Here is a 45,756-nt window from a genome sequence, read left to right on the forward strand (position 1 = left end):
GGTATGCACAGCGTTTGCTGATGCGCCAGCAACAAAGCATTCCCGCATTGAATGCGCTGCATGAATGGATGACGAAGACGCTTCCCGGCGTGGCGCCATCCAGCGCACTCGGCAAAGCCCTGGGTTATATGAAAAAGTGCTGGAGCAGGCTAACCCGTTACACGGAGCGAGGCGACTTACCCATCGATAATAACAAATGCGAAAACGCCATACGTCCCTTTGTGGTTGGCCGTAAGGGATAGTTATTCAGCGATACGCGGGGCGGAGCGCATGCCAGTGCAACAATCTATTCAGTAGTGCAAACGGCCAAAGCTAACGGAGTTGAACCCTACAGCTGGCTGCGCCGTGTACTGCGCGACTTGCCAGTCGCCCAGACGCCGGAGCACATCGAAGCGCTGCTGCCATGGACCATGCCCGAACTCAAGGTAAAGGCAGGATGAGCCGCATCACTACACCGGTACTGGCACGGTCAATTCAACAAGTGCGTGCCATGACACTGGTACAAAAAGAACAGCTTCTGGATAACATGTTCCGCAGTCAGCCAACACTGCTCATTGCCTGCCTCGTGCAACATAAGATAGGAATTCCATTTGACAAAATGGAATTCTTGATGGAACTGATCTTCATTTGTTTCCAAAGCATGAAAGAGTCTGGATTGACATGGTCTCTGATTGACGAAAATCAATGGGAGCGGCAACTGGGACTTCTTGTCGCCAACGTCAAATTCACTGAAAGACTGAGTAGCGACCTGCGCAGACAAAGTTTGCACCAGTACATTGATGATCATCCAGAAAAAATGCTGTTCGTATTTGTCATGAGCGAACTCCTACCCTGGCTTGATCAGTGTGGACTTGCAGAAGACAATGAACGATACGTTATGCTTGCGGCGATAACTGCCGTCAATTGCATCGCGAATATGCCGATGCCACCCATGAAAAAAACAAAAAAATAAAAATAACTGGACTGGCAGTACTGTAGTTTATGGATCGCTTACGGTCAAACGTCTGTTGGGATGTAACAAGGGGCATTACCACATCTTGGCCAAGAACGCCACGCGTGCCATTGCGTAGCCAGCATTTAATGGCAAAAGTGTGCGCATGGCAGGTGAAATGCAGACCGATAGCTCCAGAAACGGTTCGGGAGAACGAGGAAAAAAACGCGCAACTTCGCTTTATCCACTTAGTTTACGTGAATGGACAAACGGAACCTAAAACCGACCGTTATTGAGCAAATCCTTGGATGAAAGTCATTGACTATAATAAATCAACTCGGTAAGACAAGAATTTGTTCCACGCCGTCCTGTATCGAATACACGCTGGTATCCAGCGTTAACTCTGGATGTCGGGGAATTTCATAGGGACTATCAATGCCGGTCATATTGGGAAGCAGGCCATCTCGATTTCTTGTACAGTCCTTTTGGGTCTCGGTGTTCACATACATCCAGCGGTGTGCTGATATATACCTCAATGAATTCGGCATCGCCGATCAATGCGCGCGCAGCTTCCCGGTCTTTATTAAACGGCGAAATGCAGGTAACAATCACAATCAGACCGGCCTCTTTCATCATTAACGCGACTTCTCCGATGTGTCGGATATTTTCGGTACGGCTTTCGGGTGAAAAGCCCAAATCCTTATTCAGATGTTTGCGAACGTTATCGGCGTCCAGGATGTAGGTATGTTTATTTTGTTCCTGGAGCTTTAGTTCCAGGGCGTTCGCGATCGTCGATTTTCCAGCTCCGGATAGTCCGGTGAGCCAGATGACTTTTGCTGCATGCCCTTTGATGGATTCCCGATTTGATTGGGTAACGCTAAATAATTGTTCAAAGGATTGGGTGAGATTGATTGTATTAGAAGACATGGTATTCACTGGGAATAATCAAAAGCGATCGAGCAATTATCGGTAAAACTATTTTAAAAATTCAATGTTATTTAGCTAATATCAGTAAGAATAACATGACGATACCTGGTCAAGTTGCATATATGCTATCGGATTGTAACGAGCGCCAGTGGGAAAACTGCTCAGTAAGTATTTACCCAACGTTTTTTAGAAAGGACTCGATTTGCGTGCAGGCCACACTCGCTCCGTCTTCGTCGGAGATACGCTGCATGTAGTTTTTCAATAATTGATGCTGTGACTGGTTTTTGAATAACTTGTCCAAATTTGCTGCCACTGCTGCAGCCTTATAATTTCGCTCTGCCATCACCATGGCCAGATTCTGATTACATGCTCTGTGCGCATTGTCAAACTGGTCCCATGTTGATGGTACGAGTAGCGATGGAATACCAAATCGCAAACTCCAACCTATCGCGCCTATCCCGCCTGAATGTACGATGGCACTGGCAGATTTCAATAGTACCGAGTAAGGTACATAACCAGTGATCAAAATGTCCGATGATTTCGGTAATTCAGCATGAAAACGCTGTGCTGCCAACAAAATACCCCGGATCCCCATCCGTTTGCAGGTCTCTATACTTTCGGTAAAAAATTTTCCGGGATGGGTGCGCATACTGCCGCCGGGTGCAAAAACTATCGGAGCCGGGCCGCCATCAATAAATTCTGCCAGCGACTTCATCTTTTCTGCACCTCGCATAAATTCCGGCTCGAACCAGCTAAATCCTGATAAAACAGTATTGGTAGGCCAATCCGGTTGGGGCTTAATGAGTGAGGGGGAAGTCATTAACAAATTGAGATGCTCTGAGTACAGCCCTTCAAAGCGAGGATGCCCAGCATTTTTAATACCCAACCTGCGTTGCTGTCTGATGACGGAATTCATCATAAGTCTGCTGACGCTACGAGCCAAAGTAATATATGGACGCTGGGTAGCGGGATAAGCCATCGTCAGACTCTGTAACCGATGGATATAAGGAAATAGAGGAGGATCATACTGAGAAGGGAATGCCAAAGGTGAGGGTGCACAGAAAACCCAGGGCTTGCCCGTTTTTTTGCTGACCATGGATCCCGTATAAGCGAGCTGATTACCCACTATCAGGTCATAATCATTTGCAATTGAAGATAGGATTTCATATTCTTGCTCCAGATTTCTGGGCGACAGCGTCTGAAGTATTTCAGCTGTGCTACGCAATTTAGAAAGTACTGAATGGTTTTCGAGTTGCTCATTTTCAGCAGGTCGTTCATCAAGTTTAATCAGCGATATGTTTAATAGGCTCAGCGCATCGGCATGATGTCCTTCTCCCGCGACACTGACAAAATGCCCTTTATCTTTTAGTGCTTGCGCGATGGCAAACATAGGAAACATGTCGCCGTAGCCACCCTTACCAACAATCAGAATACGCGCCATAAAATCCCAAAATTGAAATCTCTAAATTAGTTCAGTTTGCCAGCAAGCCAACATTCCGATTCCAAAGCCGATCCGCTGCTTCATCCGCCGCAGCGCTTAGACCAGGTTCACCGTAGAAAACACCACGAATTTGCAGCGTATTGCATACGGCGTTGATAAAGGCGTCTACCATGGCGGGAGCGGGAGGTTCTGCCTCGGTCCAGAAACGGTCTAGCGATTCCTGAAAACTTAGTCCGGCCACATCATAGATTGCCGAGCCCAAGGTCATAACCGGACAACCGAGTTGCAGCGCACGAATACCGACGGTGCTGTTGACGGTAACAACACCAACTGAACAACGCAGAATTTCGTCTAGATCACCGCCATCAAAATAATCGAGCCTATCCACAATACCTAACTGGTCCGCTCTCTTGTAAATCAGGCTTTTCCAGTTCTTCAAACCAGGATCGAGCGGATGCACTTTGATGAGTAGTCTGTCATTTGCGTCAGCACATCTTGCAAAAGACTCCAGTGTTAGCCAAATTGCCTCCTCCAGACTATCAAACGGCGAGTAACTGACGATTTGAAAATCATTTTCAAGTTGTAGCGGCAACAAAAAATAACGCGCGTGTTGTGCTTTCAATTCTGCAAGTCTGGCTAAAGCATATCGATGTCCGATCCCAGCAAACAGTATCCGACGACCGATAGAAAAATAATGTGCTAGAGGATGGTTGCGCTTGTAAGGGCGACGATAAAACGGAAACAGCCAGAAATAAAAGAAATTGGCCAGATGATACAAAATATCTCCCCAGGCCATTTTCCAGAAATGATCTCTATATTGCTGCGTTAAGTTAGGCTTGGGTGCATTGGCAGCGAGTGCCATAATAGATTCTGGATTTTTGGGGAAAAGAGAGTCGCCACCCATGCCATTGCGCTCAAAGACGATCCAGTCGGGTCTGAGATAACCAAAATCTGTCACCGTTACCCGAATATTGCGTGCTTTCGCCAATTTAATGGCATGTTTGTGATAACTGCGTTGTTCACCGACCAGTACAACATCTGTGACTTTATGCTGATCAAAAAAATCGGCGATAAAAGCAGGCCAGTCAGCAAGCGATCCACGAAAATTTACGGTATTCGCGCCGCGCCAGAACAACTGATCGCCAATACAAAGATTGAGTCCGGTTACTTTGCCGCCACGCTCTGTTAATTTTTTTCCGATTTTGCTGAAAAATGGTGAGGGAAGTCCCTGTAGAAATACAAAGTGCAGTTCAGACATAATTCATCCAGATTGACATCAATATTTTTTACTCTGTTTTAAAAACCACTGTATCGAATCCTGCATTGCTTCTTCAAATCCGACCTTGGTAGGACAAAAAAAGTGAATTCTATCGGCGCTGTGACCACAGGTCCTGCCAAAGAATCGCACCAGCAAACGGTGTAACATTGGCTCATGTCTGGGTAGCAGCAGCTTGTGGAAGGTTTCCAGGCCACGAGCCAGCTTTTCTGCAGCGGAAAAAGACAGATTGAATACAAACCCCTTTCCATTGATGTCAGAGCGAAATTTATCAATAAATGTCCGCCAGCTAACGTCATAGTTGTCCCGCACGTTGTAACACTCTCGATGTGCTTCGTGTGCGCTACTTGCCCAAATCAGGCAATCTATTAGATTATCGATATACACCAGTCCCGCATGTACTTGCCCTTTGTCGACTGTCAACATGATGCCAAACTTGAGTTCAGCGCCGATACGAGTAATGAACTGACTGCGGGGGCCAATGATATTTCCAGGCCGGATAATCGTGTAAGAAATGCCAGCCTGACTACCCAGTTCCCGGACCACACTTTCTCCCATCAGTTTGCTTTCCCCATAACCAAAGCCTGCGCCATTGGGGGTGCTCATTTCATTGCATGCAACCGCCGGGAATCCGTACACGTCCATCGTCGACACGTGGACTAACCGTGCCAACGTTTTATTTTCTTTCGTAATGGCGGTCATTAAAGTGGTCACACCAAGCACATTTGCCGCGTAATAGGCGTCTGAGTTATCCCAGGTGTTGACATTCGCTGCACAATGAAAAATCACATTCACATCTCGTACAGCGCGCGAAACTGCGGCGACGTCATTCAGGTCTCCTATGATTACTTCGCAGCGGGTATTTAAAGGTGAAGCAAGTTTTTTCGCATCACGCACCAGTAGACGAATTTTCCAGCCTTCCTCAAGTAGCCGCTCAGCGAGTCGATGGCCTACAAATCCGCTCGCACCTGTAATCAGTGCAGATAATTTTTTTGCATCTGCCATCTATTTCCCTTTTAATAAAACACGGCGACATAAAGTCATAGTACTGAACCAACTAAACCAATGATCTAACCATGTAAAATGCATCGCAACGAAATTACATTCAATAGGCACTGTCATTAAAAATGAAAATAAAAATATTCGAAACAATCAGCGATGTACCAAAAGAACAATGGGACCGTATTCAATCCGGATATTCGTGTTGTTATGCATACGAGTTCTGGGATGTAATCGAACAGGCCAAACTGAATGATTTTTCCTACCAATATGCCATCTTTTACGATGAGATTGATAACCCGGTGGCCATCACCAGTTTTTATACCATCACTACCGACATCGCCATATTTGCACCACCCGCACTTCGAAATTTTCTATTAAAAATCCGTCGTTTGTTCCCTAACTTCCTGAAATTTAAAATGCTCGAATGTGGTACGCCCATTAGTCTGAACAAGCCTTTTGTGGCGAGTGTAGCCATTTCCGAGCAAGAAATAGTTACATCGTTCGATACCATGTTGAATGGACTGGCCAAAAAACAGGGGCATTTTTTGATTGTAGTTAGAGACTTCGAACCAGAATCTGCAGCAACTGGCGCGTTGTTCAAGCAGCGGGGATACCACCTAGTAGACAGTCTTGCCACAACCTACATGACAGTTTCTTGGTCTACTCCGGAAAAATACCTATCCTCACTTAAGAGCTACTACCGCAGTAAATTACAAAAACATCTGAAGATCAATCAGCAACAGGGCATTCGTCACGAACTGCATGACGAATTTGATCACCTGGCCGACACACTCTGTAACCAATGGCTGGTTGTGCACAACAGCGCCAGTGAATATCAGCGAGAAATACTCACGCCAGAATTTTACCGAGGATTTTCTTCAAAGCTAGGCGAACGCTCTAAAGTAATTCTGTTTTATCGTAATGACGAACTGATTGGACATGCCTTGTTGCTAATGGATCGAGATACGCTGCGCTGGCTTTATTTTGGCCGGACCGAGGCTGTTAATGACAGCTTATATATCTATGTTGCGCACAAAGTGGTTGAAACCGCTATCAATCTTGGTTTAAAGCGGATTGAGATGGGCTTGACCACGTACTCAATCAAAAAAGATCTGGGCGCTTACATGTCACCCATTCAATTCGCGCTGCGTGCCCCATCCGCTTTCATCAATTTTTTTGTGGGCTTCTACTACCCAATACTTAATCACACACCTGAAATTCAAAACAAAAACATTTTTAAACAAATCTAACGCACACCGATAATACGACGCAAAAATACCCTGATAAACTTGCGCCACAGCGGTGTGGTTCCGCCTGATTTGGCATGCCAGCTGGACAATTCATCCAACGACTGCTCAGGCGCAATCAATTTTTTTCCGTCCCGGCTTAAGTACAGCGGATACTTGATCAGCACGCCGGCTACTAGTTCGTCTAGCGTTAGTTTGCGACTGCGTCTTTCGAGCGGAGCCATGTCGGTGGTCAAGCCCCAGCCCGAGTAAAAAGGCTGTCCGTAACAGGTGACTTGTTTGCCGCGTAGTAGAGCTTCAAAACCTGTAAGGGAGGTCAACAAATGGACTTCATCTACCTGCAATAGCAAATCACCCATCGCCGCATTGGTAAGCACTTGGTCACACCACTCAATTGCATCCCGCTCAAGTTGTCCCTCGGCACGTAGTCGAGCCAGCACATCAGGATGTGGTTTGTAGAGCAGATACGCATCCGGATTGGCAGCGCGTACTGCCTTCAGCAGGCCGATATTAGTACGCACACCCGGTGCCCCATAGGTCAGCGAGGCATCACTTTCTACTTGGCCAGGAACTAAAATCACCCGTTTTGCATTGGCCGGGCGCTGCCATTGGTCTGTGCCCACATTATATTTGGTCAAACTCGAAGCCACTATACGAGAACGTAAAGCAGTTGCTCGGGCAGTCAATACACCATCAAATTCGCAGGAAGCCAGCAGCTCCTCAAGTCCGGATACACGCGTCGCATCGTAATAAATGCCCACCGCGTCCGCAATCCACGACACCGGCCGAATTAAATCCGCACCCAAACCAACCGAACGCAAAAAACCGTCTTCCATCCGTAGCACATGCACCTGCTCATCAATACCTTCGGGCACGGCGCACATGCCCCACAAAATCAGAGTGGTGCAGGGCCGCACGACATCCACTTTCTCAATAAAATGCACCTCATGACCTGGAAAACATTGCTTCACGACCGGCCATTTCCAATACGGGAACCGGTAGACATATAACACTTTATACATTTCAATTGGGATCATATGTCGTTGAATAAATTAAAAATTGTTACTGTTCTAGTCGTTCAATCAGCGCATCCACCATCGAAAAATGCTCGCTCCAATCAGGCACCTTAAAATTTTGCATACGTACTAGCTGAGCCTCCCGGTTTTTACCTTCCGGCCGCGCATAATCTATCACCAGTTCGGCCCATCGGATACCATCAAGCGGATCGACGTACTCTGGAATATCATCGGCAATTTCCCGGAACACTGACAGATCGCTGGCAATAACGGGGGTGCCCAGTGCTAGTGCTTCCACCAGTGGCATACCATATCCTTCGGCAAACGAGGGGAACAGCAGGGCCTGGGAATGATGCAAATAGGTAACCAATTCTTGGTCCGAACAACGGCTCAGTTCAGTCACATACCCTTTGAGCTGGATGCAGCGTTCCAGCAGATCGATCACATTTTCGCATTCCCACCCACGCTGACCAATGACTATCAGACGGGGGGCCTGGTCACCATATGTTTCAATCAGACGGCGCCAAATCTGCAATATCATCACATGATTTTTGCGCGGCTCAATGGTGGAAAGCATCACAAAATATGGCGCGGCAATCGGCCGTGCACCGGGCAATAGAGGCTGCATACCAGGAGCCAACAAACCAATTGTGGACGGAGGCAAGGGCTTTGCCGATTTTTTCGCGTATGTAGACAGATCATCTAGCGTGGCCAGCGAGTTGGCAACTACGCCCGATGCCAGCGACAACATTTGATCCATACGCTGGATATGTTTTTCTGCTTCACCGGGCCGGCTATATTCAGGGTGTGTGATCGGAATTAGATCATGCACCACAAACACTGGCCTGACCCCCATGTGCTTCAACATAGTTGGATAGCGGATGTTCTCTAAGCCACTATGCCCAGTGTTAAACAAAATCTGACCTGCTGTGCGTTGCCGATACCAGCCTCTAGCGATACCCGTGGCGATAATCTTCACAGCACCTTTGGACGATTCGTGCTTGATCAGCCAGGTAAATAACTGTTTTGACTGCTCCTCAGGCAACACCCAGCTGTGCCCGGCCCAACGAATTACCGCACGCGAAATACGTCCGTAATACTGTACATAAGCCAATCCAACCCGATCCACACCGGTTGGCAGGCGACCGTCCATTAGGCGTGAAACGAGACGCGTAACATCGATTAAAAGTTTACTCACAAGATATTTCGCATATTTAAAAAGTCGTTAATCCGAAATATTTAATTAAACAGGGTGTTGATATCCCCGCAATTTCAAGCTTGGGTCGTTCTTGACTTAAATTCACCGAATTCAAGCTTGGAATACGGCATACCTGTCTATTTTTAGACGAATACATCAAATCGATATAGTCTTTATTGCTGTTGCGGGCTCTTTCTTCCGAACGCAGGCCAAGAAAACAAACAGTACTAGATCCTGCATAGGGGAGTCCATTTCTAGCGCAATCGCCGATTGCTCTAACCATGTTAGTAGCTTTCAAACAATGTCTCGCTATTTAATTCGTTGTTAATTTCAGTCGACGTACAGATTCATTATGAGTGATTGGAATGGACCTACCTACCGCTTTAGAATATTGCGTGCTAGTAGCAGAACTTCGGGTTAAGAGCTGCGGATAATTATTGCTATTAAAGTAAGTTGTAAACCCTTATTTATTGGCGATGAGCAGTAAATCTGCGGTTGAATTATTCAGATGCAAGGGCGGGGAATAAACATTACTGGTAGCGATATTTTTCCAAATTTTGTTAAATTGTTATCAAAAATGAAAGTGGGCTAGTGTATAATTTGTATGTTGGAAATAAGCAATAAAGATGGTACAAAAGGCTAAAATTGTTCTGGAGTACCCCATGTCTGATAGTATTTTACTACGTAAATATTCCAAGATGGTTCTGAAATGAAATGCATTTATAATGCTCCTAACGATTTTTGAATTATTTATTAGAGGAAACACAATTAAATTGATTCAAAGAGTTTCAAAGTTTAAAAATCTTGAATTCGCATTGGTTATCAATTACTGTCCTATGCAGTATTTTCTGAACTGACTTTTTTTACCGGGCTGCAAATTGAACACCGACTCAACACTAAATAGTTTTACGCAAAATAAATTCATACGCCGAATCCTTGGAATAAACAGACTTTTTTTATACACGGTCCTAATCCCTACGACGGTATCTGTTTTTTATTTCGGTCTGATTGCCTCAGATGTTTATATCTCCGAATCCAAATTTGTGGTTTATAGCCCAGGTCAAAGCAGCGCTGCCTCCGGTTTGAGTAGCCTGTTAGGAAATGTGGCCGGCAATAACTCAACGAGTGCTGCTAACAATATTCATGATTACATCGACTCTTGGGATGCAATGACTGCACTGAATCAGACTTATGATCTCAAAACTGTTTTCGGCAATCGCAATATCGATATTGTTAATCGGTTTGGTGGCTTGCTCTACCCCTTTATTAATAATGTTGAGCTGCATCGCTACTATAGAAGCATGGTGCTAGACAGTATCGACTCCAGTAGCGGTATTACTAAACTAACTATACGCGCCTACAGCGCTAGCGATGCCAAAAAAATCAATGATTTTTTACTGCAAAAAAGCCAGGATATCGTCAACAATTTAAATACAGATGCGCGTAACAAAGCAGTAATGTACGCGCAACAACAGGTTGATATCGCAGAAGAAAAGTTACGTACTGCAATGCTGGATAAGGCGAAGTACCGTAACGCACAAAAAATATTTAGCCCGGTAGAGCAATCTGCTTTGCAGTTGACTATGATTTCCAAGATGCAGGATCAATTGCTGTTGCAACAAGGCCAGCTTAATGAGTTGGTTGTACATGCGCCAAAGAATCCACAGCTACCAGTATTGAGAAGTAGTATTAAATCCTTGGAACGACAGATCAGTGAAGAATCTGGCAAAGTAACAGGTTCGGATAATTCGCTGGCGAACAAAGATATCAAATATGAAGGCTATCTGGTATCGCAATTGTTGGCACAAAAGTTGTTGGAAGCGGCAACCACTTCGTTGGAACAGGCTAAAGTGACAGCGCAAAAACAGGAGCTCTACCTTCAAGCAATCAGTCGTCCTAACTTGCCGGATGCCTCTCAGGAACCAAAGCGGTTTCAGAATATATTGGCTACGATACTTGTGGCCTTAATTGTTTGGGGTGTGCTTTCAATCGTGATTTCAGGTGTTAAAGAGCATCATGATAGATAGTCCTAAAGCCAGCTTTTGGTATCAACTTGCGATACAGCGACGGGTGATATGGGCGTTGGTGATGCGCGAGATGATTACCCGGTTCGGTCGGGAAGGAATTGGTGTGATTTGGTTGGTCGCTGAGCCAGCGATGTTTATTGTTGGGGTAATGGTTATTTTTTCAGCTATTGATGCACCGCGAGATGGCATTTCGATTGCGGAATATCTCGCGGTTAGCTATCCTACTCTATTGTTATGGCGGAATACGTCTAATCGGGTCGCCAAAGCGTTGGACGCGAATAAAGCTTTGCTACATTACAATCCGATCCGGCCAATAGATATGCTATATGCTCGGATTGCACTTGAGTTCACCGGCGCTACAGCAAGTTTTCTAATCCTGTTTGTGTTGTTTATAGCGCTGGGAGTTTGCCAAATTCCAGATAACGTTTTACTGATGACATGTGGTTATTTGATGGTGGTGTGGTTTTCCTTTGGTTTCGTTCTAATTTTGGGTGCATTGTCAGAATTGAGTGAAACAATTGAACGAGTGTCGCACATTATTTTATACCTCATGCTTCCATTTACTGGGGTATTTATGCCCGCTCACATAGTTCCACCACAATTCAGAGATGCTTTGATGCTTACGCCGTTAATTAACTGCGTTGAGATGTTCCATGCTGGTTATTTTGGTAGCCGCATGGAAACCTATTATTCTGTTCTATATACCATGGCTATCAATTTGACGATGACTTTTGCAGGTTTGGTCTTAACTAATCACGCCATCCGGCGAGTGAAATTGTAAATAGCTATGTTTGAGCTAATAAACGTCTATAAAAGTTATCCAGTGCATCATGGCAAAGATGAACGCATGGTGTTGAAAAATATAAATCTGCGGGTTGAAAAAGGCGAGCGCTGGGGTATTCTGGGTCGAAACGGAGCTGGTAAGTCAACCATGATTCGCCTGATTAGCGGAGCAGAATTGCCTCACTCTGGAAAGATTATTCGTGATATGTCAATCTCATGGCCGCTGGCGTTTGGAGGTACTTTTCAAGGGAGTTTGACGGGCCGCGACAATGTAAAATTGATTTGCCGTGTATATAACCTTGATTTTGACGAATGCATCAAGTTCGTAGCCGAATTTACTGAGCTAGGAGCGTATTTACGTGAACCGGTTAAAAACTATTCTTCAGGAATGTCTGCGCGGCTGGCCTTTGCCATTTCCATGTCCGTGGAGTTTGACTGCTTTCTGATTGATGAAGCTATGGCTGTTGGCGATCACCGGTTTTTGCACAAATGTAATCAGGAGTTATTTGGAAAACGAGCTGACCGCGCCATGATTATCGTTGCACATCACATGGACATAATTCGGGATCATTGCAACCATGCTGCGGTGCTGGATCAAGGGGGGCTCAAGATATTCGATACGGTAGAACACGCGATTGATTTTTATAAAGAAATTAATGCATGATTCGGTACCTTCAAACAGTCGCGTTGAACACTTTACCGGCAAAATGGCTGAGAATTCCCTCAATTAAAAGTGGCGATACTGCTGCTCAGTCTCTTCCTAAGAAACTGATTATCGACGTATCTTCCATTGCCCATTTAGATGCCAAAACTGGTATCCAGCGGGTGGTGCGCAATCTTTATCAGCAATTATTGCTTGCTCCTCCAGTTGGTTTTCAAATTGTTCCGGTAATGGCCACAAGGAGGAAGTTCTATCAAGCGGTACCTGTGAACTTTTTGCAGGAGCCCAGCCCTGCAGTTACTGACGCTACACCGATTCAAATCCATGTTGGTGATATTTTCTTGGGACTCGATCTTTCCGCGCACATTATTCCGCACCACCTTCCCGCATTGTGTGATTGGAAAAAGCAGGGACTGCGCATGACTTTTGTCATTTATGATTTATTACCAGTGCTGCAACCACAATGGTTCAATGACCGGGTCAGCAAGAACTTTAAAAAGTGGTTGAATGCGCTGGCTATATTGGCTGATAACACTGTTGCCATATCGCGAAGTGTTCAAAGTGACTTTGACGTATGGATGCACGATGTTTGTAGGTTGGGGGAAACTGATTTGCCTTGTGCTGCCATGCAGCTGGGTGCCGAATTGAACACTGATGACGGAACGACAACGGATGCGCTCGGCTTTCTTCCAGCGAAGCTGGCTTCGCAGAAATTCATTCTGATGGTAGGAACCTTGGAACCCCGAAAAGGACATGCAGATGTAATCGATGCCTTTGAAACTTTATGGGGAAAATGCGAACAAATTGATTTAGTCATTGTTGGTAAGCAGGGTTGGAAAGTTGAGCAACTGATAGAGCGACTTCATAGTCATTCAGAAGCCGGGAAGCGGCTGCATTGGCTGAACAATGCCAATGATGATGTGCTGCGATCGTTGTATCAGGGTTGTAAGGGCGTGATTGTTGCCTCTAAGGGGGAAGGATTTGGGTTGCCGCTGATTGAAGCCGCGTATTTTAATAAGCCGGTTTTGGCGCGTGATATACCTGTATTCAGGGAGATTTCTGGAAGTAATGTTAGTTTTTTTAATGGAATGGAATCAAACGATCTGGTTGAATTGCTTTCGGGTTGGTTGCGCAATCTTGATGCCGAATCCAGCGCCGTAAATAACACCAGTTGGATTAGCTGGCGTGAATCTTGCTGGCAATTGAATCAGTTATTGCGGCAATTCTATGATTATGAAAAGGATCCTGTGGACATGGTTTTTGATGACAACCAAACTGAAACAGCTTTGAGTAAAGGTCAAGTATGACAGCAATAACCTCATATGCCCAAAATTTTGAAGATGTCATGCTGTGGCGTGCATTGGGCCATATCCAAAATGGTCGTTATATTGATATAGGTGCTCAAGACCCTGTTGTAGATTCTGTGAGTCTGGCTTTTCATGAGCATGGCTGGAAGGGAATACATGTAGAGCCGACACCTCGTTATGCGGAAGTGTTGAGACTGCAGCGACCTGGCGATGAAATAATTCAGGCAGCTATCAGCACTGAGCCAGGTGTAATTCGATTTTTTGAAATTCTTGAAACTGGAATTTCAACTGGTGACCCGGTCATAGCGCAACAGCATCGCGAACGTGGCTTTGATGTACGTGAAATTTCTGTCGTTAGCCTTACCCTTAATGCTATTTTTAATTTTAACAAAGAGGTCGAATTTCACTGGCTAAAAATCGACGTAGAAGGTTTTGAAGAACAAGTTTTGACCAGTTGGGCGCCATCTACCGTACGCCCATGGGTAGTGGTGGTTGAAAGCACATTGCCATTAACACAGATTGATACTCATGAAGATTGGGAGCGAATCCTTCTTGGGTATGGCTACACCTCTGTTTATTTTGATGGTTTAAATCGCTATTATGTTTCGGAGGCACACCCGGAATTGCAGGATTCATTTTTGTCGCCACCGAATGTTTTTGATGGTTTTAGTCTGAATGGAACGGCCAGTAATCAGTTTCATCAACGAATTGTCTCTCGCCACAATGAGCATATCAATAACCTTGCTGCAGAGAGCAATTTGCGAGCCTTGGCCGATAAGAGCGAGATAGGGCGGCTTAACCAAACCTTGTCGGAATTAAATCAGGAACATGCTTCGCAAAAGCATGCCTTGGAATTGAGTCAGATTGAAACAATTAATAAGTTACAAACTCTTAGGGCCGATCATGACCGGTTAAATAATGAACGCATAATCAAATTGAGCCAAGAATTATGTGACTTGCATATTGATCTTTCAGCACGTGAAAAAATTCGCGCCGATAGAGTAGAAAATCAAAAGCATGAACTTGTTAGCATGTTGCAATCGCAGGTGGAAAGAGAACAGGAAGTTGCTGAACAAATTCTCACTATTCAACAGCAATCTTATTCAGTGCATCAAGAGAATCTACGAAGCATTGAACGGGTTCATACCGATCGTGATCGGCTCAACGAAGAGCGTATCAAGAGTTTGAGTCAGACTCTGCATGACTTGCAAGGTGACTATCTCCAACGCGAGCAAAATCGGGTTAGCAATGAAGAAGCGCAAAAGCAGGAATTTGTCAGATTACTGCAATCCCAGGCGCAACGAGAGCAGGAATTTGCTGAGAAGATTTTGGCCATGCAGCAGCAAGCTGAATTCGAAAAGGCAGCGCTGTTACAACATCACATTGATCAGTCCAAAGTTCTGCGGCTTGAGCTTGAGAGTTGCCTGAGTAGCCAAATTTCACGAGAACAGGAATTTGCTGGACAGTTGCAGGTCGTTTTGCAGAAAGCGAAACAAGAGCTGGCAGAACAGACACAAGCTCATAAAGAGCAAGTCCGTGCAATGCAGGTTGAGCAACGAGCACGTGAGCAAGAAGTTGCAATACACTTGGAATATATTGAGCAAAAAGTAGTTGAAGATAGGGCTGTACTGGTTCTGGATTACAATGAAAAATTGCAAATATTGCAAGATAATTCCGACGTGCGTGAGAAAATCTCCAATCAAAAATTTGAAACGATACAAAATGAGCGCGTACACTTTGAACAAGCTATGGTCGATTTGGAGAGGCAGCTCTCGATAGCACGTCAAATAGAATTATCGTTGAATGAAGATGTTAGCCAGCAGAGTGGGTTAGTTGCACTTTGCGTCGGTGAAATTGAGAAGATGAAGCAGACCTTTTCTTGGCGGTTCACCGCACCTCTACGGTGGATTCGATCATCCAATTCAAATTTCGTTGCGCCCGCATCGAGGTCATCATCGTTGGTAAATGTAGAACTTGTTTGTAAAGATTTTTATATCGCCAAGAAACTAGAATCGATTAGATCGCATAACGAGAGTGAAGGAAATTTTAAAATGCCAATGAGTTCTCAAACCTCATTTAAGACCAATCCAGACAACATATACCATGTGTGTAATTTCGATCGTTTTTACGATTCTGAATTTATCAGCGCAGCTTATTTGGCAATTTTGAAGAGATCCCCTGATGATGAGGGGGGGAGTTATTACCTCAAACGTCTTCGAAGTGGCATAAGCAAGGAAAATATCTTGGTTCAAATTATGAAATCGCCTGAGGCTAAGCAGAATGACATTCGCATCCAGGGACTTAAGGTGTATGCAATTATGAATAATATTTTAAATATTCCATTTTTGGGAACATTGGCTGCCGTGTTGATGTTTTCATTGACTGTCAAATCCCACATGAAAAATTTGCGTGCATTTGAAAATTATGTGTATCGAATTAATCAAAGTATAGGTTCACACTCAAAAAATAAGGACGAGGCTAATTAATGAATATCCTGACTTTGAGTACCTATCCGTTCGATATTCCGCGGCATGGCGGACAACATCGGCTTCTTAATATCGCTCGTCTGCTGATCGAAGCAGGCCATAATGTGCGATCGGCTGGAGTGTTAGGCAGTGAATCCTATCCACTAACCCCTAATTTTGTGAGTTACCCAGGGTTTGCCGCCTTAACTGAATTCATCGAGAATCCATTCTTGATGGATGATTGGGCCATTGGCAAATTGTTTGCTTCGAATGACAAATATTTCACCCAACTGGCTGATTTAATCGATATTGTGCCAGACGTAATTCATGTTGAACAACCATGGCTTTTTGAGTTTGCAATTCGCTACAGAAATGAGCGGTTAAATCAACGTGTTAAAATTTTTTACGGATCGCAGAACATCGAGCACGAACTAAAGTACGATATTTTGAAGACTTACTTGACCACTACTGTGGCTGAAGACGGTGCGAAAAAGGTGCTGGCCTGCGAATTGAACGCTTTGCAGCAGGCTGATGGGGTTTGTTGCGTATCTGAGAATGATCTTCAATGGAGTCGTGATAAAACAAAAGGTTTAGTTGTCCTCGCCCAGAACGGCGTAAGGGAAACTCCGGTTGCGTTAAATGGCATTAAAGAGGCAAACACAATTACAGGTCAGCACAAGAATTCGCTTTACTGCGCTAGTGCCCATCCGCCAAATATCAGCGGTTTTTTCGATATATTTGGTGGTGGGGTTGGTTGCTTTGCGCCTGACGAACGTTTGGTAGTTGCCGGAGGTGCAGGATCAAATATTTCCGACGATACCAGATTCCAAAAGACTGCCGGACTCCAGAAAAATTTCATTTCGGCCGGCGTGGTATCAGACGAATCTCTTCAGGGACTTTTGCATACTGCACACGTAATTGTTTTGCCAATTACACATGGTGGAGGAACAAATCTTAAGACCGCGGAGGCACTTTGGACAGGCAAGCATGTGGTGGCAACATCAAGCGCGATGCGCGGGTTTGAATCGTTCATAAATTCTACAGGGGTTAGAGTAGAAGACACGTCAGAGGGTTTTTGCGAAGCGATCAAGAGTGCGATGAGTGCTTTGCCTTTGCAACTCGATACAATCGAAAAGGAAAAACGGCGGATTTTGCTTTGGGAGCACACTCTATTGCCTTTAACGGAAATGATTGGAAACTATTGATGGCTAACAAAATGACGCCACTTTCGCATTATGAACCTACTATTTGGTTTAACGTTACTACTAGCGCAAACTGGACGCGCCCACCTGTTGGAATTGTTCGAGTCGAAATGGCTCTTTGCGACGAATTAAATAAAATCTACGGCGATATTCGATTCAAACGTTGCGCATGGATCGACGGACAATTTATTGAATATATTTCACCGAAGATTGGTCAAACCGAAGAAGTTGAAGTGGCTTTGGATGCAATTTTGCCTGATAGTGCTTCTTTCGATTTGGCCCGACTATTTCTTGCTAAGGCTTTAAGTCAGTTCAAAATTAAAGAAGCAGATCAGCATATTTCGCTTTCAATACCAACACAAAAAAGTTCTAAACATAAACCAGTTGCAGGAGATATCCTAATCTCTATTGGACTTGATTGGGATCAGCCTTACTCGCAACATTTTTACCAGCTCCAAAAGGAGAACGGGATTAGAGTTGTAACTTGCTGCTATGATTTGATTCCTGTTCTCTTTCCTCAATATTGTGTAGGTGAGGTAGCACGACGTTTTAAAGAGTACTTTACGCAACTGAGTTGGGGATCAGAAGCTGTGCTTTGTATTTCGGAGCAAACTAAACGAGATTACATTTCTTTGTGTTCCGAACTTGGTGCCCCAGCACGTCAGACTTGCGTAATACCGCTAGGTGACAATGTTCCGAGTGAATTAGGCGCTATTTCAAAGCAAGTTTTGGATATCGTAGAGGAGCCTTACATCCTTTTCGTTTCAACGATAGAACGCAGAAAAAATCACGAGGTTCTTTATCGGGCTTACCATCTTCTAGCAAAAGCTGGGCACTACAAAATTTTACCCAAATTAGTGTTTGTAGGAATGCCGGGTTGGGGTGTTGGAGATTTACTGAAGGACATAGAACTTGATCCGTTAACGCATGGGTTTATTTTGCAACTTAATCATGTGAACGATGCTGAGTTGAATCAACTTTATAAGAGGGCATTGTTTTGCGTGTACCCTTCGCTTTACGAAGGATGGGGATTGCCCGTCGGAGAGGCGCTAGCGCTCGGTAAAGTTGTGATTTCTTCTAACTATGGTTCCCTTCCAGAAGTTGGTGGTGACCTTGTTAAATACGTTGATCCATGGAATCCACAGGCATGGGCAGATGCAATTCTTAATTTACTTGAAAATCCGTTATTGATTTCTGAAATTGAATTGGGCGTTAAGCAAAAATATCTAGTCCGTAAGTGGAGTCAAACCGCAAAAGTGGTATCCAATTTAATCGATGAATTAGTAGCGAATCCTAAAAAGGAATGGCTGTGGTTACCCGGTTACGATATGAGTACCCAGGCAGGGATTCACGTTGGTGGCAGTATCGTAGCATCAGGGGAGCACGGCTTTTTGTTGTATGGCCCACACCGAGCACTTCCGAAAGGCAGCTATGATGTTTCAATTTTTGGACAAACGGGACATGGTAACGGTGACGGTACTGTACTGGATGTAGTCGCTGAACATGGTGGCTGCGTTCTTGGTGAAAGTTTAATTACGACGCTAGGTGATAGTGGTTGCCTCGCTACCATACGGATAAATGTTGAGTCGGATTATGATGACTTAGAAGTGCGCGTAAGGGGTAACAATTTACTCGGAATGACTATTACATTGGTCAAGATTAATCGAGTATAGATACGATTGCTTTTGAAACATTGTTACGGACAATTTCAAGATTCTGTGATTAATTTGTGCAATTTCGCTCGAGAGCATTATTTGTAGGTTCAGAAGCAATGTCAGGCAGTGCTACGTTTGTTCGGTTTAAACTTGAATGAGTGCGTTTTTTCCTATCGACTATTTAGAACTAATTTGGGATCCAATTATTGTGCGAAAGAGTAAGCCATTTTCTGGCAGAGTTATTTTCGATCATCTTGGCAAGACTGGAGGCATGGCCGTTACGTCATGGTTGAAGGCCTCTTTAGGATCTGGCACCGTAACAGACAATCTCATGGGAACGCACTCGGATCTGATTCGTAGATATGGCGGATTGTATCCAATAATTTGCGCTCACATTAATTTTGATGTGGAATTGGATCCTAGATATCAGTATTTAACGTTATTGCGTGATCCGATTGACCGGGTTTCCTCATGGTTATTTTATGCAGACAATACCGTTCCAGATACGCTGGAACTCGCCAAGCATAAAAAAGCTGCTAGAGAATTTTTGCGAAGCGATGGCGAAGTGCTCTCGAAAGACATAGTTTCTTCTATATCCAATTATTATGTCCACCATTTCTCTCAGGTGCAAAAAATTTCTGGAATATCGATTGAAAGTGAAATTGAATGCGCAATGACAGTATTGCGAGACTATCAAATTGTTGGTCTTTATGAACAGTTGCCTCAGTTTCTCTCGGATTTGGCAACCTTGATTGGGTTACCTGCTGTTGAATCAATTGCACCAGTAAATGTCACTGCTCACCGGCTGCCGGTGGATCGCCTATCACCAGTCTTGCGACAACGAATTATTGAACTTAATCAGCAAGATTTGCTTTTATATTCGGAAGTCGTTGAATGGCGAGCCACCGTTGAACGAATTGAGAACAGTGAGCCATTTTCATTGGCAGAACAAAGTTTGGTGAAATATGAACTTAATAAAAATCGAATTCTTACAACGTTAGATGTTTCCATTATTTCTGCTGTGTTGCGTGAAGGCCTCTATGTGCAACATGGACAAGGATTGACTTTTGATGTTGATTTTTTATTGACAAAAGAAGTGGAAGACCTGGAATTAGGGATGCATATTTATGATAGTGACCGCCGATGGGCATTTGGAATTAATAGCACAATATTAAAGCAATCATTCAAACTATTGTCTTCTGGTTTGTATCGCGCTACTTATTATTTGATTGCAGATCTTCCAGCAGGAGCTTATACCGCAGGTTTTGCCATGAATGAACAAGTAGACGATGGTCAAATGCAGAAGTTAGCTTGGTACGACGTAATGTGCGATTTTCAAGTTAGTCACCTAGAAAATATGATAGGAATTGGTTATTCAAATCTACCAACGACAATTCGACTTAAACAACAACAATTGCCTGAAAGCTTTAGTTTCATGGCAGATGACAATCGTTTGCGGACACAGATCGGGTCTATTGTTGATAATTTCATTTGTAGCACAAACAGAGCCGGATATTTGATTTTTGGTCCCTACGTTGCAATAGCGGCAGGTCAATATCAAGTCAACATTTATGGCAAAGTTGGGGCGGCGGGATTGACTGGCGCACACATGGATGTTGCAATTAATAAAGGAGCAAACATAATAGTTGGAGCAGCTTTGTTGGGGCAAAATGAAGAATCAAAATTGATTTCAATTGTTTTTACCTTGAATAATTTTTGCACAGATTTAGAAATCAGGGTATGGGTTGATTCCGAATCCGACTTGTCCATTTCTTCGATTGATATACAACGTCAGAGCTGAATAAATGATTCTTTTTGAATATGCTGCCGGTCGGGTTCCAGTAAAGCGGATTTTTGAAAAAAATGGAACAGCTGTTGGTAAAATTGTAGACACCGGTAAAAACTTTAGTTGCCATAGTTATTTTAAAAATATGGGTTTTTCGGAATTAAATGGTCTTTTCTATACTGAAGTTGCGCCTGCAAATCCAACATTTATAAAAAAGTCTTTTGAAGACATATAAAAAATTAAGTATTTTTTTGATTTGTATGACGGATTTTGGTCTGCCAAATTAATTGTGTTAATTCGTTACTTGTAAAAATTTTTTTCCGGAATGTCACAGCATTTTGACGCGCTCCTTTATTCATTGATGGCGTAGGTCAGCGCAATTTTTTCGCCTTCAAAATACCCTATTTAGGTTATAAGTAAAAATGGCTAGGCGCTGTATCATACCGCTCTGTAGCAATGGCGCACAATTTTCAAAAAATTTAGCCGTCACCCAGCTGATTATTAGAAGTTTTCTGCCGAGCGGCAATCATATCTCCACGACTGTAATTTTTTTATAATGGTCGTTGGAATATTAGTTTAATCGGTGTAATGGTACGCTTGTTTGTTAGGCCGAGGTGAAGCTGAAGTGAAGGCTGATTTAATGACATAAATAATGGACCAGTACATGTAAGTAATGAACTTATTCGATGTTACCTCGCCGGTTTTGAAACCGGCATTCTTTTCTGGTCCTAACTTGCTGAAATATTCTTTAAAACTAAGCGGCGCTGAATGCCATATTCTGAATTCTGGTTATGCCGATGTGCATCTTAGATTAGCATTGGTTTGTCCATTTCCGAAATCGGCCATTTCAACTTTAGTTCAACCGATACGGCAAACATTTATACGGCAAATTCTCAGTTGTTTTACCATCATTTTTTTTTAAAGATTATTTATGATTTATCCAGTCATACTTTCCGGTGGTTCTGGAATTTCCTTATGGCCATTGTCTGATGTTGGCTTACCAAATCATTTTTTGCAATTGCCGTCGCAAAATACCCCATTTCAGGACTCAGTGCTGCGCTTAAGTGGTTTCCCAGAAATAGAGAAACCGCTGGTCGTCTGCAATAACGAACACAGGTTTTTAGTGGCCGAACAACTGCGAAAAATTGACAAGCAGCCATTGATGGAAATACTAGAGCCGGTCGGACGTAACACTGCTCCAGCAGTGGCCGTCGCCGCATTTGCAGCCCAAGAAAAGGATGGCGATGCAGTGCTGCTAGTGATACCGGCAGATCATATTATTGCTGATGTTGCTGCGTTTCATAAAGCGATTCATTGCGCGCACCTACTGGCGAAGCAAGGTCATTTAGTAGCGTTTGGTATTGAGCCAGACGCACCTTCCACCCAGTTTGATTATATCGAACGTGGCGCGGCGCTGGATGTGGATCATCCAGCTTACTCGATTGCGCGTTGCTCCGAAAAACCTGATCTGGAAGCGGCCAAGGCGTTTTTGGCGTCCGGAGATTTTTTCTGGAGCAGTGGTATGTTTGCGTTTAAGGCAGCTGTTTATTTGCACGAGCTGCAGGTCTTCCGACCGGGAATTTATCAGGCTGCCCATCATGCGTGGGAGCAAAGTATCCGTGATCTGGATTTTTGTCGCTTGGATGAGAATATTTATGGAATCTGTCCGTCCGAGTCGATCAACAATGCATTAATGAGTGATACCAAGTCTGCAGCCATGGTCACCGTAAATATTGGCTGGAACGATATTCGTTCGTGGTTCGGAGCCAGTGGTGCCATTAAAGCAGCTGGCCATGGTAATTCGGCGTGGGGTGATATGTCTGTTGATCAATCCAGTGAATCCAGTGTTTCCTCTGATTTGCATGCGGCCAAAGTAATAGATAATCTACACATACCAGCATGGGGGCTCATCACTGGTGTGGTCCGAAATGAATCCATCCTTTTAGATAAATTGGCGTTTTTTAATACGCTTAAAAGTTCAGGTGACTTAGATCAGGTGGTTTTTTCAACTTGGAAAGGGGAATTGGATAAATACGAATTAATTAAATCCGCGATTATTTCATATAAGTTCATTGTGGTGGAATCGGATGAACCGGATATTGTTTGTGCCGGTCATTATTTGCATCAAATAATAGCCATTAAAAATGGATTGGAAGCATGCCCGGATAATAGTTTTATTTTACGTGCGCGAACGGATAAAAATAATCCTGAGCATGGATTTGTTAATGAAGATATTGCTGCCTTTTTGAAAAAGCGAGATTATGTTAAGCCGTGCAAGGATGAGTTTGAAATTTTTGATCATAAAATTGGAATCATGGGCAACCACATATGGATGTCTAATAAATATCCAATATTCTTTTTTTGGAATGATAGAGTGTATTTTGGTGCAAAAAAAGATATCCAAAAGTTTTTGAATTTCAATATTCTCGCTTTCGGATATCAATCTCTAATTCCTGAACAGGCTTTATTTTCTGCGCCATTTTTGCACGACTGGCCAATTTTTTCCATTTTTTTCAATGCGGTAAGGCAAATTGCAATTGCGGGCAAATTTGTCCTTTGTAATGGAGCATTAGGTGATCATCTAATTAAATTTTTGACCGATAGCAGGTTATTTAAACGGGCCTTTTTAACGGAAAAATATTTGCTTCATAAATATTTTTTTGACATTTCTTCAGGGGCTGATTTTCAATTTAATGCAACGTTCCATAATGTTGATATGACGAGTGGACAGAGCAATCAAAGGATATTTCAGAAAATAAATGACCCGAATGTCCAATTTAGCGATTTTTCTGAGGAGATAGAAGAGTTGGCAGCAATCCTAAGGAATGAATTTTCAATACAACCCACTATTCATATGACTCATGACGTTGGGGAAATTGAACGATTTGTCTTTAATACACCCTCATCAAATATATCGATTACCAATAGGATTTAAGCATGTTAAATATCGTCATTCCAATGGCCGGCGCGGGTAGCCGCTTTGCGCAAGAAGGTTATAAAGATCCCAAGCCGTTGATTCCAATTAATGGAATTCCAATGATTAAGTTTGTAATAGATAATCTGCGTCCTTTAACACCACACCGTTTCATTTTTATTTGTCAGAGGGTACACGTCGCAGACTACAAATTGACTGACAAGCTAACCGCATGGGCGCCTGGTTGTGAGGTGCTGCAAATCGACGGTGTTACTGAAGGCGCTGCGTGCACAGTATTGACCGCAAAAAAATTTATAGACAACGATGATGAATTGATGATTGCAAACAGTGATCAATACGTTGAATTGTCTATTGATAGATATATTAAACAGATGTCTGAAGATAATTTGGATGGTTTGATTATGACGATGACAGCAGATGATCCTAAATGGTCTTTTGTCGGTCTTGATGAACAACGCTTGGTAACCACCGTTGCGGAGAAGGAAGTGATTTCTTCCGAGGCTACAGTGGGGATCTATAATTTCAAGCATGGTAGTGATTTCGTTCGATCGGCCGAGGCGTTGATTGCTAAAAATCTTCGTGTGAATGGTGAGTTCTATGTTGCACCAACTTACAATCAGCTGATCGAAGAGGGGAAACATATTGGCATCCATAACGTTGGGAGTGTTTGTGCCGGCATGTATGGACTTGGAACACCTGCTGATTTGAATCTGTTTCTGGCATTGCCAGTCTCGCAGCGTGTAACTGGGGGATCTGCATGAATGTGTTGAGTCACCGCGGTTACTGGCAAGAACTTAATGAAAAAAATAAAGAAGTTGCGTTTCAACGATCCTTCGGATTGGGTTTTGGTACAGAAACTGATATTCGCGACCGAAATGGAGAGCTGGTGATTTCTCACGATATGCCAGACGGAAATGAGATGTCATTGTCCGAATTCTTGCGTATCGTAGATAATCGCAATTTGCCGTTTGCTCTGAATATTAAGGCGGACGGCTTAATTAAACCTCTAGTCGAAGCGATGCAGACTACGAAACTAAGCAATTGGTTCGTCTTCGATATGGCGATCCCTGATATGTATGCTTATTTGAAGGCCGGTGTTCCGGTATTTACTCGAATGAGTGAAGTGGAAAAACAACCTGCCTGGATCGAACAGTCAGCAGGTGTTTGGCTCGATGCATTTTCAGAAATCTGGTATGACGCCCAAACTATTGAAGATCTGCTGCGTAGTGGAAAAAAAGTATGTGTCGTATCGCCAGAACTACATGGCCGTAGTTATGAATCACTATGGCATTTGTTGTTGCCCATTTCTAAGCATCCTGCGCTTATGCTTTGCACAGATAATCCAGAGCTTGCCCGTAATTTTTTTGGAGCCTCCCAATGATTAAAGCGGTTATATTTGATATGGACGGCGTCCTTATTGAAGCAAAAGAATGGCACTACGATGCGCTCAATCGCGCGCTGCGTTTGTTTGGTTACGAGATTAGCCGTTTCTCGCACCTCACTACCTATGACGGTTTGCCAACCAGCAAAAAACTGGCAATGCTTTCACTTGAACGTGGTTTGCCGAGTGAACTTCATTCGTTTATTAACGAAATGAAGCAGGTGTACACCATGGAAATGGTCTACGCACAATGCAAGCCCAGATTTGTGCATGAATATGCATTGTCAACGCTTAAATCGAAGGGTTATAAGCTGGGGGTAGCCTCTAATTCGATCCGAAATACCGTTGAAGTGATGATGGATAAAGCTCGATTGACCCCATATTTAGATCAAATTGTTTCAGCCAGTGATGTAACTCTCCCTAAACCTGACCCCGAAATTTATTTGACGTCTATCGCTAAGCTTGGCCTGACACCAAATGAGTGCCTGATTGTTGAGGACAACGATAATGGCATTAAAGCTGCAATGGCTTCGGGGGCGCATGTGTTGGTCGTTAAAGATGTTAATGAAGTTAACCTCGAAAATATTCTGAAGCGGATTAAACAAATTGAAGGAGCGAATTGAGTGATTAATATTCTTATACTTGCAGCAGGACATACGCCCTTTGACTCTCAAGATGGAAGCTACCCACTTTGTCTTACTGAGTTCGACGGTGTGCCGCTCATTGAAAAACTAATACAGAGTTGCAGCACGATTCAGGATCCTAATTTTGTAATAGCTCTCCGCGAACAGGATATTCGTCGCTATCACCTTGACAATATTATTGAATTACTTTTGCCAAATGCAAAAATAATTCGGGTCCCTGAAAACACGAGTGGTGCTGCCTGTACTGCGCTGCTTGCCACCACCTATATCGACAATGATGATGAGTTATTGATACTGAATGGGAACGAAATTCTTGACATTGATTTTCCTAATGTTTTGAACGACTTTCATACGCGCAAGCTCGATGCTGGCGTGGTTACTTTTCCATCCGTTCATCCGCGTTACTCGTACGTTCGTTTGGATTCAACCGGCCTTGTTGTGGAAGCGGCTGAAAAAAATCCTATCAGTAGGCTCGCAACTGTTGGGTTTTATTGGTTTGTTCGAGGCAAAGACTTTATTCGTTCCGTACAAATGATGATTCGGAAAGATGCATCGGTAAATTCATTGTTCTATATATGCCCGGCACTAAATGAGTTGGTGCTTGAACAAGCAAGAATTGGCAACTTCGCTATTGAAGCCAACCAATATCATCCTTTAAAAACTGAGCGTCAGTTGATTCAATTTGAAACCCTAACTGATCATGCGAGGTCATCATGAATCATGCAAATCTTAAGGACATGGTGAAAGGATGGTTCGTAGGTGGATTTAATCCTACGGCGTTTTCCACTGAAGCCTGTGAAGTAGCGGTTAAGAGCTACAAGGCCGGTGAAAAGGAATCAGCGCATTATCATAAGGTGGCCACAGAAATTACGCTCATCTTGTCGGGTCGTGTTCGAATGGGAAATAATGAGTGGAGTGAGGGTGATATTGTTGTTCTTGATCCTGGCGATGTTACAGATTTTGAGGCGATTACAGATGCCGTGAATGTTGTTGTAAAAACGCCAGGCGCGCTTAATGATAAATACAATGTCGAAATTGAACTTTAGATGTTTTGGATTTGCATACGGTATATTCCTTTGCTGGATCGAATGACTCACAGTGAGTGTGCTGAATAATTCGAAGAATATCATTTCAAAACTGTCGATGATTGATTTTTTATATTCTTTTAGATGAAAAAAATTTATATTTTCGATGCTAGTGATACCCATAAATTTTTAGAAATGGTTGTAATACATTGAAAAAAATATATATCAAAGAATTGATGAAGTCCAGTGGGGTTAGTTTCGGTATCAGTGGTACACGTGGTTTGGTTGAACACATGACTAATGACGTGTGTGCCGCCTATGCTGCCGCATTCATACTAATCATGCTACGTTCATTTCAATTTAATCGCATCGCGTTAGATATGGATTTACGTCCAAACAGTCCAGGTATTGCCGAAGCCTGTGCGCAGGCGATTCAAGCCGCCGGTATGCAAGTAGATTTTTGTGGCGCATTACCTACGCCAGCGTTAGCATTGCACGCACAGTCCGAACAGATTCCGGCCATTATGGTGACCGGTAGTCATATTCCTTTTGATCGCAATGGGATCAAGTTTTATCGACCTGATGGCGAAATAAGCAAAGCGGATGAATTGGCAATTCAGGCCATGGAAATTGAGTTGCATGAACTAGACACACCAGCACCTTTGGCCAATATAAATACTCTTGCTGTAACTGCTTATGAACAGCGCTACATTCAATTTTTTCCTGACGGCATGCTATCCGGTAAACGTTTAGGTCTGTCTGAACATTCCAGTGTGGCCAGAGATTCTTTCAAGCGAATTTTGGAAGCGTTGGGGGCACAGGTAGTTAGCCTCGGTCGTGCCGAAATATTTGTTCCTATTAACACTGAGGCCGTTTCTACAGAGGACGTAGCTCGCGGCCATGCGTGGTCCGCCGAGTACAATTTTGATGCGATCATCTCCACCGACGGAGATGGCGATCGGCCTTTAATCAGTGAAGAACAGGGTAACTGGCTGCGTGGTGATATTGTAGGTCTGGTTTGTGCACGTTATCTGGGTATCCAGGCATTGGTCTTGCCGGTCAGCTGTAACACTGCAATAGAAAAAGTAATTATTTTGAAACTGTTGTGCGCACAAAAATCGGTTCGACTTATGTGATTGCGGGTATGCAGCAATTAGTAGAGGAATCAAAATCTGTTGCCGGCTTTGAGGCTAACGGGGCGGGCTGGGATCTGGAATTGTCCTCAACAGACGTGAATTGGCACCACTGCCAACTCGGGATGCCGTACTGCCTGCTTTGGCTGTATTGGCTGCAGCCAGTAGTGCGGAGCTATCGGTTTCGGCCGTTATCAAAGCACTGCCGTCACGCTTTACCGCTAGTGATCGATTGCAAAACTTTCCAGTGGAAACCAGCAAAAGTTTGTTGCAGGCTTGGAGAAATGATCCAGTACTTTTGAGTACGTTTATCGGTGATGAATATGGATTGCCTGTGCATTTGGATAATACTGATGGCTTAAGGATAACTTTTGATAATCAAAATGTCATTCATTTACGACCCTCAGGGAACGCACCAGAGCTGCGTTGTTATTCTGAGTCCACTTCAACAGATGCTGCAGAAAATATTACCAGATCAATATTAGGAGGGATTGCCCACAGAGACAATCAAACTTAACGTAATTCAAAACGAACTAACTAACATTATTAATCTATCGAATCATTATTCTTAATTTTCAGTAAGGGAAATAAAATTGACTAAAACAGCACTCATCACGGGAATCACCGGTCAAGACGGCGCTTACCTCACAGAATTACTTCTCGAAAAAGGCTACACTGTCTACGGTACTTTCCGCCGTACAAGCTCCTCCAATTTCTGGCGGCTCCAAGATCTCGGGGTACAAACACATCCTAATTTACACCTTGTTGAATACGATCTGACAGATTTGGGTTCGAGCATTCGTTTGTTGGAATCAACCGGCGCTACCGAAGTTTATAATCTGGCTGCTCAAAGTTTTGTCGGTGTGTCGTTTGATCAGCCGATCACTACGGGTCATATTACCGGTCTGGGTCCAGTTCATCTGCTCGAGGCAATTCGTATCGTTAATCCAAAAATTCGTTTTTACCAAGCGAGTACGTCCGAAATGTTTGGTAAAGTACAGGCTATTCCACAAATTGAGAGCACGCCATTCTATCCACGTAGTCCCTACGGCGTTGCTAAGTTATACGCTCACTGGATGACTATCAACTACCGTGAAAGTTATGATATTTTTGGTTCGAGCGGCATTCTGTTCAATCATGAATCACCATTGCGCGGCCTTGAATTTGTCACCCGTAAGATCACTGATGGTATGGCTAAAATCAAGCTAGGTAAAAGCGAAGTGCTCGAACTGGGCAACATGGATGCCAAGCGTGACTGGGGCTTTGCCAAGGAATATGTGGAAGGTATGTGGCGTATGTTGCAGGCAGACAAACCAGATACATATGTACTGGCTACCAATCGAACAGAAACAGTGCGTGACTTTGTCACCATGGCAGCCAAGGCCGCCGGCTTTGACCTAGAATGGAAAGGCAATGCTGAAAATGAAGTTGCTGTTGACAGTGCTAGTGGCAAAACACTGGTGCGAGTAAATCCAAAGTTTTATCGTCCTGCAGAAGTTGAACTGCTCATCGGTAGTGCGGAAAAAGCTAGAACCGAACTGGGCTGGGAACCTAAAACAACATTGGAAGAGCTATGTGCAATGATGGTAGTAGCAGATATTCGTCGTAACGAAAACGGCAACGGATTCTAACGTGGCCACCGCGCTTATTACTGGCATTAACGGTTTCACAGGGCATTATATGGCGCAGACTTTGCGCCAAGCGGGCTATGCGGTCACAGGCTTAAGCCATGAGCCAGCGGAGGGTGTGCTGGCGTGTGACTTATTGGATCGTGCCGGATTGGTGGAAGCTTTAGCCCAGGTTAAACCGGATGTTGTCGTGCATCTGGCTGCTATTGCCTTTGTTGCGCACGGCGATGTGGAAGCTATTTACCGTACCAATGTAGTTGGTACGCGTAACTTGCTCGAGGCCGTTTCTAAAAGTGGCTGCACACCGCGCTCTGTGTTGCTGGCAAGCAGCGCTAATATTTATGGCAACGCCATCGTAGGGCCGATAGATGAAACTGTTCCTGCTGCTCCAGCCAATGACTATGCTGTAAGCAAACTGGCGATGGAATATATGGCGAGTCTGTGGAACGATCAGTTACCGATTACTATGGTTCGTCCATTTAATTATACGGGGGCTGGACAAACATTAAACTTTTTGTTGCCTAAGATCGTAGACCATTTCCGTCGGCGTGCTGCTGTGCTGGAGTTGGGCAATCTTGATGTGGTGCGTGATTTTTCAGATGTGCGTACTGTCGTTAACAGTTATCGCTTGTTACTCGAAGCAGGGCGATCAGGTGAAGTATTCAATATCTGTTCCGGCAAAGGACATTCGCTGCTGGAAGTAATACAAATGATGCGCGAACTGACCAGTCATAATCCTGAAATAAAAGTGAATCCGGCCTTTGTGCGTACCAATGAAGTACACCGGTTGGTTGGAAGCAGGGCGCGGCTCGAGGCTGCTATTGGTGACGTGTCTGACATTCCATTGCGTGAAACACTAAAATGGATGTTGGAGGAACCAGTTTGAAGTTAATACTTGCAGTAGATGCGCTTACACCACCACTGTCTGGCATAGGTCGCTATGCGTGGGAACTGACCAGCCGTATGGCGCAGTTGCCTGAAATAGAGCAGGTACGTTACTACCGTAATGGACAGTGGATAATTGAGCCAACCGATTTATTGGCTGGCAGTCAGATCCGCTTTAAAAAGCCACTGTTTAAATTACCTAAATGGTCAGCGGATTGGTGTTGGAGGCAAACCTGTAAAGGTGAGGTGTTTCATTCACCGAATTATTTCTTGCCGAACTATGCAGATAAGGCCGTGGCTACCGTGCATGATCTGTCGGTTTTTAAATTTCCAGAGACACATCCGATTGAGCGTATCCGGCAATTTGAAAAGTTGTTTCATGAGACCTTGCAGATTGCAACGCATTTGTTAACTGATTCAGAAGTTACCCGTCAGGAGGTTATTCAGTATTTTTCCTGGCCGGCGGAGCGCATAACTGCAGTGCATTTGGGCGTCTCTCCACTTTTCTGTCCTTGTACACCAGACGAACTGAAACCCGTGTTGCAGAACTATGGGTTAAAACCTGGCGGCTATTCGTTGTGCGTTTCTACCATTGAACCTCGCAAGCGGATAGATAAACTTTTGGCTGCGTATAGTCGCTTGCCTGCCAAGATTCTTGCGCAATTCCCTTTGGTTTTGGTGGGTGGGAAGGGTTGGCAAAGCGAACATATCCATGCGTTGATTGAGTCAGCTCAAAAGGCCGGGTGGCTGCATTATTTGGGATACGTACCTGAAGCGGATCTACCGGCGATTTACGCTGGAGCGCATCTGTTTGCATATCCATCGATTTATGAGGGTTTTGGTCTGCCGGTTGCAGAAGCAATGGCCTGTGGTGTTCCAGTCATTACCTCTAATCAATCTACTTTGCCTGAAGTTTCAGCAGGGGCGACGATGCTTGTTGACCCCGATAACTCGGATGATTTCTGCAGTGCTCTCGAAATAGCTCTTATTGATTTAAGTTGGCGTGACTCTGCTGTAAAAAAAGGATTGCAGGTGGCTAAAAAATATAATTGGGATACCTGTGTAAGGAATACCTTAGATGTCTATTTAAAGATTTAATACGCCATTTATTTTTTAATAAATTAGCCACTTATTTCGTTCGTTACAGGCTAAATTTAGGATGGTGTAAAGTTGCAGTTTTTAGAAAATATCAATTAAAGATGGCTCGTCGAATGCAAGGGTCAACGCTTCCAACCGTCCAAAAGAAAGATTTTGTGTTGGACGTGCGGCGACAGAAAATTTTTTAATGCGGCTATTTATGTGGATGGATAATTTTGCTAAGGACTGTTCCAATCAGCGTTGAGGCTCAATACTGGTGGTTTTGACTATATCCATAAAGTTCGGATGACAGCCGCTCGGTTTCCTGCCCATTTAGAATGAGTAAACAGCCAGTTCTTTTACCTAGCGCAATAGCTGTTTAATTCAGTCAACGAAGTACAGGAGTTCACAAAGCAATGTTTAAAGAATTACAATAACAAAACCCAAATATGGCGCTGGATGGTTTCACCCCGATGCAGCTTTTTGTATTGACTGCATAGGTATATACCAATGTGGCATGCTAAAGATGGGGAGATTACCTTTACCTCGCTGAGGCTTTACTTTTTATACTTACTTTTTTAAAGAATAATTATGATTTATCCAGTCATTCTCTCAGGTGGTTCCGGCACACGTTTATGGCCATTGTCTCGCGCCGCTTTACCCAAACAATTTCTAAAACTTGCTTCAGAAAACACTCTGTTTCAGGAGTCTCTTCTGCGCCTTAGTGACTTCCCAGGTATATCTGCTCCACTGGTGGTCTGCAACAATGCACACAGGTTTCTGGTAGCTGAGCAACTGCTGGAGATTAACAAGCCGCCCTTGATGGAGATACTGGAACCAGTGGGAAGAAACACTGCTCCGGCAGTGGCTATTGCTGCGTTTGCGGCTCAGGAGCAGGATACCGATGCGGTGCTACTAGTATTGCCGGCTGACCATCTTATTGCTAATGTGGCAGCATTTCACAAAGCTATTCATGCTGCACTCGCACTGGCCAATCAAGACCAGTTGGTAACCTTCGGTATTGAGCCGGACTCTCCTTCTACCGGCTTTGGTTATATCGAGCGCGGTGCTGCATTAAACATCGATCATCCAGCTTATAATGTTGCGCGCTTCGTTGAGAAGCCTAATCAGGAAATAGCCAAATCGTTTCTCGCGTCGGGCGATTTTTTCTGGAACAGTGGGATGTTTGTCTTTAAAGCGTCAGTTTATCTTCGTGAACTGCAGGCGTTCCGACCCGATATTTATAAGGCGGCACGCGAGGCATGGGAACATAGCGTTCGCGATCTAGATTTCTGTCGTTTGGATGAGGCGGTGTTTGCGACCTGCCCGTCAGAGTCTATCGATTATGCGGTCATGGAACATACCAAGTCGGCAGCCATGGTGACAGTCAACATTGGCTGGAGCGATATTGGTTCTTGGTCCGCATTGGCCGATGCGACGTCGACAGATGCGCAGGGCAATTCGCTGCGCGGGGACGTATATGCAGATCAATCTAGTAACTCTTACATTCGCGCCGAGTCGCGTATGGTGGCAGCTATTGGCGTGAAAGATTTGGTGATTGTCGAGACGGCAGATGCGGTGCTAGTTATGCACAAAGATTTGGCGCAGGACGTAAAGCAAACTGTAGAGTATCTGAAGAAGGCTGAGCGGTCTGAGCATCTTGTACATCAGCGTATGTATCGGCCTTGGGGATATTACGAAGGAATTGATATCGGAGATCGGTTTCAGGTTAAGCGCATCATGGTGAAACCAGGTGCGAAGCTATCTTTACAGATGCATTATCACAGGGCTGAACATTGGATTGTCGTTTCCGGTACGGCCAAGGTGGTTTGTGGGAATGAGGTGAAGTTATTGCATGAAAATGAGTCAACGTATATCCCTATCGGACAGACACACAGACTGGAGAATGTTGGCAGATTGCCGCTCTTTTTGATCGAGGTGCAATCTGGCAGCTATTTGGGAGAAGACGATATCGTGCGTTTTGAGGATGATTACAAGCGTGTTTGAGCGGCATGCGGATTTTTTAAGTGTTAATTTAACTGGATTTAGCCAATTGAAATATTTTAATAATGCCTTTTTATTCCCTACCTTGGCGTTGCTTGCTGCAACTGTTTTAAGTGGTTGTGCTACTGCGCCGGACTGGCTGTCTTCTGACGGTCCGAGCCGTCAGTCGGTGCTGGCAAATCGTGATTCGCATCATATTGAAGGGATACAACTCGTCGATGTGAATGACGGTGTGGCACGCAAGTTGCTGGCGACACATAAAAAAAACCTGTTTTCGGAAACATTTAATGGTGCTGCGAACAACGGCTATGTTGTTGGTGCAGGTGACGTGATTGAGGTGTCCGTCTGGGAGGCGCCGCCCGCCATGTTGTTTGGTGGCGCAGTGGTTGATCCGCGTGGCGGGCCAAGTACTACACATGTGACAGTATTTCCAGAACAGATGGTCAGCAGCAACGGTATGATCACCATTCCCTTTGCAGGTCAGCTTCCTTCGGAAGGGAAAACGCCCGAGCAGATCGGCGCGCAGTTGGTTGAAGCTTTAAAGGGCAAAGCCAATCAGCCTCAGGTTCTAGTACGTGTGATCAAAAATAATACGGCCAACGTTACTGTTATCGGTGAAGTCGCTACCAGTACTCGTATGCCGCTTACAGCGCGCGGTGAACGTTTGCTAGATGCGCTTGCCACAGCAGGTGGTGTGCGCCAGTCTGTGAGCAAGATCTCGCTGCAGTTGACGCGTGGCGCGCAAATGCAGGCCTTGCCGCTAAATACAATTATTAGCGATCCTAAGCAAAATATTGTGTTACAGCCTGGTGACGTGATTACGGCCCTGTATCAGTCACAGACCTTCTCGGTTTTAGGTGCCGTAGGAAAAAACCAAGAAATCGATTTTGAGGCGCAGGGTATTTCTCTAGCCCAGGCTCTGGCTCGTGCTGGTGGGCTTGATGATAGCCGCGCTGATGCACGTGCGGTATTTGTGTTTCGCCTGGAAGACGCCAAGGCGCTGGATTGGGTCACTCATCCGCAGACCACTCCAGACGGCAAGGTGCCGGTTATTTATCAGTTGAATATGAAAGATCCTGCCAGCTTTTTTGTAGCTCAGAGTTTTCCGGTTAATAACAAAGATGTGATTTTTGTATCAAATGCGCCTGCTGCTGATTTGCAGAAATTCCTGAATATTGTGGTTTCCGTGATTTATCCGATTGTGAATGTGGGGACGCTTAAGTTTTAACTGATCTGGTGAATGGATTTTCGCATGAGTGGGTGTGACGATATCTGATACAGCGTAGAGAGTATAAATTTAAACCGAATAATAATATATTATTGAAAATATAATAAATAAATTAAATTATTTAATTGAACATAATTTTTAAGCATAACGATGACGAAGAAAATTGCGGTAATAGGCCATGCGTTTCGATTTCCAAGCACCACTACCAGTCAATACTGGTCCGATTTGCTCGCCGGCCGTGATCTGGTCACCGAGGTAGAGCCTGAGCGTTGGGCGATGGATACATTTCGTCACCCCGGCAAAAATAATCCCGGCACCAGTTATACGTTTGCAGCTGGTTCTGTTGGCGATATAAGTAAATTTGATGCCAGTTTTTTTGGTATTTCACCGCGTGAAGCTGCACTTATGGATCCGCAGCAGCGGCTCTTGCTTGAAATGAGTTGGGAAACGCTTGAAAATGCTGGTATTAAACCGTCTAGTATACGCGGCAGCCATTGCGGAGTGTACATCGGCATTGCCAGCAACGATTACTCCATTCGCCTAGCAGATGATTTGAGTACGGTTGATTCTAGTACTGCTACCGGTAACACCTCTAGTATCGCAGCCAACCGGCTATCCTATGTGTTGGATTTGCGCGGTCCGAGTATGGCTATTGATACGGCCTGTTCTTCCTCTTTAGTCGCATTTCATCAGGCTTGTCAGGCTATCCGTTCCGGCGAATGTACCCATGCGCTGGCCGGTGGCGTGAGTCTGCATTTGCATCCCTATGGGTTTATTACGTTCTCCAAAGCCTCGATGCTATCTCGCGTTGGACGCTGTCAGGTGTTTGATGCAGCCGGTGACGGCTATGTGCGATCCGAAGGCGGTGGTATATTTTTGCTGAAGGATTACAACCAAGCGTTAGCCGATGGTGATCATATTCTGGCCGTTGTGGCCGGTTCTGGTGTTAATACAGACGGTAAAAAATCCGGCTTGACTGTGCCAAGTGCGCAGGCTCAAGCAGATTTACTGGTATCTACCTATGCCCGCGCTGGCATCGATCCTTCCGCCATTGATTATCTAGAAGCGCACGGTACTGGCACTGTGGTTGGCGATCCCATCGAAACGCGTGCTATTGGCCTTGCACTTGGGCAACAGCGCGCTACACCACTCCCTATTGGCTCGGTAAAAAGCAATCTGGGTCATATGGAAGCTGCCTCTGGTGTTGCTGGTCTTGTCAAGGCACTACACACAATAATGCATCGAGTTGTGCCTGCTACCATCGGTATCAAAACACTCAATCCCAATATTGATTTCGCGGATCTGAATGTAGCTGTTGTCACTGAAAATCTTGAGCTTAAAAAAACTGGGAAGTTAGTTGTAGGAATTAATTCTTTTGGTTTTGGTGGTGCGAATGCGCACGTGATTCTGGAGAGTGCACTGCCTAATCCGGTCAATCCAGTAGTTGCTCTAAAAAATACGGAATTTCCGGTCATGCTATCGGCTAAGAATGCGGCGGCATTGAAGCAGGCGGCCAAGGAGTTTGTCGGTTTTATGCAGGATCAACCTGACTCTGCGCTATTCGACGTCAGTTACAACACTATTTTTAACCGTGAAGCACACGCGCACAGGCTGGTTGCTAGCGGCACTTCTACCGCGGCCATTGCCAGCGCTTTGGCGGCGTTTGCAGATGGGGGTAGCACTCAGGTCAGCAGTGGTGTGGCGTTAGCCAAGCCCTCCGGTCCGGTATTTATTTATTCTGGCAACGGCTCACAGTGGTTCAGCATGGGGGCACGGCTGCTACAGGAATCAACCGTATTTGTCACCGCTGTGCGTGAAATTGATTCTATTTTCAGGAAGTATGGTGATTTTTCTCTAGAAGAAGAGCTGGCCGGTAAAAACGGTGATCGCTATGACCTGACTGAAATCGCGCAGCCCACACTATTTGCCTTACAGGTTGGCGTAACTAATATGCTGGCGCAGAACGGGATTATGCCGGTTGCCGCGGCTGGTCATAGCGTTGGTGAAGTGGCCGCCGCCTGGGCTTCTGGTTCGCTTACCCTGGAAGATGCAGTTAAGGTTATTTATTTCCGCAGTGCTGCGCAAGGTACGACCAAAGGGCGTGGACAGATGACGGCAGTTGGCTGCAGCCTGGCTGCTGCACAAACCCTGATGGAACCGGACAGCCTGACTGTAGCCGGTGTAAACAGTTCCCGCGGCATTACGGTAGCAGGTGCACCTGATCACCTGAGCAAACTAGAACGGGCGTTGCGTGAAGGTAGCATACCGTTCAAACGACTGCCACTTGACTATGCGTTCCACAGCCCGGAAATGGATTCGATTGAACAGAGTATCCGGAAAACCTTAGCGGACATACGTCCGGTGAGTGGCAGTATTCCGTTTTATTCAACGGTTACCGGTGCGTTGCTGGATGGCAAAGAATTACATACCGACTACTGGTGGCGCAACATTCGTAATCCAGTTTTGTTTGAACAGGCCTGCAAACAGATTCTTGCTGCTGGCCAGACAGTTTTTATTGAAGTCGGACCGCATGCAGTCTTGCGCAGTTATTTGAACGACTGCCTCAAAGATACCGGGCAGGAAGGTCGTGTAATCACTACTCTTGCCAAAAATGACGATGCGCCAGAACGCATCCGGGCTGCTGTGCACCTGACTCTGATAGCTGGCGCCAATGTGGAATGGAATAAGCTGTTTGTCGTACCGGGTAAATTCATGACGCTGCCAACTTATCCTTGGCAGCGCGAACGTCACTGGTACACGAATTCGCCTGCATCGATTGGATTGTTGAGCCGGTTTAAGGTACATCCTTTGTTAGGCTATCCGCTTCAACAGCAGGAATTGTGCTGGGAGAATCAGATTGACACCCAGTTGCTACCGGGGCTGGCCGATCACGTGGTGGGTGAGCACGTGGTATTTCCTGGTACTGGTTTTGTGGAGCTAGTCTTGGCCGCAGCGCTGGCATGGAAACCCGGAAAACTGGTTACCGTTGAAGAATTGGAAATCCGCGCACCCCTGATTTTAAGCGACAAACAGGCGAAGCTAATCCGGGTACACATCGCGCCGGCTGACGGTAGTATTAGTATTAGCGGTCGCGATGTTGCAGGTACTGAACCCTGGGTTGTACATGCAACGGCACGGATATTGACTGAGCCGGGCACGTTGCAAGCGCCGTCTTTAGAGCTGCCGTTACACACACCAGACTTTACCCAGTCAAGTCATGATGTGTTGACTCGCGCAGCAGGTCTGCATTATGGCGAGGAGTTTCAGCGCATCGACCATGGTTGGGTCGATGGGGCCAGCGCGCTTATGCTGTTGGCAGAGCGCCCTTCGAGTTCCGATCTTGGTAACACCCATCTGCACCCTGGTATTCTGGATTGCACGTTTCAGTTGATCATTCAATTGTTGAAAGAAGATGCGCTTTTGCATGACGGCATGGCCTATATTCCGGTTCGCATGGGGCGGATTGTATTTCTGAAATCCGACACCTTGCCGTACAGTGCGCATGCGACGCTGTTGAAACGTTCGCCTCATTCGCTTACGGCTGAATTTACCGTGTACGACAGCGAGGGGGCCGCACTTGCCGTTATTACCGACGCGCGCTTTAAGAGCGTACGTCTGCACAAGGCAGCTATCGATCAATTGCGGTTTTTGGATTTCCATGCCACACCAGCCCCTCATCCGCTCGCGACAGTTTTTCCAAGTGTAACTTTTGCACAAATGCAGGCTGCACTAAGTTTTGTAGTTCAGCAATGTCAGGATGCACAGTTGTTTAATCGGTATTCTGAAGAAGTCGAACCGTTGCTCGATACGCTATGCAGTCAATTCACGCTGCAGGCCTTGTCGGCGCTGGCGAGTGACAGTGGGTTGCTTACTGACAGCGCAGTAAATCACGTACAAAAGTGTGCACCACAGGTTGCTGGATTTTTTAACCAATTGCTGGCACTTGCGGAGCATGATCAATTGATTGCGCATCGTGAGGATGGTTGGCAAATTTTGCCGGGCGAAATGGTACTGGCAAACGATCTGTGGAATTTGTTGATTGCCGATTATCCGGAGTATTTCCAGATTATTCAGGCAGTCGGTCGCATTGGCATGAAATTACCTGAGCTTCTTACGGGGGCTGTCAATCCGGCACATCTAGTGTCCGAATCTTCAACTCACTCTGCGCTGATTCGCTTGGCGCTAGGGGATGCTGGCAAGCAGAGCCTCACCTCCACAGTGCGTGACTGGATCGATTTCAGCCTCAATCATTTGCCTAGCGGGCAGCGACTCGGTGTGCTAGAGATCAGCACGGGTCTACCGATTTTTGCAGCGGACATCTGTGCCCGTCTAGACTTCAATTGCAGCGATTTCACTTTTGCCAGTATCTCCGACAGCGCCTTGCAAGAAGCTGTCATTTTAAAAGAACATTTCCCGCACTTTAATACGAGTAAAGTCGGTGCGCCGGCCGAGGCCTTTTGCAACTTGGTTATTGTGCAGCTGGATTTTGCTTCGCTGGACGAGGCCTTTATGGTGCTTAACTATGCCAGATCTCAGCTAGTGGATGGTGGCAATCTACTGCTACTCGGTCAGCATCCGTCGCGCTGGATGGACTTCGTATTTGGCTGCCAGACCAACGAGCAAGGTGCTGTCTGGCATTCTGCACAACCCGAATTTTGGAAGGGCCAGTTGCAGTTATTGGGGTTTACTGATACCTACTCTCAGGATTTGGTCGCCGATGTCCGCTCAGGCCCCTATGTGCTGGTTGCGAAGGCAGGTACTTCGCAAAGCGTGCGCAGTATTCCTGCCAAAAGTTGGCTGTTATTGGCTGATGAGGTCGGCTATTCCTCAAAGCTAGCTGACCTGTTGTCAGAAAATCTAGTGGCGCGCGGCGATCAGGTCAGAATTGAAACTGCCGGTGACACTGCTCATATGAAAGCGCTATTACTGGGTATGCCGGAAAAACTAGATGGTATCGTTTACTTGACCGGGCTGAACGTACCGGTTGAGTCGGCGCAGGCTATATTGGATTTGCAGGTGGATCGTTGTGCGGATTCTGCCGCGCTGATTCAGGCTTGTGAATCCGCCGAGATCGATACCACCGTATCGCTAGTTACGGCCAATGTGTGCTTGGATTTGCTCGGTGATTCCGGCGATCTGACATCGGTGGCCGACGCCGCACTATGGGGTTTTGGCCGCACTCTGATGAATGAAGCCTCGAATTACGCGGTGCGTATGGTGGACTTGGTTGCTCCAAATGAGTTGGAGGTGATTGCCGCGTCACTGGCACTAGAATTGGTGTATGCGGATAAAGAGACGGAAGTCATGCTCGGCGCTGGCGGTGCACGTTACGCAACCCGCTTACGGCTGGAACCGCGGCCAACTGGCGTGGTAGCGCCTCAGATTGAAGAACCGACTCTTAGGCTGGCGTTTCAGACGGCGGGGCAGTTGCGTAATCTTCATTGGGAAACGCGTGAAAGGATCATGCCAGGCGAGCATCAGATTGAAGTTGAGGTGCGTGCAACCGGCCTGAATTTTCGGGACGTGATGTATGCGCTGGGGCTGCTGTCGGACGAGGCAATAGAAAACGGATTTGCTGGGCCGACGCTGGGTCTCGAATTTTCTGGCGTAGTTATACAAGCAGGATCCAAGACCAGCGGCTTTAAGGCGGGTGATCGGGTAGTCGGTTTTGGTCCAGCGAGTTTCAGTAATCGTGTAATTACTCAGGACAGCGCCATTTCGCTCATTCCTGGACACATTACGTTTGCCGCGGCGGCCACCATACCGAGTACGTTTTTAACGGTGTATTACGCACTGAATTCTCTGGCGCAATTACAGCCTGGTGAAAAAGTACTGATCCACGGTGCTGCCGGCGGGGTAGGCATCGCAGCAATCCAATACGCCAAATGGATCGGTGCAGAAATTCATGCAACGGCAGGTTCTGACGAGAAGCGTGACTTTTTGCGCCTGTTTGGCGTTGAACATATTTACGATTCACGGTCGCTGGCCTATGCCGATGAAATTTTGGCCAAAACTAGTGGTGCAGGGATCGATGTTGTGCTGAATTCACTAGCAGGTGAGGCCATCAATTCTAATTTCCGGGTGCTTAAACCGTTTGGTCGTTTCATTGAACTGGGTAAGCGCGATTTTTATGAGAATACTAAAATCGGTTTGCGTCCGTTTCGCAATAACATCAGCTATTTTGGGGTCGACGCTGATCAGTTGATGCAGGTTCGACCTGATTTGACCCGGCGTCTGTTTGCAGCGGTGATGAAGTTGTTTGGCGAGGGGGTATTTCATCCGTTGCCATATACCGTGTTTGAGGCCAACGATATCATTGCTTCGTTTCGCTACATGCAGCAGGCCAGACAGATCGGTAAAATTGTTATCACCTACCATCAGCCAGTGTATCGTCGCCGTAGCGCTGTGCAGCTGGAGCAACAACAGCTTTCTTTGAATCCTGATGCGACGTACCTTATCACTGGCGGGCTGAGTGGTTTTGGATTGAAGGCTGCCGAATGGCTGGTTAGTAAAGGCGCACGTCATCTGGTGCTGATTAGCCGCAGTGGTCCAAAGTCGGAAGAAGCCAAAACAGCGATTGCAGCAATGCAGGCTAAGAGGGTCTCGGTTCGCGCCGTCGCCTGTGATGTGACTGATGTCGTTGCTTTATCGTCTCTGTTCAAACAGATCGATGAAAGTCGCCATCCCATTAAGGGACTGATTCATGCTGCGATGGTGATTGATGATGGTCTGATTCGCAATATGAATCCTGAGCAGATCCGGCGGGTGCTTGCTCCCAAGGTAGTGGGTGCGTATCATCTGCATCAATTGACCAGAGATTTGGAACTAGATTATTTTATTTTGTTTTCGTCGGCAACCACGCTGTTTGGCAATCCGGGGCAGGGTAACTATGTTGCCGGCAATGCTTCACTGGAAGCGTTGGCAAGAAATAGGCGTTCTAGCGGATTACCGGCCACCTGCGTACGCTGGGGTGCGATTGACGATGCCGGTTTCCTGGCAAGGAATGCCGACATTAAGGAGGCATTGCAGGGCCGCATGGGCGGTGCAGCACTTAAATCGGAAGTGGCTCTGGGCGCGCTTGAATCTATGCTGCTCGCAGATCGCTCCGGTTTGGGAGTGCTTGAACTGGACTGGCGTGCTTTGGCTCGCTTCCTACCAGCGGCTAATTCAGCCAAGTATAGCGAGATGGCACAGCAGGATGCTGAAGCAGATTCTGACAACAGTGATGATATTCAGGAACTACTCACCCAATTGTCCGATGAGGAACTACAGGTAGTGGTAATTGGAATGATCAAGCATGAAGTAGGCGAAATTTTACGGGTTGATCCTGAAAAAATTGACGCTACTCTATCTATCTACGACATGGGCCTCGATTCACTCATGGGTGTAGAGCTGGTGCTGGCACTAGAGTCGCGCTTTGGTGTGCGCCTGTCGGTGATGACGCTGAATGCTACGCCAACGATCGTCAAATTGGCCGAGAAGCTGATTCAGCTTCTTAAAGGCAGTGCCGAACGCAGCGAGGCGCAGCAACAGGTGGCGCAGATCGCAGCACAGCATGGTGCGGAAATAACTGACGAATTGGCTGCGAGTCTGATTAAGGACGTGGAATCGAACAGTATTGCGATCAACAATCGGATGATTAGCTGAGATGGCAATTAAAACACCTTTTGGGTTGACCTCTGCAATCAAGGACAGGCTAATACAGCAGGCCCTAGAGCGTAAGCTGCGTTCTTTTGACAAACCACCTGTAGAAAAGCTGTTGAGCCTGAAAACGAGTTCTGTGCCCGAGCAGTTCTATCAGTTCCACCTGCACCCAGGCTATCAGCAGTTGCGCATCATCAACGACGGTGGCGCGCGTTTGGGAATTACCAATCCGTTCTTCAAGTTGCATGAGGGAATAGCCGGTGCCACGACTTCGGTAGGGGGGCAGGAATATATCAACTACGCCAGTTATAACTATTTAGGTCTATCAGGTGATGCGCGGGTTGCCAATGCCGCAAAAGTAGCGATTGATCAGTACGGTACATCGGTTTCTGCTAGTCGTGCTGTCTCAGGTGAACGTCCCTGTCATCGCGCGCTGGAAAGCGCGCTTGCTGCTCTATATGAAGTTGATGATGCTATCGTCTTTGTCAGCGGCCATGCTACCAATGTCACCACGATAGGTTATCTGTTTGGCCCTAAAGACCTTGTCCTGCACGATGAGTACATACATAACAGCGCCTTGCAAGGCATTATGTTATCGGGTGCTAAACGCATGTCATTTCCGCATAATGATGTCAAGGCGCTGGATGAGCTTTTGAGTCAGCAGCGCGAGCATTTTGAACGTGTACTGATCGTCGTTGAAGGTATCTATAGCATGGATGGCGATTATCCCGATCTGCCTCAATTTGTTGAAATTAAACGCCGACACAAAGCGTTCCTGATGGTGGATGAAGCCCATTCTTTGGGCGTAATGGGCAAGACCGGGGCAGGTATTCGTGAACATTTTGCTCTTAAAGGTAGTGATGTTGATATCTGGATGGGTACGCTTTCCAAGTCGCTCGCTGGATGCGGCGGGTATATTGCAGGAGGGACTGCACTGGTTGAACATCTGAAATTTCTTGCACCTGGATTTCTGTACAGCGTCGGCATGTCACCTCCGATTGCAGCGGCATCTCTTGCCGCGTTGCAGTGCATGTTATGTGAGCCAGAGCGCGTTACGTCGTTACAGGCGCGTGGACAGTTTTTTCTGAATTTGGCGAAAAATGCAGGCATCAATACCGGGACCAGTTCGGGATTGGCTGTCATTCCAGCCATCGTAGGCAGTTCTATTAAGGCCGCCCGTTTGTCTGCCGCCATGTTTAAACAGGGTGTGAATGTACAGCCGATACTTTATCCGGCGGTTCCTGAAAAGTCTGCCCGACTAAGATTTTTTATATCATCTGAGCATAGCGAGGCACAAATTGAAAAAACGGTGCAGTTGTTGGCTGGGGAACTCAAGAATTTATGATCATAGCCAATGAGGCATCTAAAGCGTTCGCACAACTTATTGCTCTGCTACGGCAGAAACCAGCGGCTGCTTCGTGTCGTCCTTATCCTAAACTGCGCAATTTTATTCTCGATATTATGGCCGAAGGCCGGCGCAAAAATATTATCAATTTATTGATGGAAGTCGAAATCGCACCCATTAGAACGCATATTAAGGCATATGCGCTTGAACATAATGAACGGATCACTTTGACGGGCTTTATCTGCAAATCCTTTGCGTGCGCAGTGGATGAGGATAAGTCAATACAGGCCTATCGGAATGGAAAATCCAAACTGACGATCTTTGAGGACGTTGATCTATCCTTGATGGTTGAGCGCGAAATTGATGGTCATATTATGCCGGTGACTCAGATCGTGCGCGCTGCTAATCGTAAAGATATTAGCGACATTTCCCGGGAAATTCGCCTTGCTAAAAAATCATTGATCGGTGACATCGGACCGATGAATGCACTTGATAAGCTATTTTTTTCATCCCCTCGCTTCATTCGAAGAATTGTCTGGTTCATGATGCGACATGATCCTCAAATGTTTAAGCAGTTAGTTGGCACCGTGGGAGTTACTTCTATGGGGATGCACTCCAGTGGCCCTGCTGTCATTTTTCCTATTACGCCTATGACGCTTACTTTGTCAATCGGCGCAATCCACAAAAGGGTGGTGCTGGAAAACGGTTTGGCTGTTGAAAGAGATTTTATTCAGATGAATCTGGGCGCCGATCATGACATTATTGATGGCGCGCCGTTGATGCGGTTTTGCGAGCGCTTAAGGCGAGTTTTGCTCAGTGGCGCTGCGCTGCAGTAATTTGATTTGTTTGTCACGTCAAAAATCCACTCAAATTCTTATTTTGAATGCCGCGTGAATAATGTACCGGAAAGCGCACTGGAAACGGCCATAAATGGCGCGTTAAAAGTGTACAAACCCCAGCCTGTAGTCTTATGCCCTTGAGAGTGCATGAGAAAGGCGGAAAGTATGTTTCCCGTGGATATATATGTCAAAGTACGTCGCGCTGTGGTGGTCGAGAACAAGAGTGAGCGTGCGGTTGCTCGCTACTTCGGCATTCATCGCAATACGGTCAGGAAGATGTGCCAGTTCGCAGCGCCGCCCGGTTATCGGCGAGCGCCGGCTCCGGTTTCACCGACGCTGGTGCCGTTCGTCGCCATCATCGACGCCATTCTGGAGGCCGATAAGCAAGTCCATGTGAAACAGCGCCATACGGCTGTACGTATCCGCGAACGGCTGCGTGACGAACACGGCTACGGCGGCGGTTACACCATGGTGCGCGAGTACGTCAACGGTGTGGCCAGTCGGCAGAAGGAAGTGTTCATGCCGCTGGCGCATCGCCCCGGCCATGCCCAGGTTGATTTCGGCGAAGCCGACGGCTACATCGGTGGCAAGAAGGTACGATTCCACTATTTCTGCCTGGACATGCCGCATTCGGACACGTGTTTCGTCAAGGCGTATCCGACCGAAGACACCTAAGCCTTTCTGGATGGACATCTTGCCGCCTTCGCGTTTCTCGGCGGCGTGCCACAATCGATTCTGTACGACAACACCCGGATTGCGGTGGCCAAGATATTGGGCGATGGGCAACGCCGACGGACCCAGGCTTTTGCCGAGTTACAGAGTTACAACCTGTTTGACGACAAATTCGGACGTCCTGCCAAGGGTAAAGTGGAAAGACTGGTGGGCTACAGCCGGCGTCACTTCATGGTGCCGTTACCGGTGGCAAATGATTTTGCTGCATTGAATAGCCAATTGCTCGACGGCTGCAAGAAACGTCAACGTGCTGTACTGCGTTTGACCGTAAGCGATCCATAAACTACAGCACTGCCAGTCCAGTTATTTTTATTTTTTTGTTTTTTTCATGG

The 45,756-nt window shown here is 45.8% G+C and carries 34 protein-coding genes and 2 pseudogenes; 30 read left to right on the top strand and 6 right to left on the bottom strand.

What is annotated here, in order from left to right:
- From AAKU64_RS22635 to AAKU64_RS17050, 3 genes are all read left to right on the top strand, one after another.
- The coding region (locus tag AAKU64_RS22635; RefSeq protein ID WP_503012631.1) for an IS66 family transposase at positions 1-242 on the top strand (242 nt) is incomplete at its 5' end.
- A gap of 54 nt (positions 243-296) precedes the next feature.
- Positions 297-440: a transposase domain-containing protein gene (locus tag AAKU64_RS22640; protein ID WP_503012630.1), complete on the top strand. Its 144-nt coding sequence runs from the start codon at positions 297-299 to the stop codon at positions 438-440.
- Positions 437-952, top strand: coding sequence for a hypothetical protein (locus tag AAKU64_RS17050; RefSeq protein ID WP_354334403.1), 516 nt, complete (start codon positions 437-439; stop codon positions 950-952). Before AAKU64_RS22640 ends, AAKU64_RS17050 begins: the two co-directional genes overlap by 4 nt.
- A gap of 311 nt (positions 953-1,263) precedes the next feature.
- On the opposite strand, the pseudogene cysC reads toward AAKU64_RS17050, so the two are convergent.
- The 4 genes and pseudogenes from cysC to AAKU64_RS17070 all read right to left on the bottom strand — a co-directional run bounded on the left by cysC (position 1,264) and on the right by AAKU64_RS17070 (position 5,580).
- Positions 1,264-1,858, bottom strand: a pseudogene (gene cysC / locus AAKU64_RS17055) (adenylyl-sulfate kinase).
- A 172-nt stretch (positions 1,859-2,030) separates the two neighbouring features.
- Positions 2,031-3,248 carry a glycosyltransferase gene (locus AAKU64_RS17060; protein ID WP_354334401.1) on the bottom strand — a complete coding sequence of 406 codons (1,218 nt, stop codon included), beginning with the start codon at positions 3,246-3,248 and terminating at the stop codon, positions 2,031-2,033.
- Positions 3,249-3,330: 82 nt separating this feature from the next.
- The gene (locus AAKU64_RS17065) at positions 3,331-4,557 is read right to left on the bottom strand and encodes a capsule polysaccharide biogenesis protein (RefSeq protein ID WP_354362511.1); all 1,227 of its coding nucleotides are present in this window, start codon (positions 4,555-4,557) and stop codon (positions 3,331-3,333) included.
- 18 nt (positions 4,558-4,575) lie between these two features.
- A complete protein-coding gene (locus tag AAKU64_RS17070) occupies positions 4,576-5,580 on the bottom strand; it encodes an NAD-dependent epimerase/dehydratase family protein (RefSeq protein WP_354362512.1) in 1,005 nt (334 codons plus the stop codon).
- Between the two features lie 122 nt (positions 5,581-5,702).
- Here AAKU64_RS17070 and AAKU64_RS17075 point away from each other — a divergent pair, with 122 nt between their 5' ends.
- Positions 5,703-6,827: a GNAT family N-acetyltransferase gene (locus tag AAKU64_RS17075; protein ID WP_354362513.1), complete on the top strand. Its 1,125-nt coding sequence runs from the start codon at positions 5,703-5,705 to the stop codon at positions 6,825-6,827.
- On the opposite strand, the gene AAKU64_RS17080 is transcribed toward AAKU64_RS17075, so the two are convergent.
- Both AAKU64_RS17080 and AAKU64_RS17085 read right to left on the bottom strand, forming a co-directional pair.
- Complete coding sequence (locus AAKU64_RS17080; RefSeq protein WP_354362514.1) at positions 6,824-7,861, bottom strand: capsular polysaccharide export protein, LipB/KpsS family; 1,038 nt, start codon at positions 7,859-7,861, stop codon at positions 6,824-6,826. The two genes, AAKU64_RS17075 and AAKU64_RS17080, sit on opposite strands and share 4 nt — an antisense overlap.
- 25 nt (positions 7,862-7,886) lie before the next feature.
- The gene (locus AAKU64_RS17085; protein WP_354362515.1) at positions 7,887-9,038 is read right to left on the bottom strand and encodes a glycosyltransferase family 4 protein; all 1,152 of its coding nucleotides are present in this window, start codon (positions 9,036-9,038) and stop codon (positions 7,887-7,889) included.
- Positions 9,039-9,916: 878 nt separating this feature from the next.
- Here AAKU64_RS17085 and AAKU64_RS17090 point away from each other — a divergent pair.
- The 26 genes and pseudogenes from AAKU64_RS17090 to istA all read left to right on the top strand — a co-directional run.
- A complete protein-coding gene (locus AAKU64_RS17090) occupies positions 9,917-11,065 on the top strand; it encodes a KpsE/RkpR family capsule polysaccharide export protein (RefSeq protein WP_354362516.1) in 1,149 nt (382 codons plus the stop codon).
- Positions 11,055-11,846, top strand: a complete 792-nt coding sequence (locus AAKU64_RS17095; protein ID WP_354362517.1) for an ABC transporter permease — start codon at positions 11,055-11,057, stop codon at positions 11,844-11,846. Before AAKU64_RS17090 ends, AAKU64_RS17095 begins: the two co-directional genes overlap by 11 nt.
- Before the next feature lie 6 nt (positions 11,847-11,852).
- Entirely contained in the window at positions 11,853-12,512 is a 660-nt protein-coding gene (locus tag AAKU64_RS17100; protein ID WP_354362518.1) for an ABC transporter ATP-binding protein, read from the top strand.
- 23 nt (positions 12,513-12,535) lie between these two features.
- On the top strand, positions 12,536-13,816 hold the full coding sequence (locus AAKU64_RS17105; RefSeq protein WP_354362519.1) for a glycosyltransferase family 4 protein: 1,281 nt from the start codon (positions 12,536-12,538) through the stop codon (positions 13,814-13,816).
- The gene (locus AAKU64_RS17110) at positions 13,813-16,302 is read left to right on the top strand and encodes an FkbM family methyltransferase (RefSeq protein ID WP_354362520.1); all 2,490 of its coding nucleotides are present in this window, start codon (positions 13,813-13,815) and stop codon (positions 16,300-16,302) included. The genes AAKU64_RS17105 and AAKU64_RS17110 overlap by 4 nt, the downstream gene beginning before the upstream one ends.
- Positions 16,302-17,486, top strand: coding sequence for a glycosyltransferase (locus tag AAKU64_RS17115; RefSeq protein WP_354362521.1), 1,185 nt, complete (start codon positions 16,302-16,304; stop codon positions 17,484-17,486). Before AAKU64_RS17110 ends, AAKU64_RS17115 begins: the two co-directional genes overlap by 1 nt.
- Entirely contained in the window at positions 17,486-19,156 is a 1,671-nt protein-coding gene (locus AAKU64_RS17120) for a glycosyltransferase family 4 protein (protein ID WP_354362522.1), read from the top strand. Before AAKU64_RS17115 ends, AAKU64_RS17120 begins: the two co-directional genes overlap by 1 nt.
- 136 nt (positions 19,157-19,292) lie before the next feature.
- Positions 19,293-20,939, top strand: coding sequence for a Wzt carbohydrate-binding domain-containing protein (locus AAKU64_RS17125; RefSeq protein ID WP_354362523.1), 1,647 nt, complete (start codon positions 19,293-19,295; stop codon positions 20,937-20,939).
- Between the two features lie 4 nt (positions 20,940-20,943).
- A complete protein-coding gene (locus AAKU64_RS17130) occupies positions 20,944-21,159 on the top strand; it encodes a hypothetical protein (protein WP_354362524.1) in 216 nt (71 codons plus the stop codon).
- A gap of 696 nt (positions 21,160-21,855) precedes the next feature.
- Positions 21,856-23,859 (top strand): mannose-1-phosphate guanylyltransferase, encoded by a 2,004-nt coding sequence (locus tag AAKU64_RS17135; protein WP_354362525.1) that lies wholly within the window; start codon positions 21,856-21,858, stop codon positions 23,857-23,859.
- 2 nt (positions 23,860-23,861) lie between these two features.
- Positions 23,862-24,620, top strand: a complete 759-nt coding sequence (locus AAKU64_RS17140) for a glycosyltransferase family 2 protein (RefSeq protein ID WP_354362526.1) — start codon at positions 23,862-23,864, stop codon at positions 24,618-24,620.
- Positions 24,617-25,240, top strand: coding sequence for a PI-PLC domain-containing protein (locus AAKU64_RS17145; RefSeq protein WP_354362527.1), 624 nt, complete (start codon positions 24,617-24,619; stop codon positions 25,238-25,240). Before AAKU64_RS17140 ends, AAKU64_RS17145 begins: the two co-directional genes overlap by 4 nt.
- Complete coding sequence (locus AAKU64_RS17150) at positions 25,237-25,863, top strand: HAD family hydrolase (RefSeq protein WP_354362528.1); 627 nt, start codon at positions 25,237-25,239, stop codon at positions 25,861-25,863. Before AAKU64_RS17145 ends, AAKU64_RS17150 begins: the two co-directional genes overlap by 4 nt.
- Positions 25,864-26,601, top strand: coding sequence for a glycosyltransferase family 2 protein (locus AAKU64_RS17155; protein ID WP_354362529.1), 738 nt, complete (start codon positions 25,864-25,866; stop codon positions 26,599-26,601).
- Complete coding sequence (locus AAKU64_RS17160) at positions 26,598-26,930, top strand: cupin domain-containing protein (protein WP_354362530.1); 333 nt, start codon at positions 26,598-26,600, stop codon at positions 26,928-26,930. Before AAKU64_RS17155 ends, AAKU64_RS17160 begins: the two co-directional genes overlap by 4 nt.
- 188 nt (positions 26,931-27,118) lie before the next feature.
- Positions 27,119-28,045, top strand: coding sequence for a phosphohexomutase domain-containing protein (locus AAKU64_RS17165; protein ID WP_354362531.1), 927 nt, complete (start codon positions 27,119-27,121; stop codon positions 28,043-28,045).
- A gap of 139 nt (positions 28,046-28,184) precedes the next feature.
- On the top strand, positions 28,185-28,559 hold the full coding sequence (locus tag AAKU64_RS17170; RefSeq protein WP_354362532.1) for a phosphohexomutase domain-containing protein: 375 nt from the start codon (positions 28,185-28,187) through the stop codon (positions 28,557-28,559).
- A gap of 76 nt (positions 28,560-28,635) precedes the next feature.
- Positions 28,636-29,673: a GDP-mannose 4,6-dehydratase gene (gene gmd, locus AAKU64_RS17175; RefSeq protein WP_354362533.1), complete on the top strand. Its 1,038-nt coding sequence runs from the start codon at positions 28,636-28,638 to the stop codon at positions 29,671-29,673.
- Position 29,674: 1 nt separating this feature from the next.
- Positions 29,675-30,556, top strand: coding sequence for an NAD-dependent epimerase/dehydratase family protein (locus AAKU64_RS17180; RefSeq protein ID WP_354362534.1), 882 nt, complete (start codon positions 29,675-29,677; stop codon positions 30,554-30,556).
- Positions 30,553-31,653, top strand: a complete 1,101-nt coding sequence (locus AAKU64_RS17185) for a glycosyltransferase family 4 protein (RefSeq protein WP_354362535.1) — start codon at positions 30,553-30,555, stop codon at positions 31,651-31,653. The genes AAKU64_RS17180 and AAKU64_RS17185 overlap by 4 nt, the downstream gene beginning before the upstream one ends.
- A gap of 567 nt (positions 31,654-32,220) precedes the next feature.
- On the top strand, positions 32,221-33,639 hold the full coding sequence (locus AAKU64_RS17190; protein WP_503012711.1) for a mannose-1-phosphate guanylyltransferase/mannose-6-phosphate isomerase: 1,419 nt from the start codon (positions 32,221-32,223) through the stop codon (positions 33,637-33,639).
- Between the two features lie 46 nt (positions 33,640-33,685).
- Positions 33,686-34,864 (top strand): polysaccharide biosynthesis/export family protein, encoded by a 1,179-nt coding sequence (locus AAKU64_RS17195; RefSeq protein WP_354362537.1) that lies wholly within the window; start codon positions 33,686-33,688, stop codon positions 34,862-34,864.
- A gap of 150 nt (positions 34,865-35,014) precedes the next feature.
- Positions 35,015-42,511, top strand: coding sequence for a type I polyketide synthase (locus AAKU64_RS17200; RefSeq protein ID WP_354362538.1), 7,497 nt, complete (start codon positions 35,015-35,017; stop codon positions 42,509-42,511).
- Between the two features lies 1 nt (position 42,512).
- A complete protein-coding gene (locus tag AAKU64_RS17205) occupies positions 42,513-43,853 on the top strand; it encodes an aminotransferase class I/II-fold pyridoxal phosphate-dependent enzyme (protein ID WP_354334366.1) in 1,341 nt (446 codons plus the stop codon).
- A 155-nt stretch (positions 43,854-44,008) separates the two neighbouring features.
- Positions 44,009-44,689, top strand: coding sequence for a 2-oxo acid dehydrogenase subunit E2 (locus AAKU64_RS17210; protein WP_354334365.1), 681 nt, complete (start codon positions 44,009-44,011; stop codon positions 44,687-44,689).
- A gap of 168 nt (positions 44,690-44,857) precedes the next feature.
- Positions 44,858-45,670: pseudogene (gene istA / locus AAKU64_RS17215) on the top strand (IS21 family transposase); the annotation flags it as partial.
- Between the last annotated feature and the right edge of the window lie 86 nt (positions 45,671-45,756).

Source organism: Undibacterium sp. GrIS 1.8 (genome assembly GCF_040544445.1).
In the GTDB taxonomy this organism is placed as follows: domain Bacteria; phylum Pseudomonadota; class Gammaproteobacteria; order Burkholderiales; family Burkholderiaceae_D; genus Undibacterium.

Coding starts and splice junctions, on each gene's coding strand:
- AAKU64_RS17050 (WP_354334403.1), top strand. CDS start 437: ATGAGCCGCATCACTACACCGGTACTGGCACGGTCAATTCAACAAGTG.
- AAKU64_RS17060 (WP_354334401.1), bottom strand. CDS start 3,248: ATGTTTGCCATCGCGCAAGCACTAAAAGATAAAGGGCATTTTGTCAGT.
- AAKU64_RS17065 (WP_354362511.1), bottom strand. CDS start 4,557: ATGTCTGAACTGCACTTTGTATTTCTACAGGGACTTCCCTCACCATTT.
- AAKU64_RS17070 (WP_354362512.1), bottom strand. CDS start 5,580: ATGGCAGATGCAAAAAAATTATCTGCACTGATTACAGGTGCGAGCGGA.
- AAKU64_RS17075 (WP_354362513.1), top strand. CDS start 5,703: ATGAAAATAAAAATATTCGAAACAATCAGCGATGTACCAAAAGAACAA.
- AAKU64_RS17080 (WP_354362514.1), bottom strand. CDS start 7,861: ATGATCCCAATTGAAATGTATAAAGTGTTATATGTCTACCGGTTCCCG.
- AAKU64_RS17095 (WP_354362517.1), top strand. CDS start 11,055: ATGATAGATAGTCCTAAAGCCAGCTTTTGGTATCAACTTGCGATACAG.
- AAKU64_RS17100 (WP_354362518.1), top strand. CDS start 11,853: ATGTTTGAGCTAATAAACGTCTATAAAAGTTATCCAGTGCATCATGGC.
- AAKU64_RS17110 (WP_354362520.1), top strand. CDS start 13,813: ATGACAGCAATAACCTCATATGCCCAAAATTTTGAAGATGTCATGCTG.
- AAKU64_RS17115 (WP_354362521.1), top strand. CDS start 16,302: ATGAATATCCTGACTTTGAGTACCTATCCGTTCGATATTCCGCGGCAT.
- AAKU64_RS17120 (WP_354362522.1), top strand. CDS start 17,486: ATGGCTAACAAAATGACGCCACTTTCGCATTATGAACCTACTATTTGG.
- AAKU64_RS17125 (WP_354362523.1), top strand. CDS start 19,293: ATGAGTGCGTTTTTTCCTATCGACTATTTAGAACTAATTTGGGATCCA.
- AAKU64_RS17130 (WP_354362524.1), top strand. CDS start 20,944: ATGATTCTTTTTGAATATGCTGCCGGTCGGGTTCCAGTAAAGCGGATT.
- AAKU64_RS17135 (WP_354362525.1), top strand. CDS start 21,856: ATGATTTATCCAGTCATACTTTCCGGTGGTTCTGGAATTTCCTTATGG.
- AAKU64_RS17140 (WP_354362526.1), top strand. CDS start 23,862: ATGTTAAATATCGTCATTCCAATGGCCGGCGCGGGTAGCCGCTTTGCG.
- AAKU64_RS17145 (WP_354362527.1), top strand. CDS start 24,617: ATGAATGTGTTGAGTCACCGCGGTTACTGGCAAGAACTTAATGAAAAA.
- AAKU64_RS17150 (WP_354362528.1), top strand. CDS start 25,237: ATGATTAAAGCGGTTATATTTGATATGGACGGCGTCCTTATTGAAGCA.
- AAKU64_RS17160 (WP_354362530.1), top strand. CDS start 26,598: ATGAATCATGCAAATCTTAAGGACATGGTGAAAGGATGGTTCGTAGGT.
- AAKU64_RS17200 (WP_354362538.1), top strand. CDS start 35,015: ATGACGAAGAAAATTGCGGTAATAGGCCATGCGTTTCGATTTCCAAGC.
- AAKU64_RS17205 (WP_354334366.1), top strand. CDS start 42,513: ATGGCAATTAAAACACCTTTTGGGTTGACCTCTGCAATCAAGGACAGG.
- AAKU64_RS17210 (WP_354334365.1), top strand. CDS start 44,009: ATGGAAGTCGAAATCGCACCCATTAGAACGCATATTAAGGCATATGCG.